39 protein-coding genes are annotated in these 40,855 nt (G+C 72.0%); 26 read left to right on the top strand and 13 right to left on the bottom strand.

Annotated features, from left to right (window positions below):
- On the top strand, window positions 1-319 hold a 319-nt coding region (locus KUM38_RS00200; protein ID WP_217127171.1), incomplete at its 5' end, for a GNAT family N-acetyltransferase.
- Here KUM38_RS00200 and KUM38_RS00195 read toward each other — a convergent pair.
- The 5 genes from KUM38_RS00195 to KUM38_RS00175 form a co-directional block, all read right to left on the bottom strand.
- Window positions 279-965: an ABC transporter gene (locus KUM38_RS00195; RefSeq protein WP_308408866.1), complete on the bottom strand. Its 687-nt coding sequence runs from the start codon at window positions 963-965 to the stop codon at window positions 279-281. The two genes, KUM38_RS00200 and KUM38_RS00195, sit on opposite strands and share 41 nt — an antisense overlap.
- Window positions 962-2,485 (bottom strand): ABC transporter permease, encoded by a 1,524-nt coding sequence (locus KUM38_RS00190; protein ID WP_217127170.1) that lies wholly within the window; start codon window positions 2,483-2,485, stop codon window positions 962-964. Before KUM38_RS00190 ends, KUM38_RS00195 begins: the two co-directional genes overlap by 4 nt.
- Complete coding sequence (locus KUM38_RS00185; protein ID WP_217127169.1) at window positions 2,482-3,351, bottom strand: ABC transporter ATP-binding protein; 870 nt, start codon at window positions 3,349-3,351, stop codon at window positions 2,482-2,484. The genes KUM38_RS00190 and KUM38_RS00185 overlap by 4 nt, the downstream gene beginning before the upstream one ends.
- Before the next feature lie 261 nt (window positions 3,352-3,612).
- Window positions 3,613-4,488 carry a zf-HC2 domain-containing protein gene (locus KUM38_RS00180; RefSeq protein WP_217127168.1) on the bottom strand — a complete coding sequence of 292 codons (876 nt, stop codon included), beginning with the start codon at window positions 4,486-4,488 and terminating at the stop codon, window positions 3,613-3,615.
- Window positions 4,485-5,027 carry an RNA polymerase sigma factor gene (locus tag KUM38_RS00175; protein ID WP_217127167.1) on the bottom strand — a complete coding sequence of 181 codons (543 nt, stop codon included), beginning with the start codon at window positions 5,025-5,027 and terminating at the stop codon, window positions 4,485-4,487. Before KUM38_RS00175 ends, KUM38_RS00180 begins: the two co-directional genes overlap by 4 nt.
- Before the next feature lie 110 nt (window positions 5,028-5,137).
- On the opposite strand from KUM38_RS00175, the gene KUM38_RS00170 reads away from it, so the two are divergent.
- From KUM38_RS00170 to pstB, 11 genes are all read left to right on the top strand, one after another.
- The gene (locus KUM38_RS00170) at window positions 5,138-5,563 is read left to right on the top strand and encodes a GntR family transcriptional regulator (protein ID WP_217127166.1); all 426 of its coding nucleotides are present in this window, start codon (window positions 5,138-5,140) and stop codon (window positions 5,561-5,563) included.
- Complete coding sequence (locus KUM38_RS00165; RefSeq protein ID WP_217127165.1) at window positions 5,560-6,453, top strand: ABC transporter ATP-binding protein; 894 nt, start codon at window positions 5,560-5,562, stop codon at window positions 6,451-6,453. The genes KUM38_RS00170 and KUM38_RS00165 overlap by 4 nt, the downstream gene beginning before the upstream one ends.
- Entirely contained in the window at window positions 6,450-7,451 is a 1,002-nt protein-coding gene (locus tag KUM38_RS00160) for an ABC transporter permease (protein WP_217127164.1), read from the top strand. The genes KUM38_RS00165 and KUM38_RS00160 overlap by 4 nt, the downstream gene beginning before the upstream one ends.
- Window positions 7,448-8,320, top strand: a complete 873-nt coding sequence (locus tag KUM38_RS00155; protein ID WP_217127163.1) for a hypothetical protein — start codon at window positions 7,448-7,450, stop codon at window positions 8,318-8,320. The genes KUM38_RS00160 and KUM38_RS00155 overlap by 4 nt, the downstream gene beginning before the upstream one ends.
- A 168-nt stretch (window positions 8,321-8,488) precedes the next feature.
- Window positions 8,489-10,858 (top strand): RNA degradosome polyphosphate kinase, encoded by a 2,370-nt coding sequence (locus tag KUM38_RS00150; protein WP_217127162.1) that lies wholly within the window; start codon window positions 8,489-8,491, stop codon window positions 10,856-10,858.
- Complete coding sequence (locus KUM38_RS00145; RefSeq protein WP_217127161.1) at window positions 10,839-12,080, top strand: CHAD domain-containing protein; 1,242 nt, start codon at window positions 10,839-10,841, stop codon at window positions 12,078-12,080. Before KUM38_RS00150 ends, KUM38_RS00145 begins: the two co-directional genes overlap by 20 nt.
- Before the next feature lie 11 nt (window positions 12,081-12,091).
- Window positions 12,092-12,532 carry an NUDIX hydrolase gene (locus KUM38_RS00140; protein ID WP_217127160.1) on the top strand — a complete coding sequence of 147 codons (441 nt, stop codon included), beginning with the start codon at window positions 12,092-12,094 and terminating at the stop codon, window positions 12,530-12,532.
- 236 nt (window positions 12,533-12,768) lie between these two features.
- Window positions 12,769-13,896, top strand: a complete 1,128-nt coding sequence (gene pstS / locus KUM38_RS00135) for a phosphate ABC transporter substrate-binding protein PstS (RefSeq protein WP_217127159.1) — start codon at window positions 12,769-12,771, stop codon at window positions 13,894-13,896.
- Between the two features lie 132 nt (window positions 13,897-14,028).
- Window positions 14,029-15,033, top strand: a complete 1,005-nt coding sequence (gene pstC, locus KUM38_RS00130) for a phosphate ABC transporter permease subunit PstC (RefSeq protein ID WP_217127158.1) — start codon at window positions 14,029-14,031, stop codon at window positions 15,031-15,033.
- Entirely contained in the window at window positions 15,030-16,091 is a 1,062-nt protein-coding gene (gene pstA, locus KUM38_RS00125; protein ID WP_217127157.1) for a phosphate ABC transporter permease PstA, read from the top strand. Before pstC ends, pstA begins: the two co-directional genes overlap by 4 nt.
- Window positions 16,092-16,124: 33 nt before the next feature.
- A complete protein-coding gene (pstB, locus tag KUM38_RS00120; RefSeq protein ID WP_030829515.1) occupies window positions 16,125-16,901 on the top strand; it encodes a phosphate ABC transporter ATP-binding protein PstB in 777 nt (258 codons plus the stop codon).
- Between the two features lie 260 nt (window positions 16,902-17,161).
- Here the strand turns inward: pstB and pitH are convergent, their stop codons facing one another.
- Window positions 17,162-18,160 (bottom strand): low-affinity phosphate transporter PitH, encoded by a 999-nt coding sequence (pitH, locus tag KUM38_RS00115; RefSeq protein WP_217127156.1) that lies wholly within the window; start codon window positions 18,158-18,160, stop codon window positions 17,162-17,164.
- Between the two features lie 7 nt (window positions 18,161-18,167).
- Window positions 18,168-18,788 carry a DUF47 domain-containing protein gene (locus KUM38_RS00110; RefSeq protein ID WP_142194520.1) on the bottom strand — a complete coding sequence of 207 codons (621 nt, stop codon included), beginning with the start codon at window positions 18,786-18,788 and terminating at the stop codon, window positions 18,168-18,170.
- Between the two features lie 239 nt (window positions 18,789-19,027).
- On the opposite strand from KUM38_RS00110, the gene KUM38_RS00105 reads away from it, so the two are divergent.
- Complete coding sequence (locus KUM38_RS00105) at window positions 19,028-19,387, top strand: metal-sensitive transcriptional regulator (RefSeq protein ID WP_217127155.1); 360 nt, start codon at window positions 19,028-19,030, stop codon at window positions 19,385-19,387.
- Between the two features lie 6 nt (window positions 19,388-19,393).
- Here KUM38_RS00105 and KUM38_RS00100 read toward each other — a convergent pair whose 3' ends face one another.
- The gene (locus KUM38_RS00100; protein WP_217127154.1) at window positions 19,394-19,579 is read right to left on the bottom strand and encodes a hypothetical protein; all 186 of its coding nucleotides are present in this window, start codon (window positions 19,577-19,579) and stop codon (window positions 19,394-19,396) included.
- Window positions 19,580-19,661: 82 nt separating this feature from the next.
- The gene (locus KUM38_RS00095) at window positions 19,662-20,498 is read right to left on the bottom strand and encodes a hypothetical protein (RefSeq protein ID WP_217127153.1); all 837 of its coding nucleotides are present in this window, start codon (window positions 20,496-20,498) and stop codon (window positions 19,662-19,664) included.
- Between the two features lie 62 nt (window positions 20,499-20,560).
- Here KUM38_RS00095 and KUM38_RS00090 point away from each other — a divergent pair, with 62 nt between their 5' ends.
- Window positions 20,561-20,722, top strand: a complete 162-nt coding sequence (locus KUM38_RS00090; protein ID WP_217127174.1) for a hypothetical protein — start codon at window positions 20,561-20,563, stop codon at window positions 20,720-20,722.
- Between the two features lie 55 nt (window positions 20,723-20,777).
- On the opposite strand, the gene KUM38_RS00085 is transcribed toward KUM38_RS00090, so the two are convergent.
- The 4 genes from KUM38_RS00085 to KUM38_RS00070 form a co-directional block, all read right to left on the bottom strand.
- Window positions 20,778-24,875: a hypothetical protein gene (locus KUM38_RS00085; RefSeq protein ID WP_217127152.1), complete on the bottom strand. Its 4,098-nt coding sequence runs from the start codon at window positions 24,873-24,875 to the stop codon at window positions 20,778-20,780.
- Between the two features lie 82 nt (window positions 24,876-24,957).
- Window positions 24,958-25,668 (bottom strand): phosphatase PAP2 family protein, encoded by a 711-nt coding sequence (locus tag KUM38_RS00080; RefSeq protein ID WP_217127151.1) that lies wholly within the window; start codon window positions 25,666-25,668, stop codon window positions 24,958-24,960.
- A 211-nt stretch (window positions 25,669-25,879) separates the two neighbouring features.
- The gene (locus KUM38_RS00075) at window positions 25,880-26,827 is read right to left on the bottom strand and encodes an NlpC/P60 family protein (RefSeq protein WP_254396461.1); all 948 of its coding nucleotides are present in this window, start codon (window positions 26,825-26,827) and stop codon (window positions 25,880-25,882) included.
- 540 nt (window positions 26,828-27,367) lie between these two features.
- Window positions 27,368-27,832 (bottom strand): ATP-binding protein, encoded by a 465-nt coding sequence (locus KUM38_RS00070; RefSeq protein ID WP_217127149.1) that lies wholly within the window; start codon window positions 27,830-27,832, stop codon window positions 27,368-27,370.
- A gap of 202 nt (window positions 27,833-28,034) precedes the next feature.
- On the opposite strand from KUM38_RS00070, the gene KUM38_RS00065 reads away from it, so the two are divergent.
- The 12 genes from KUM38_RS00065 to KUM38_RS00010 all read left to right on the top strand — a co-directional run bounded on the left by KUM38_RS00065 (window position 28,035) and on the right by KUM38_RS00010 (window position 40,761).
- A complete protein-coding gene (locus tag KUM38_RS00065; protein WP_308408865.1) occupies window positions 28,035-28,880 on the top strand; it encodes a helix-turn-helix transcriptional regulator in 846 nt (281 codons plus the stop codon).
- A gap of 11 nt (window positions 28,881-28,891) precedes the next feature.
- Window positions 28,892-29,245 carry a DUF397 domain-containing protein gene (locus KUM38_RS00060; protein WP_217127148.1) on the top strand — a complete coding sequence of 118 codons (354 nt, stop codon included), beginning with the start codon at window positions 28,892-28,894 and terminating at the stop codon, window positions 29,243-29,245.
- A 503-nt stretch (window positions 29,246-29,748) separates the two neighbouring features.
- Window positions 29,749-30,057 carry a hypothetical protein gene (locus KUM38_RS00055; protein ID WP_030829533.1) on the top strand — a complete coding sequence of 103 codons (309 nt, stop codon included), beginning with the start codon at window positions 29,749-29,751 and terminating at the stop codon, window positions 30,055-30,057.
- A gap of 202 nt (window positions 30,058-30,259) precedes the next feature.
- Window positions 30,260-31,066, top strand: a complete 807-nt coding sequence (locus tag KUM38_RS00050) for a hypothetical protein (RefSeq protein ID WP_217127147.1) — start codon at window positions 30,260-30,262, stop codon at window positions 31,064-31,066.
- Window positions 31,056-32,375, top strand: a complete 1,320-nt coding sequence (locus KUM38_RS00045; protein WP_217127146.1) for a hypothetical protein — start codon at window positions 31,056-31,058, stop codon at window positions 32,373-32,375. The genes KUM38_RS00050 and KUM38_RS00045 overlap by 11 nt, the downstream gene beginning before the upstream one ends.
- Complete coding sequence (locus KUM38_RS00040) at window positions 32,372-33,931, top strand: SCO6880 family protein (RefSeq protein WP_217127145.1); 1,560 nt, start codon at window positions 32,372-32,374, stop codon at window positions 33,929-33,931. Before KUM38_RS00045 ends, KUM38_RS00040 begins: the two co-directional genes overlap by 4 nt.
- 13 nt (window positions 33,932-33,944) lie before the next feature.
- Entirely contained in the window at window positions 33,945-35,354 is a 1,410-nt protein-coding gene (locus KUM38_RS00035) for an ATP-binding protein (RefSeq protein WP_217127144.1), read from the top strand.
- Window positions 35,355-35,366: 12 nt separating this feature from the next.
- A complete protein-coding gene (locus KUM38_RS00030) occupies window positions 35,367-36,908 on the top strand; it encodes a type IV secretory system conjugative DNA transfer family protein (protein WP_217127143.1) in 1,542 nt (513 codons plus the stop codon).
- Window positions 36,909-37,094: 186 nt separating this feature from the next.
- Window positions 37,095-38,015, top strand: a complete 921-nt coding sequence (locus tag KUM38_RS00025; RefSeq protein WP_217127142.1) for an ABC transporter ATP-binding protein — start codon at window positions 37,095-37,097, stop codon at window positions 38,013-38,015.
- A complete protein-coding gene (locus KUM38_RS00020; protein ID WP_217127141.1) occupies window positions 38,012-38,779 on the top strand; it encodes an ABC transporter permease in 768 nt (255 codons plus the stop codon). Before KUM38_RS00025 ends, KUM38_RS00020 begins: the two co-directional genes overlap by 4 nt.
- 45 nt (window positions 38,780-38,824) lie before the next feature.
- Window positions 38,825-40,093, top strand: coding sequence for a sensor histidine kinase (locus KUM38_RS00015; RefSeq protein WP_254396459.1), 1,269 nt, complete (start codon window positions 38,825-38,827; stop codon window positions 40,091-40,093).
- A complete protein-coding gene (locus KUM38_RS00010; RefSeq protein WP_217127139.1) occupies window positions 40,090-40,761 on the top strand; it encodes a response regulator transcription factor in 672 nt (223 codons plus the stop codon). Before KUM38_RS00015 ends, KUM38_RS00010 begins: the two co-directional genes overlap by 4 nt.
- The last annotated feature ends 94 nt before the right edge of the window (window positions 40,762-40,855 follow it).

Below are 40,855 nucleotides of genomic sequence, written 5' to 3'. Positions count from 1 at the left end.
CCGCAAGGCCGAGGCGTGGTTCGACCCCGAGGGGTTCTTCCTGGCGGAGAAGGAGGGCCGGCTCGTCGGCTTCCACTGGACGAAGGTGCACGCGGCGGAGCGCCTCGGCGAGGTGTACGTCCTCGGGGTGAGCCCCGACGCGCAGGGCGGCGGCCTCGGCAGGTCCCTCACCACGATCGGGCTGCGGCACCTGGCCGGCCGGGGCCTGCCGACCGCCATGCTCTACGTCGACGCCGACAACAAGGCGGCGGTGTCCGTCTACGAGCGGCTGGGTTTCGTCACGTACGAGACGGACCTGATGTACCGGACGGAGACCTGAGTCCGCGGAATCCGCGGAGGGTGAGGCGGCGCCTCGGTTCCGTCGCGCACGCCGCGCCCACCACCACCGCCGCGCACAGCAGGACCGCCCAGCGGTCGTGGGCCGCCGCCCACCTCACGTCGTCCGGGGTCGTGAACAGGGCCCAGCTCCCGGGGATCAGCAGCGGGCCCAGGACCGACCCGACGAGCAGGGACCCGGCGACCGCCTGGCCCGGCCGGGCGCCGTCGCCCCGGTGGACCGCGAGCGCCGCCCCGGTCAGGGCGAGGGCGAGGACCGTCGCCGCCTCGAGGGTGATCCCGGCGGCCGGGGGGCGGACGGGCCCGGGCACCAGGAGCAGCGCGGCGGTCCACCACACGGCGGCGACCGGGACCACGAGGAGGACGCGCAGTCCGTGGCGGACGGCCCGCCGGGTGGGGACGGCGGCCGTGGTGTGCCGGGCCGGGTCGTCCAGCACGAAGGCCGCTCCCAGCGCGAAGGCCACGGCGGACGCCCGCAGGGCGTTCAGCGCGAGCCGGGCGTCCGCATCGTCGCCCGTCAGCCTCGGCGCGGCGGCGAGCAGCAGGCTCAGGGTGCCGGCCGCTGTGATCGCCCTCCAGGGCATGGTCCGTACGGTCGGCCGCAGCAGCGTCGCGGCGGCGGTCCTCACAGGCACTCCTCCTTCGCCTCCGGCTCGTCCAGGCCCAGCAGTCGCGCGGCCCGGTCCGTCGTCACCTTCGGGGCCGTCAGCTCGGCCCAGTGCGCCTTCACCTTCGCGGCGGTCTCCTCCTTGGGGCGTTGCAGCAGCTCGCGCACCACCTCCGTCTGCGCGGCGGTCATGTACAGCGGGTTCGTCCGCGAGAGGACGATCGCCGAGCCGGCGTCGCTGTCGTCCAGGCGGACCCGCCGCAGGTCCGACATGGGGTCGGGCCGGTCGGCGAGCGCCAGCCACATCACGGTGACCATCCGGCCGTCGCACATCTCACCCGTCTTCGCCTCGGTGCCCGTGACCAGCACACCGGCCACGGCGGCGGCGAACTCCGGGATCCGGTTGCCGCCCCAGGCGGTGCCGACGGTGATCTCACCGGGGTGGGTGGCCGGGTCGATCGCCGCGTCGCCGTCCAGGCCGTAGCGCGCCTCGACCCGCTGCCGTACGACGAGCGGCCGGTCCTGCGCGGTGCCGCCCGCGAGGGAGCGCACGCCGGTGAGGACCTGGTCCCAGTCGTCGGTGCGCGCTCCCCACTCCGGGAAGGCGCAGTACGTCGCGCCGTCCCGTTCGGCGCACCGCTGCTCCTTCTCCGGGGTGACGGAGAACCGCGTACGCGCCTCGGCGATCTCCGGCGACAGGCCCTGGGACTGGGCCACCGCGCCCACCAGGGTCAGCGCCACCGCCCCGGCGACGCCCACCCGGACGGTCCACAGCCGGGCGCCCCCGGAGACCAGCACCGCGAGCAGGGCCGCGCTCAGCGCGAGGCCCGTGAGGTACAGGGCGTGCCAGGCGGCGGGGCGGCCCAGCAGCTCGGACGGCAACGTGGTGGAGGTGTTCTCGCCGACCGTCGGCGCCAGCCACCGCGCCCACCCCTCGTTGCCGGGGCCGGTGGTCAGCAGGAAGGAGAACAGGAGGAAGACGATCAGCAGCGGGGCCGTGAAGGAGGAGGCCAGCAGCCGGGCCAGCAGCACCCCGAACGCTCCGAGCAGCAGCACGGACAGCGGTCCGGCCAGCAGTTCACCCGGCGAACCGTGCCCGACGGCGCCCGGCTTGAGCGCCTCCCAGGTGAACTGGCCGGCCACGCACACCCCGGTGAGCAGCGCGACGGCCGCGACGGACAGCAGATGGGCGACCGTACGGCGCCACGGCGGGACCACCAGCACGGCGAGGTGCCGGTCGGTGTCGTGCCGCCGGGAACGCAGCACGGCCTGGTTGGCGCAGAGCAGCACCGCGAGGCCGACGAGCAGGGGCGCGTTCTGGGTGGCGCGGTCGGCGTCCTGCAGCGCGGGGAAGCCGTCCCAGGAGGTGCGCGTGCGCCACACCGTCCAGCCGATGTAGACCGCGAAGGCGATGAGGACCGGCGCCCGCAGCAGGAGCCGGCGGGTCTCGAAGCGGGCCAGGGCGAACACGGCCGCCCAGGACGCGCGGGGACCGGACGCCGTGACCGTGGCGGCCGGGGCCCCGGTGGTGAGCGTGGTCATGCGGCCACCTCCGTGTCCGTCGTGTCCGTGCCGTCGAGGGTGAGCAGGTAGCCGTCCTCCAGGGTGGGTTCGAGGAGCTCCGCGCCGGCGGGCGGGTCGCCCACGTTGCGGAAGGTGCCGAGTCCGGTGCGCCAGCCGGCCTTCGCGCCGGGGTCGCGTTCGGTGCTGCTCCACACCCGGCCGGCGGCCCGCGCGGTCAGCTCGGCGGGGGTGCCGTCGAAGCGGACGGTGCCGCCGGCCAGCACGACGACCCGGTGGCAGAGCATCGCCACGTCCTCGGTCTGGTGCGTGGACAGCAGCACCGTGCGGCCCTCGCCGGCCCGCGCGATCAGCTCCCGGAACCGCATGCGCTGTTCGGGGTCGAGTCCGACGGTGGGCTCGTCGAGGACGAGGAACGCGGGGTCGCCGACGAGCGCCGCCGCCAGCGCCACCCGCTGCCGCATGCCGCCGGACAGGTTGCGGATCCGCCGGCCGCGCACGTCGCCGAGACCGGCCTCGTCGAGCACTCTGCGCACCTCGCGGTGGCGGGCGGAGCGGTCGGTGAGCTCCTTGAGGATCGCCACGTAGTCGACGAACTCGAAGGCCGTGAAGTCGGGGTGGAAGCCGGGCGTCTGCGGCAGGTAGCCGAGGTGGCGCCGGACCTCCTGGCGACCGCGCGAGGTGCCCGGGTCGTGGCCGAGCACCGTGAAGGCGCCCCGGTCGGCCGGTACGGCGGTGGCGAGCACCCGCAGCAGCGTGGTCTTGCCCGCGCCGTTGGGCCCGAGCAGCCCGGTGACGCCGGCGGACAGCCGCAGCGACACGTCGTCGAGGGCGCGGGTGCCGCCGTAGCGGAGGCTCAGCCCGGAGGCGGAGACGGTGGGGGTCATACGGAACTCCCGTACAGGTGGAGGCAGGTGGACGGAGTCGAAGGCGGCCGGACCGCGATTCCCCGGGGTGAGGAGCGGCCGGGGCCCGGCCGGCAAGGGGCCGGGGCGGCCGGGCCGGGCTCCCTGGCGAGAAGCCGGGGTGGCCGGGCCGGGCTCCCCCTTCCGGCGAGATGCCGGGGCGGTCAGGCCGAGTCTCCCGGCGGAGAGGGGGCCGGGGCGGTCGGGCCGGGCTCCCTCTTCCGGCAGGAAGCCGGGCGGCCGTCAGGCCGCATGCCGGCTGTTGAGGTCGAAGCGGTCCCGGAGCAGGACGAGCAGTCCGGCGGCGAGTACGGCGACCGCCGCCGACACGCCCTGCCCGGCCGCGGTGAACGGGGCGAGCGGGCCGTCCCCGCCGACCCGGACGACGTCCGCCGCGAGCAGCAGCGCGACCCAGCCGCCGCCGACGAGGGACGGGGCGAGCACCGGGCCGAGCCGGGCGGTCAGCGCGAGTCCGGTCGCGGTGAGCGCGAGGGCGGGCAGCAGCCAGGCCAGGGCGCGCAGTCCGTACCCGGGCAGGGCGAGGGTGGCCAGCCCGTTGAGGCCGAGCCCGGCGCCGAGCACCGCCACCGTGCGGATCATCAGCAGCCGGAATCCGTGCATCGGGGCGACGACCGCCATCTCGTACGTCGGGTCCAGCGCGGGACCGTACGACAGGGCGACCCCGGCCAGCGGCAGCAGCGGGGCGAGGGCGAGGAAGAGGGTCGGTGAGCCGGTGGTGCCGTGACCGGCGGTGACGGCCACGGTGAGCAGGAGGACGGCGGCGACCGCGCCCAGCCAGGAGCGGCGCAGCGCCGGGGTGGCGGCGAGCAGCCGTGCGGTGTGGTCGGCGATGCCGAGCCGCAGCAGCAGCGCCTCCAGGAATCCCGGCCGGGGCGCGTCCAGTTCGGCGTCGAGCCGTTCCCATCCGGCGTCGAGGGCCGCGGGGTCGCTCACGCCGGCGAGGACGGCCCGGCAGGGCGCGCAGGCGGTGAGGTGGGTGTCGGCCGACCACAGCAGGGGCGCCGGGAGCTCGCCCCGCGCGTAGGCGCGCAGGTCCGTTTCGGGCACGTGCCAGCCGTTGCCGCCCCCGGACGTACCGCCCGTCGTTTCGTACGTCATGCCAGCGCCTCCCGGAGTTGCCTGCGGGCCCGCATCGCCCGTGTCTTGACCGTGCCCGGCGGGATGCCGAGCAGGACGGCGGCCTCACGGGTGGTCAGCCCGTCGACGACCGTGGCCTGGAGCACCGCGCGCAGTTCCGGCGACAGCCGGACGAGCGCGCCGGCGAGGTCCCCGTGCTCCACCCCCGCGAGCACGCGGTCCTCCGCCGACGCCTCGTCCCGGTGCCGCAGCCGCGCCAGCGCCTGCCGCAGCCGGCCGCGCGCCCCGGCGCCGCGCAGGGCGTCGACCAGCCGACGGGAGGCGATCCGCCACAGCCAGCCGGCCACGTCCCCGTCCTCCCGGTAGCGCGCGCTCCCCCGCCACACCGCCAGGAACGTCTCCTGTACGACGTCGTCGACGATCCCCGCGTCGGCGCACCGGCCGCACATCCGGGCGGTCAGCCACGGCGCGTACCGCCGGTACAGCTCCTCGAAGGCGCGCCGGTCCCCGTCCGCCGCGACGGCGCGCAGCAGCTCCCCGTCGCTTCTCGTTTCGCTCACGTCCCCTCATCGCACGGGCCCGGCCGATCGGTTCACGGGATCGCGATTGACTTTCCCACCCCCCTTGCACCACCCTTTCACTACTCAATTAGTGAAAGGGTGGTTGTCGAGTGGTCGACTACCGGATCGACCGGCACAGCGGCGTGGCCACCTACGTCCAGATCGTGCAGCAGACCAAACAGGCCCTGCGCCTGGGCCTGCTGGAGCCCGGCGACAAGCTGCCCACCGCCCGCGAGGTCGTCGAGGCCACCGCCGTGAACCCCAACACCGTGCTGAAGGCCTACCGCGAGCTGGAACGCGAGGGCCTGGTGGAGGCCCGGCGCGGCCTCGGCACCTTCGTACGGCGCTCCCTGGGCGCCGCCCCCGCCGACTCCCCGCTGCGCGCGGAGCTGGAGGACTGGGCGGCGCGGGCCCGTGAGGCCGGCCTGGAGCGGGAGGACGTGGCCGCGCTCTTCACCGCCGTGCTCGAAACCCACTACCCGGCGCGCACGCCGGGCCCCGCACATCCGAAGAACCCTCAGGGAGACCCGTCATGACCGTCCCGGCCATCGAGGCAGGCGCGCTCGGCAAGCGCTTCGGGCGGCGCGCCGCCTGGGCGCTGCGCGACTGTTCCTTCCGGTTGCCCGCCGGCCGCGTCTGCGCCGTCGTCGGCCCCAACGGCGCGGGCAAGTCCACGCTGCTCGCGATCACCGCCGGGCTGCTCACCCCCACCGACGGCACGATCACCGTCCTCGGCACGGACCCGGCGTCGGCCCGCCCCCGGGTGGGCTTCGTCGACCAGGACAAGCCGCTGTACCCGCAGCTCACCGTCGCCGAGACGCTGCGCATGGGCGCCGATCTGAACCCCGGCCGCTGGGACGCGGACACCGCGCGGCGGATCGTGGCCGGCGGGGACCTGGACCCGCGGGGGCGGATCCGCTCCCTCTCCGGCGGCCAGCGCACCCGCGTGGCCCTCGCCCTCGCCCTGGCCAAGCGGCCGGAACTGCTGCTCCTGGACGAGCCGATGGCCGACCTGGACCCGCTGGCCCGGCACGAGCTGATGGGCGTGCTGATGGGGCAGGCCGCCGCGCACGGCACGACGATCGTGATGTCCTCGCACGTCGTCGCCGAGCTGGAGGACTCCTGCGACCACCTGCTGCTGATCGGCGGCGGCCGGGTCCGCCTGGCCGGCGAGATCGACGACCTGCTGGCCGCCCACACCCGCGTCTCCGCCCCGGCGACGACGGACCTGGCCCCGCACGACCTCGTGGAGTCCCGCACCACCGGCCGCCAGCTCAGCGCGCTGATCCGCCCGGCCGGCCCGCTGCCCGGCGACTGGCGCGCCGCCGCGCCGTCCCTGGAGGAACTCGTCCTGTCCTACCTGCGCAACCCCGAGGCCCCCGGCCCGGCCCCCGCCGCGCCCGAGACCACGGAGGCCGCCGCGTGACCGCCGCCCTGACCGCCCCGGCGGCCACCGACCGCCCCGCCCCCGCGCCCCGCCAGCTGCGCTGGCTGTACCGGCTGCACCGCCCGGCCCTCCTCACCGGTACGGCGATCGTGCTGCTGATCGGCGCGGGACTGCTGTGGCTCGGCGGTCCGCTCACCGACGCCTCGGCGGCGGCCTGGAAGCAGTACGACGCCTGCGGCTTCACCCCGAGCTGCAGCTACGACCAGAGCTCGATCCTGCTCTACAAGGACGTCTACACCTACACGACGGTCGCCGTCCTCGTCGTGCCGTTCCTGGTCGCCGCCTGGGCCGGCGGCTCGCTGACCGGCCGCGAGCTGGAGTCCGGCACGATCCGCCTCGCCTGGACCCAGGGCGTCTCCCCGGCCCGCTGGCTGGCCTCCCGGCTCGCCTTCCCGGCCGTGCTGACCGCCGCCGCGACCGGTCTGCTGGTCTGGCTGCACCGCCTGGCCTGGACGGCGGCCGAGGGCCGCGTCGACACCGCCAAGCCCTGGCACGACTCCCCCACCTTCAACGCCAACGGCACCGTCCCGGTCGCCCTCGCGCTGGCCGGACTGGCCATCGGTGTCCTCGCGGGACTGCTGCTGCGCCGTTCCATGACCGCCCTCGCCACGGCCGCCGCCGCGCTCGGGGCCCTGTGGACGGCCGTCCACACCGCCCTGCCGCACCTGTGGCCCCCGGTCACCGAGGTCAGCAGCCTGCGCGACGGCCCGACAGGAGTGGGCATCGCCGTCGACGAAGGCATCCTGACCGCCGACGGCGACCGGCTGGCCGCTCCCTGCCACAGCGGCACGATGGACGGCTGCCGCTCGACCCTGGCCGACCTGGACGCCGTCGGCTTCTACCGCGACCTCCACCCCGTCGGCCACTACTGGCCGCTCCAGCTGGTCGCCTCCGGCCTCCTGCTCCTCGTCGCCGCCCTGGCGACGCTCGCCGCGTTCCGGCTGCTGCGCCGGCGCACCGGGAGGGCCGCCGGATGAACGGTACGACCACGGCGGCCCGGGCCCGGCCGGCCCGGACGGTGCTGCGGGTGCACCGCACCGCGCTGATCGTCTGGGGCGCCTTCGTCGCGGGCCTGATCGGCTGGCTGGTGTGGCTGAACGAGGTCACCGTGGACTCCGTGCGCGCGGCGGAGGCCGAGTGCTCGCGCGGCCCGTGGACCTGCGTGGACCTCATCGAGGGCCTGAGCTACAGCGAACCGACCGGCTACATCGGCTTCCTCACCTGCTACGGCTTCCTCGCCGTCGCCGCGTTCACCGGCGGCTCGCTGATCGGCCGCGAGCTGGAGTCCGGCACCGCCAGACTGGCCTGGACGCAGGGGATCACCCCCACCCGCTGGCTGACCGCCAAGCTCGCCGTGCCGGCCCTCGCGCTCGTCGTCGGCGGCACCGTCCTGGTCCTGGCGTTCCGCTGGGGCTGGGCGGCCAACCGGGACCTCATGGGCGACCACTGGGCCTTCGCCGACGTGTTCGTGGCACGCGGCCCGGCGACCGTGGCGTACGCGCTGTGCGCCCTGGCCGTCGGCACGCTCACCGCGCTGCTGCTGCCCCGCGCGCTGCCCGCGCTCGCCGTGTCGGCCGCCGCGATGTGGCTGCTCAACCTGGTCCTGGAGCGCTGCCGCGCGTCCCTGTGGCCGGCCGTCACCCGGACCTCGCCGAAGCGGTTCGAGCTGCCGGACGGCGTCTGGCAGCAGGGAGCGGGCCGCACCGGCACCGGCGGCCACTACGCCACGTACCACCCGGCCTCCCACTTCTGGCCGCTGCACCTGGTGGAGACCGGCATCGTGCTGGCCGTCGCGGTCCTCGCCACGGCCGCCGCCTTCGCGGTGCTGCGCCGCCGCACGACCTGACGCACGCGCCCGTACGTCCCCTCCGGCCGGGGACACGCCCCTTCCGGCCGGGGAGGGGCGTACGGCTCCCCACGCCGGGGCCCGGCCACCCCTGCGGGCCGCCGCCCGATATCCGGGACGTCATGTCTCCGTAACCATCGATTCAGACAGGCTTGCGACGCTCGGCCAATGAATCCCGCCGTGCCAGAGCCTTCACCGCCCCGAAGGGTGAACGGGGGGAACGGGGACGCCCCAGGGCCACCACCGCTCCCACCCGCGCTCTCCGACGCGCCCGTGACGCCGGCGGCGCGGAACAATGGGGCCATGAGCCAGCCCAACACCCAGGCACAGGTACAGCACCCGCAGCCCTCCGTGGGCTCCATCGCCGCCCACCGCCCGCACACCGTGGCCGGAGTGGTCTCCGACCTGGAACCCGACATCGACGCGGACCTCGACGGCTACGAGGAGTCGCAGCCCGACGGTGCCGCCCCGCTGCCGCAGGGCCGCTTCCTCGACCGGGAACGCAGCTGGCTCGCGTTCAACGAACGCGTCCTCGAACTCGCCGAGGACCCCGCCACCCCGCTGCTGGAGCGCGCCAACTTCCTCGCGATCTTCGCCAGCAACCTGGACGAGTTCTTCATGGTCCGCGTGGCCGGACTGAAGCGCCGCATCGCCACCGGCGTCGCCACCCGCTCCGCCTCCGGCCTCCAGCCGCGCGAGGTGCTGGAGATGATCTGGGCCCGCTCCCGCGAGCTGATGGCCCGGCACGCCGCCTGCTACCACGAGGACGTCGCCCCCGCGCTCGCGGAGGAGGGCATCCACCTGGTCCGCTGGAACGAGCTGACGGAGAAGGAGCAGGCCCGCCTGTTCACCCTCTTCCGGCACCAGATCTTCCCGGTCCTCACCCCCCTCGCGGTCGACCCGGCGCACCCCTTCCCGTACATATCCGGCCTGTCGCTGAACCTGGCCGTGGTCGTACGCAACCCGGTCACCGGTCACCGGCACTTCGCCCGCGTGAAGGTGCCGCCGCTGCTGTCCCGCTTCCTGGAGAGCTCCCCCGGCCGCTACGTCCCCATCGAGGACGTCATCGCCGCGCACCTGGAGGAGCTGTTCCCGGGCATGGAGGTGCTGCAGCACCACGCCTTCCGGCTCACCCGCAACGAGGACCTCGAGGTCGAGGAGGACGACGCGGAGAACCTGCTCCAGGCACTGGAGAAGGAACTCATGCGGCGCCGCTTCGGGCCGCCGGTGCGCCTGGAGGTCGAGGAGTCCATCGACCGCGAGGTGCTGGACCTGCTGGTGCGCGAGCTGAAGGTCGGCGAGGCCGAGGTGTACCCGCTGCCGGGCCCGCTCGACCTCACCGGTCTGTTCCGCATCCACGGCCTGGACCGGCCCGAGCTGAAGTACCCGAAGTTCATCGCCGGCACGAACCGGGACCTGGCGGAGGTCGAGTCGGCCTCGCAGCCCGACGTCTTCGCCGCCCTGCGCAGCCGGGACGTGCTGCTGCACCACCCGTACGACTCGTTCTCCACGTCGGTGCAGGCGTTCCTGCAGCAGGCCGCCGAGGACCCCGACGTGCTGGCCATCAAGCAGACCCTGTACCGCACGTCGGGCGACTCCCCCATCGTCGACGCGCTCATCGACGCCGCCGAGGCCGGCAAGCAGGTGCTGGTCCTGGTCGAGATCAAGGCGCGCTTCGACGAGCACGCGAACATCAAGTGGGCGCGCAAGCTGGAGGAGGCCGGCTGCCACGTCGTGTACGGCCTGGTCGGTCTGAAGACCCACTGCAAGCTGTCCCTGGTGGTCCGTCAGGAGGGCGAGACGCTCCGGCGGTACAGCCACGTCGGCACCGGCAACTACCACCCGAAGACGGCCCGCCTCTACGAGGACCTCGGGCTGCTCACCGCCGACCCGCAGGTCGGCGCGGACCTGTCCGACCTGTTCAACCGGCTCTCCGGCTACTCCCGCCGCGAGACCTACCGGCGGCTGCTCGTCGCCCCCAAGTCCCTGCGGGACGGCCTGATCTCCCGCATCGACAAGGAGGCCCAGCACCACCGCGCCGGGCGGCCCGCCTACGTCCGCATCAAGGTCAACTCGATGGTCGACGAGGCCGTCATCGACGCCTGCTACCGGGCGTCGCAGGCGGGCGTGCCGGTCGACATCTGGGTCCGCGGCATCTGCGCGATCCGGCCGGGTGTGGCGGGCCTGTCGGAGAACGTGCGGGTACGGTCCGTCCTCGGCCGCTTCCTCGAACACTCCCGCGTGTTCGCCTTCGGCAACGGCGGCGAGCCCGAAGTGTGGTTCGGCAGCGCGGACATGATGCACCGCAATCTCGACCGCCGTATAGAGGCGCTGGTACGGGTCACCGACCCGGCCCACCGGGCGGCCCTGAACCGACTGCTGGAGACCGGCATGTCGGACACCACCGCGTCCTGGCACCTCGCCGCGGACGGCGAGTGGACCCGGCACGCGACGGACGCGGACGGCCAGCCCTTGCGCAACGTCCAGGAGATGCTCATAGACGCCCGGAGGCGCCGGCGTGGCACAGCGACACCTTGACCCGACGGCCGGTCCGGTACCGGCGGACGCCCTGGCCGGTTATCTGCGGGACCAGGCGACCGAGTTCCTCCGCGCGCTGCGCCTCCACCGGGAGACCGGTGCGGGCGCGGCCGCGTCGGACGGTTCCGTCGAAGCGGCCCGCGCGCTGCGCCGCGCGGCCCGCCGCATCAGTGCCAGCCTGCACACCTTCCAGCCGGTGCTGGACCCCGACTGGTCGGAGGCGATGCGCCCCGAACTGGCCTGGGTCTCCGGCACCCTGGCCCTGGAACACGCCTGCACGTCCCGCCTGGACCAGCTCCTCCTCGCCCTCCACCGGTTGTCGGGGGCACCGCCCCTCCCGGCCCGGGGAACGGCCACGCCCCGCACGCGGGCCCTGGCCGGGATGACACTCGGCACGCCCGGCACCACCGCGTCCGCCACGGCCACCGCAGCCGCCCACGGCGAGAAAGCCCTCCAGGGGCCACCCGTACCCGACCACGAAACCCGCACGGGTGGTGCGAGTGGGAACGGCTTTCCGGCCGAAGGCGCGGCCGAGGCCGAACACCCCACACGCCTCCGCCGCACCATCACCGCCACCGCCGACCGCAAGGCCGCCACGCCGGACCGGGGGAACCTGACCGTCGGCGCCGCCAAGGCCGGTGCGCTGCTGGACCGGCAGCTGACGCTGGCCCGGACCCGGGCGCACTCCACCGCGCTCCAGGCGCTCGGCTCCTCCCGGTTCCACGCGGTCGCCGACAAGGTGGCCGTGCTCGCCAGCGAGGTGCCGCTGTCCCCGGCGGCGGCCGGCGCCGATCTGCGCCCGCTCGCCGACGCCGCGCGCGAGCGGCTCGCCGACGCCGTCGCCGCGCTGCCCCTGCTCACCGCGGGCAGCCCGTACAACGCCGAGGCCCTGATCCACGGCCTCTCCCCGGATCCCGCCCCGCACCCGCAGGACGCCCCCTGGCACCAGGTCCGGCTCCTCCTGCGCCTGCACCGCTACGCCCTCGAGGTCCTCCACGCCGGCCCGGACCCGGGCCTCCTCGCCGCCGGCGAGGCACTGGACCGGCACCGCGACGCCTCCGAGGCGGCGGCCGCCGCCGCGCAGGCGGCCCGCACCCCGCGGATCGCCCCGGCCACGGCGTACGCGCTGGGCGTGCTCCACGCCGACCAGCGGCATGAGGTGGAGGCGGCGCGGTACGCGTTCCAGCGGTCCTGGCAGAAGGTAACCATCGGCACGTTATAGGGAGGCGCACGGTGAGCACCCCGGGTTCCGCGATCCACCGCACCCTCACCGTCCAGGCCGCCGGCTGCGTCCTGTGGCGCCGCTCCCCCGTGACCGGCGACCTCGAGCTCTGTCTCGTCCACCGGCCGAAGTACGACGACTGGTCCTGGCCCAAGGGCAAGCTCAAGCGTGGTGAGGACCCGCTGGCCGGCGCCCTGCGCGAGGTCGCCGAGGAGACGGGCCACACGGCCGCCCCGGCCGCCGAGCTCCCCAGCGCGCACTACCTGGCGAACGGCCGCCCCAAGCGGGTCCGCTACTGGGCGGCCGAAGCCGTCTCCGGCGCGTTCACCCCGGGCGACGAGGTCGACCGCGTCCTCTGGCTCCCCCCGGAGGCCGCCCGCGCCCGCCTCACCGAGCCCCGGGACGCCGACCTGGTGGACGCCCTCCTCGCCACCCTCCGTCCGGCACGGTGAGTGTCCTGTTCCCGCCCGGTATCCCCCCGTGTCCTCGACGTAAGCGTTCCGTGACCTCACCGCACCGTCCCCAGGGGTTCACCGTGCGTTCATTTACGCCAATCGGCTCCTTCACCTGTTCTGCCTAATTTCGGCCTTACGCGATGCGGATCGCCCGAAGAGATGGATGGGTGACCGTGTCACCCACACTTCGCACGCCGCCGAATTCAGGACGGCGGCCACTGGAAGGAACTCAAGTGAAGCTTCAGCGCAAGAACCGGCGGGCCCTCGCTCTCGGTGCTCTCGCCGTCTCCGGCGCCCTGGCCCTCACGGCGTGCGGCTCCGACGACACCGGCGACAGCAACGGTGGCGGCGCCTCCGCCACCGCGCAGGCCGGCAACATCGACTGCGGTGACGCCAAGGGCCAGCTGCAGGCCTCCGGCTCTTCCGCCCAGAAGAACGCGATCGACGCCTGGGTCAAGCAGTACGCGGCGGCGTGCAAGGGCGTGCAGGTCAACTACAACCCGACCGGTTCGGGCGCGGGCGTCACCGCGTTCCTCCAGGGCCAGACCGCGTTCGCCGGTTCGGACTCCGCGCTGGAGGCCGAGGAGATCGAGCAGTCCAAGAAGATCTGCTCCGGCGGCCAGGCCATCGACCTGCCCATGGTCGGCGGCCCGATCGCCGTCGGCTACAACGTCACGGGCGTCGACAACCTCGTCCTGGACGCGTCGACCCTCGCCAAGATCTTCGACAGCAAGATCACCAACTGGAACGACGAGGCGATCGCGAAGCTCAACCCCGACGCCAAGCTTCCCGACCTGAAGATCCAGGCCTTCCACCGCTCGGACGAGTCCGGCACCACGGACAACTTCACCACCTACCTCCAGGCCGCCGCGCCCGACGACTGGAAGTACGAGCCGAGCAAGTCCTGGGAGGCCAAGGGCGGCCAGTCCGCGCAGGGCTCCTCCGGTGTCGCCCAGCAGGTCAAGCAGACCCCCGGCGCGATCTCCTACATGGAGCTGTCCTACGCCAAGGACGGCATGAGCACGGTCTCCATCAAGACCGAGGCCGCCGAGCCGGTCCAGGCCACCATCGAGAACGCCACCGCCGCCATCGGCGCCGCCAAGGTCGTCGGCACCGGCAAGGACCTCGCCCTGGAGCTGGACTACACCCCGTCCGCCGCCGGCGCCTACCCGATCGTCCTGGTGACGTACGAGATCGCCTGCGACAAGGGCAACAAGGCGGACACCCTGCCCGCCACCAAGTCCTTCCTGAACTACATGGCTTCCGAGGACGGCCAGGGCCTGCTGGCCGACGCGGGCTACGCCCCGATGCCCGAGGAGATCATCACCAAGGTCCGCGAGACCGTCAACGGCCTCAGCTGACCCGAGAGTGCGGCCCATTCCCGGTCCGGGGATGGGCCGCACCGTCCGGTGCACCGCCAACAGGAGCCCCCGGCCGTCGGGAGGCTCCGACCGAGCCGCTCGTCCCGGCGGCTCCGCAGACCGGAGAACCCGATGGACATCACCACACAGAAACCAGCCGCTCCCCCCGCACCCGGACCGGCCGCGCCGCAGGACAAGCGTGCCGCGCGCGGCGCCACCCGCCCCGGTGACCGGATCTTCCTCGGTCTCTCCCGCGGGTCCGGCATCTTCGTCCTGGTCCTCATGGCCGCCATCGCGGCCTTCCTGACGTACCGCGCGTCCATAGCCATCAGCAAGGACGAGGCGAACTTCTTCACCACCTTCGAGTGGAACCCCACCGCCGTCCCGTCGGAGTTCGGCATCGCGGTCCTGGCCTTCGGCACCGTCGTGTCGTCGGTCATCGCCATGATCATCGCGGTTCCGATCTCGGTGGGCATCGCCCTGTTCATCACGCACTACGCGCCCCCCCGGCTCGGTGGCGCCATCGCGTACGTGATCGACCTGCTCGCCGCCGTCCCCTCCATCGTCTACGGCCTGTGGGGCGCCCTCGTCCTGGTGCCGCACCTGAACGGCCTCTACGGCTGGCTCGACGACTACCTCGGCTGGACCGGCGTCTTCGAGTGGAGCGACGGCGCGCCGCGCTCGCTGTTCACCGTCGGCATCCTGCTCGCCCTGATGATCCTCCCGATCATCACCAACGTCAGCCGCGAGGTCTTCCGCCAGGTCCCGCGGATGCACGAGGAGGCGGCCCTGGCCCTCGGCGCCACGCGCTGGGAGGTCATCCGCATGTCGGTGCTGCCCTTCGGCCGCTCCGGCGTCATCTCCGCCTCGATGCTGGGCCTCGGCCGTGCGCTCGGCGAGACGATGGCCGTGGCGATGGTGCTCTCCCCGTCGTTCGACATCAACCTCAGCCTGCTCGACACGGGCGGCGGCACGTTCGCGCAGAACATCGCGAGCAAGTTCAACGAGGCCACCGTGATGGGGCAGGACGCGCTGATCGCCTCCGGCATGGTGCTCTTCGTCATCACCCTGCTGGTCAACGGCGCGGCCCGCCTGATCATCGCCCGCCGCAAGGAGTACTCGGGGGCCAACGCATGAGCAACGCAACCCTTTCCCCCCGGCGCAGCTCCCTGCGCGGCGCGACCCTGCCCAAGTGGTTCGCCTGGGCGGTCGCCGCGGGCTCCGTCGCCCTCGGTCTCGGCATCAGCGCCGCGGCCGGCCTGAACAGCAGCATCCAGTGGGCGCTGATCGCCGCCCTTCTGTTCGTCCTCGGCTCCTACGGCATCTCGGCGAAGGTCGAGGGCAGCCGCCAGGCCAAGGACCGCACCGCGACGAGCCTGGTCTGGGTGGCCTTCCTCCTGGCCGTCATCCCGCTGGCCTCCATGATCTGGGAAACGGCCGACCGCGGCATCAAGGTCCTCGACGGCTACTTCCTGACCCACTCGATGGGCGTGGTCGCCGACGCCGAGCCCGGCGGTGGTATCTACCACGCCATGCTCGGCACCCTGGAGCAGGTCGGCCTCGCCACCCTGATCTCGGTTCCGGTCGGTGTGCTCACCGCGATCTACCTGGTCGAGTACGGTCGCGGCAAGCTCTCCAAGGCCGTCACCTTCTTCGTCGACGTCATGACGGGCATCCCGTCGATCGTCGCCGGTCTGTTCATCCTGAGCCTCTGGGTCCTGATCCTGGAGATGGGCCCGTCCGGCTTCGCCGGCTCGATGGCTCTGTCGATCCTGATGATCCCGGTGGTGGTCCGCTCCACCGAGGAGATGCTCAAGCTCGTCCCGAACGAGCTGCGCGAGGCGTCCCTGGCGCTCGGCGTGCCGAAGTGGCGCACCATCCTGAAGGTGGTCCTGCCGACGTCGATCGGCGGCATCGTCACGGGTGTGATGCTCGCGATCGCCCGTATCACCGGCGAGACCGCCCCCGTGCTGCTGCTGGTGTGGGGCACGGACTTCATCAACGCCAACCCGTTCCAGGACCCGCAGGAATCGCTGCCGATGTACATCTATCTGCAGTACGCCAACAGCGGCGGTTCCGGCCCGGCGTACGACCGTGCCTGGGCGGCGGCCCTGACGCTCATCGCGTTCATCATGATCCTCAACCTCGTGGCCCGCGGCATCGCCCGCTGGAAGGCCCCGAAGACCGGTCGCTAAGGCCCCCCGGACCCGAAAGAAGAAGTGATACCCATGGCCAAGCGCATCGACGTCAGCGGCCTCAACGCCTACTACGGCTCCTTCCTGGCCATCGAGGACATCTCGATGACCGTCGAACCCCGTTCGGTGACGGCCTTCATCGGCCCCTCCGGCTGCGGCAAGTCCACCTTCCTGCGCACCCTCAACCGCATGCACGAGGTGACGCCCGGCGGCCGGGTCGACGGCAAGGTCATGCTCGACGACGAGAACCTGTACGGCGCCGGCATCGACCCGGTGGCCGTGCGGCGTGAGGTCGGCATGGTCTTCCAGCGCCCGAACCCGTTCCCCACGATGTCGGTGTACGACAACGTGGCGGCGGGCCTGCGCCTGAACGGCAAGTACAAGAAGTCCCAGCTGGACGACATCGTCGAGAAGTCCCTCAAGGGCGCCAACCTCTGGAACGAGGTCAAGGACCGCCTGAACAAGCCGGGCTCGGGCCTCTCCGGCGGCCAGCAGCAGCGCCTGTGCATCGCCCGCGCCATCGCGGTCGAGCCGAACGTCCTGCTGATGGACGAGCCCTGCTCCGCCCTGGACCCGATCTCCACCCTTGCCATCGAGGACCTGATCGGCGAGCTGAAGGAGCGCTTCACGATCGTCATCGTGACGCACAACATGCAGCAGGCGGCGCGCGTCTCGGACCGTACGGCCTTCTTCAACCTGGCGGCCGTCGGCCAGCCCGGCAAGCTGATCGAGATCGACGACACGGAGCGCATCTTCTCCAACCCGTCGGTCCAGGCCACGGAGGACTACATCTCCGGCCGCTTCGGCTAGGCCGTCGAACTCCTCGCGGTGCTGCATGGCGGTGCCACCGCGAGGCACAAAGGGCCCGCCCCTGGCTCCCGGGGGCGGGCCCTTCCGTTTTACTCACGTCACCGCAGGCACGACTGCCGCGTCACCGCAGGCAATCGTGCCGCTGGGGCGATGGGGGTCCCCCGCTCGAGCGAAGCCGAGAGTGGGGGAGGGTGGGCGCGGCGGCACCCCGCGAACGCCGGGCTGCGCAACGACCCCCCGCCCAGCACCCACACCGCGAGCTACAAGAACGCCAGGTGCACCAGCCCGAACGACAACGCAGCCACCACAGCCGCCGCCGGCATGGTGATGAACCACCCGAGAACGATGTTCTTGGCCACCCCCCACCGCACGGCGTTGACCCGCTTCGTCGCCCCCACACCCATGATCGCCGAAGTGATCACATGCGTCGTGGAGATGGGCGCGTGGAACAGGAACGCGGACCCGAACATGATCGACGCACCCGTCGTCTCCGCGGCGAACCCCTGCGGCGGATCCAACTCGATGATCTTCCGCCCCAGCGTCCGCATGATCCGCCACCCACCGGCGTACGTCCCCGCGGACAGCATCACCGCACAGGCGATCTTCACCCACACCGGAATCGGATCGCCGTAATCCTCGACATCCGCGATGACCAGTGCCATCACCACGATGCCCATCGTCTTCTGCGCGTCCTGCAGACCGTGTCCCAGCGCCATGCCCGCCGCGGAAACGGTCTGCGCGATCCGGAACCCCCGCTTGGTCTTGTGCGGATTGGCCCGCCGGAAGATCCAGAGGATCACGGTCATCACCAGGTAACCGGCGAGCAGACCGACGACCGGAGACACGAACATCGGAATGACGATCTTGTCGACCACCCCGTGCCAGTACACCGTCGTCCCCCCGGCCAGCGCCGCCCCCACCATGCCCCCGAACAGCGCGTGGGACGACGACGACGGCAGCCCGAAGTACCAGGTGATCAGGTTCCAGACGATCGCCCCGACCAGCGCGGCGAAGAGGATCCCCATCCCCTTGGACCCCTCGGGTGTCTGGATCACACCCTCGCTGACGGTCTTGGCGACCCCGGAGCCCATGAACGCACCGGCGAGGTTCATCACGGCCGCCATCGCCAGCGCCGCCCGGGGCGTCAGCGCCCGCGTCGACACGGACGTGGCGATCGCGTTCGCCGAGTCGTGGAAGCCGTTGGTGTAGGTGAAGAAGAGCGCGACCCCGATGGTCACGACCAGAGCGAAGGTGTCCATGAAGGGCTCAGGACTCCTTGACGGCGATGGTCTCCACCGTGTTCGCCACGTGCTCGAAGGCGTCGGCCGCCTCCTCCAGTACGTCCACGATCTGCTTGAGCTTCAGCACCTCGATCGCGTCGTACTTGCCGTTGAAGAGGTGGGCCAGCAGCTTGCGGTGGATCTGGTCGGCCTGGTTCTCCAGCCGGTTGACCTCGATCCAGTACTCGGTGAGGTTCTCCATGGTGCGCAGGTGCGGCATGGCCTCCGCGGTCAGCTCCGCGGCCCGCGCCAGGACCTCGATCTGCTGCTCGACGCCCTTGGGCAGTTCCTCGATGTTGTAGAGGACGACCAGGTCGACGGCCTCCTCCATGAAGTCCATGATGTCGTCGAGGGACGACGCGAGGGAGTAGATGTCCTCGCGGTCGAACGGCGTGATGAACGAGGAGTTCAACTGGTGGAAGATCGCATGCGTGGCGTCGTCACCTGCGTGTTCCGCGGCCCGCATACGCTCTGCGATCTCGGCCCGGGCGGAGGGGTCCGCCCCGAGCAGTTCCATCAGGAGTTTCGAGCCCGTGACGATGTTGTCCGCGGACGCGGCGAACATGTCGTAGAAGCTCGTCTCCCTGGGGGTCAGACGAAAGCGCACGTGGGGTCCTCGGTGAGCATCGGTTTCGGTCAGGCTGATGCTAGGCGCATCATCCGGCCGCGACTAACGGGCCGCCCACCAGTGTCGCCCATCAGGCAGATCGACGAGCACGGGGGCAGTCCGAGGTCCGTTTCCGGCCGCAGCGCATGTCATCGGCCAAGATGCCTATACCCAGCAAAGTTCGCTACCATATACCCGCCAGGGGTATATGTCGCCCGTCAGTGCACCAGGAGGACGCGATGACGACCACCGAGACCGGCGCGAACGCGCTCTCCTCCCCGGACGTGACGGACATCGTGACCGATCACGACCGCGGCATCCACGGCTACCACGACCAGAAGCAGGAGCACCTCAAGCGCCTGCGCCGCATCGAGGGCCAGATCCGCGGCCTGCAGCGCATGGTCGACGAGGACGTGTACTGCATCGACATACTCACCCAGGTGTCCGCCTCCACCAAGGCACTGCAGTCGTTCGCGCTGCAACTGCTGGAGGAGCACCTGCGCCACTGCGTCGCGGACGCGGCCGTCAAGGGCGGCGACGAGATCGACGCGAAGGTCAAGGAGGCGACGCAGGCCATCGCCCGCATGCTCCGGACCTGACCGGTCTCAGTGCCCGGCGGACTCGACCCGCGCCTCGGCCACCCTCAGTACCTCGTCGATGCTCTCCAGGCTGAGCCGCTCCTCGGCGTTGGAGGCGGCGATGATCAGCTCCCCGCAGAGTTCGATCTCGGCGAGCGCCACGTGGTCCTGAACCGGAACCGTTCCACCGCCGAGCGGTGCCACGCGCCTCACCTCGTCTCTGTCGTCACCGACTTCCTAGAGTAGGGAGCGCCCTACGCACCGCGCATGGCACGGAAGGGCTAGTTCAGGCCGGTCACTCCCGGCTTCCCTCCTCGGCGATCCGGCCCGCGTAGATGTCCTCGCCCTCGGGAAGCCGTACGTCGGCCGGCACCCCGAAGTCGTACAGCAGCGTGGTCGAGGCGACCGCGACGGGTCTGTCCTGCCGGCCGTTGACGAAGCTGAACCGGTGCCGGAGCTTGCGGATCCGTCCCTCGTCGTCGAGGTAGGCGTCGAACGGCACCCGTGCGGTGGCGAACCCTTTCGCCGCCGCGCCCAGCGCCTCCCGGTTCGCGTCCGAGGCGTCCCGTGAGGCCTGCCGCAGGTCAGCGGTCCCCCGGTAGTGGCGCACTTTCGTCCCGGCGACCTCGGTCCGCCCCACGAACGTCGCCGACCGTGTCCCGCGCAGCACCTCGGCGGCGGCGAACGGATCGGTGGCCCCGCCGGTGACGAGGTTCCCGTCGGACAGCGTCCCGGTGTCCACCCGCACCCACTTGTCGGCGGGCACCCCGGCCCCCCGGTTCTTCATGAACAGCGCCCCGGGTGCGAGCAGCTCGGTGATGGGCCGCCGCACGGTGCCTCCCGCCGGGTCCTGCGGCAGCAGGACCTTCAGCCGCCCGAGCCGCTTCCGGTAGTCGTACACGCCCTCGCCCCGGATGGTGACCCGGGTCCCGCCGGTCGCCATCTCCAGGGAGGTACGCGCCTGGGAACTCCCGGCGTCCACCAGTGCGTCGGCGGCCTGTCGCAACACCCGCACCGGATCCCCGGCGGGAGCCCCTCGGGTCACGGCGTCGCTTCTCGCGCAGCCCACGGCCCCGAGCCCCAGACAGCACACCACCCCGAATCCAGCCACCACGCCGCGCATCCGAGCCATGCCCGGTTAACGACCGGTAAGGGGCCCCGTCACGCCGACGAGCGGGCGCTACCGTGGTCGACGTGCCGCACCAGGACGACGAACCGACCCCCGCCCACCACATCACGACCACCACCGAACAGGGCCCTTTCTGCATGGCCCGCTGCACCTGCGGCTGGCGCGGCCCGGCCAGAAGAGCCAGGAGCCAGGCCAGAAAAGACGCCCAGAACCACACCCCCGAGTGACCCACGCCCCGTCGCCGTACCGGCGTCCGCGCGTGGGCCGCCCCCGGAGGTGACGTCAGCCCCGGCCCTTGGCCCGCGGGCGTGCCGTGCCCTCCTTCCAGGCCCGGGCGAACCGCTCGTGCGCGGGCGGCGGAAGGACCTCCGGCTCGGCCCGGACGGGGCGGGGGGCCTTCGCCGCGGTGAGTTCCCCGCGGACGGCACGGTGGTGGTCCGGGGTCCAGCCGTTCCAGCGTCGTACCGTGCGGTCGGACGGGCGGTCCAGGGCGTGCAGCTGGAGGTGGAGGGCCGCCGCGTCCCGGCCGACGCCGAGGGCCGCCGCCACCTCGTCCACCAGCTCCGGGACGCTGAAGAGGGGATTGGCCTCGTACTGACCCGGCGGGACCGGGGTGGCGAGGGACCGGTCCGCCAAGGCGCGCAGGGCGGTGCGCAGTTCGGTGGGGGCGCCGACGAGCTGATCGATCAGCGCACGTGCGCCCTCGGCGGCCGGGTCGCCGACCGGCCGCTCGGCGAGCGCCCAGGTGACGGCGGTGACGGCGGCCTCGGTCCCGGCGTCGTCGAGCGGTTCCTCCGGGCGGCCGGTGAGCAGGGCGGTGATCCAGGTCGCCGGCAGCCCGTGGTCCTTGGCCAGCGCGGCGGCATGGCTGCCGTCGTCGGTGTACGGGGTGACGGCGAGCAGTTCGGACCAGGTGGTGGCCATCCGGTCCGCGGCGGCGGTCATGCCGCCGGGGGCCCACAGCTCGGCGGGGTCCGCGGGGACGGCGGCGGAGAGCACGGCCAGCCGGCCGGTGAAGCCGAGCTCCCACGCCAGGTCGACGTACACGCGTGCGGTGGCCCAGTCCGCCCTGTACGGCTTCGCGCGGCACACCTTGAGGTCCGCGGCGTGGTCGTCGCAGCCCGCGAAACCGTCGAGGACCAGCGCGGCGACCGCCCGCGGCACACCCGTGCGCCAGCGGAACAGGTCCACCGCCCCGTCGGGCACCGGGAGCGGGCCGTGCTCGCCGAGCAGGGTCAGCAGGCGGGGCAGCCGGACGGTGTCGTCGCCGCTGACGGTGTGCTCCCGGCAGTCCTCCGCGCCGGCGGGCGCGGGGTCGGCGGCGCGCTGGAGGAACGAGGCGAGGTGACCGGGTCCCTGATGGGAGGCCACGGTGGTCCCGGCCGCGCGGAGTTCGGCGATCCGCTCCTGGGGTGCGCGGCCGGTGCGCCAGCGGCTGCCCGCTTCCGCGAAGGGCTGGCGGGACCAGACCTCGAGCAGCGCGGTGAACATCTTCCGCCGGTCGTCCGGGGTGCCCGCGACGACGGCCCGCCAGGCCACGGCGTCGATGCCGCCGACGAGCCCGGTCCAGTCGGGCGGCGGCGCGGGCAGGGCGAGGATCCGCGCCTCGTCGTCGATCTCGCCGCGCAGATGACGGCCGTCGGCGGCGACGGAGGTGAGCAGGGCGGGCCGGGGCTGCAACTGCTTCCGGTAGAGCGCGTTCCGGGCCACCAGCCCTTGCAGCACCGGGACGACCAGGGTGTCGGGCACCGGGTCGGGCAGTTCGACCACCGCTCCGGAGCGCATCACGGCCACCCGGTGCGACAGCTCCCGCCGGCGGCGCAGCACCTCGGCGGCGAGCCGTACGGCACGGGCCACCCCCTGCCGGATCCCCGGCTCGGTCACGCCGGGCAGCTCCGCGTCGCCCCCGGACGACAGCAGCGCGCGGGCGGCCGTGTCGGTGACGGCGCGCAGCGCACGCGACGAGGCCTCGTCGCGCGGGGTGAGGAAGTGCCAGAAGGCGGGCGGCGGCACGGGGCCCGCCTGGTCGCCGAGGGTGGCGCGGACCGGCGTGCGGTCGCGGCTTCCGGCGAAGCCCCGGACCTGCCAGAGCAGGGAGTTGTCCTCGGCGGAGTGGCAGCGGACGGTGGTGCCGCCGGTGACGACGGTGTCCTCCCCGCCGGCCGGCAGGGCGAGGATGCCCCACGGGCGGCGGCCCCAGGTGCGGGTGCGGTAGGACGCGGTGCGCCCGTCGATGGACTCCAGCACGAACTCGCGTGGCGAGTAACCGGAGTAGGCGGTGTGGAGGACCCGGCAGCCGGTGAGCCGGCCGTCCTGGCCGAGCGGTGACGGTGGGGCGCCGGGCGGCAGTTCGGCGAGGATGCGGTGGTCGGGGAAGGGCTGCGTGCCGTCCGGGAACCCGTCCGGACATGCCTCCGGGGAGTGGAAGGCGGGCAGGGTACGGTCGCCGGTGGGTTCGCCGGTGACCGGGTCCAGGCGTGCCCATCCGCCGCGGCGCTCGCTGAACACCTCCGCGCTCCAGAAGTCGCGGCCGTCGTACATCTGGTAGTCCCGGTGGCCGACACCGACCTGTTCGCCGGGACGCAGGACGCGCTCCCCGTCGAAGCGGCCGCCGCCGTCCGGTGTCCGGAACTGGTAGCCGAGGCCCCGCTGGATGTTGCCGCCGTAGGGCCGCAGCCCGTAGAAGTGCTCCGGCCGGAACGTGTCGGCGGGGCTGCCGGACCAGTACGCCCCGCCCCCGTTGTCGTCCGTCCCCTCCCAGGCGACGAGGAACTGGCCGCCCACCCAGTGCACGGAGTGCGGTCCGGCGCCGTCCGGCAGGCGCAGGGTGTACTCGCCGACCCGACCCGCGTGGTCGACGGCGACCGCGCGGGTGTCGCCGTACACGGTGAGCACCGGCCAGGTGCAGGTGACGTACACCTCCTCGTCCGGCCGGAATCCGGTGAGGGCCTGCTCCAGCGCGGGCCAGCCCAGCTCCTCGGGCAGGCCGGCGCGCAGGGCGCGGGCCAGCGGGCCGGTGAGGTCCAGCGCGTCGAGCGCCTCCTCGATGCCGTCCAGGGCGAGGACGGTGGGCCGGTCGAGGAGGTCGCGCAGTTCGTCGACGGCCTCGTCGGCGGCGGCGAGCCCGCCGCCCCGCAGCGCGTCCAGCAGCTTCTCGATCCTGGCGCGCACCTCGGCGGCGATCTCCGGAGTGTGCGGGAGCCCGCTGATGGCGCTGCCGCCACCGGGCCGCCCGTCGTGGACGGCGCCTTCCAGCCGTGCCCCGAACACGGGGTCCGCGGCGAGCGCCCTGAGGTCACGCCGTGAGTGCTCGCCCCAGACCTCCAGCCGGACCAGTGGTCCGGGGTCGTGGACGGGTATGCCCTCGGCGAGGCAGACGTCGAGCAGGTCCGCGTCGAGGTGCGGCCAGCGGTAACGGTCCTCGTGCAGCCGGACCGGGGTGCCGTCCGCCTTCAGCAGCGGCGCGAACCTGGTGACCAGGTCGAGGAGTTCGGCGGGCACCGCCTGCCGTGTCACCCCGCCACCGGCGACGGTGCGGTGCGCGTACCGGGACGCGTAGCGGCGCAGCCACTCGCCGAGTCCGCCCTCCGGGGTGATCCGGCCGGCCGCGGCGGCGTCGGCGGCGCCGCAGGCGAGGAGCAGCCGCAGCCAGGCGGCCGCGTCGTTCTTCGACTCGGGGAACAGGTCGAGGAGGGCGGTGGCCCGGTCGTCGGACGGCGGATGGGCGGAGAGCGGTCCGCGCGCGGCCTCGAACAGCCGGTCCGGGACGGCCTTCCCGTGCGCCGCCGCCAGCACCTCGCCCAGCACCCTCGCCTCCTCGTCGGCGCCGAGCCCCGCGGCCCGCGCGGAGTCCCGGATCCGGCGGGCCAGATCGGCCGGGAGCTCACCGGGCGACGCCGCCCAGACAGTCAGCAGCGCCACGAACTCGTGGTGCGCGTCGACCGGTTCGAGTACCTCGGCCAGCCAGGCCGGGGCGCCGCTGAGTTCGGTGGCGGGGAGTGCCCCGAACCGGGCGAACAGCGCCAGGTTCGCCCGCCGCCAGTCGGGGTCGACGGGCAGGTCGTGGGTGCGCTCGGCGGTGCGGGCCTTCGCGTAGGCGCGGGCGGCGGAGCGGCGGTGCAGCCCCAGCAGCCAGTGGCCGACGGTGTCCCAGAACCACGGCAGATGGGCGCCGGGCAGGTCCCGGGCCGTGCGCTCCGCCTCGTCCACGAACCGTCCGGGCTTGCCCCAGGCCGTCACCTTCTTCCGTCCGACCCGTTCGAGCAGAGTGCGCGCGTCTGCCTCGGCACCCGGGCCCTGCGTACGCGCCCAGTCGGCGTACGTCTCGGAGACACGGTGATCGGCCGGAACCGGAACGGAGGTTCCCGTGCTGCTGGTCATGCGGACGAGTCTGGCAGGAGGAACCGACACCGGGTCCCGAGTCCGCACCCGTCATCGTCTCCCGGCAGCGGCCGAGGCGGGCTCAGGCCGCCAGATCCCGCTCCTCGGGGCCGCCCGACGCCCCGTTCCTGGCCCCCGGAGCGACCCGCCCCGCCTCGACGTGATGCCGCCCGCGCGCCGTGATCAGCCACCCCGCCCGCGGCGACCGCTCGATCGCCCGCATCAGCGGCGTCAGCAGCGCCATGGCGAGCGGCGAGAGCAGCAGTGCGACGGCCGTACCGAGCGCGAGCCCGCCCACGACGTCCGTCGGGTAGTGCACACCCATGTAGACCCGGATGAACCCGCCCAGCAGCCCCAGCACCAGGCCGATGATCCCGAGCCGCCGGTTGACCAGGAACAACCCCACCGCCAGCGCCATGCAGAGCGTCGCGTGGTCGCTGACGAACGAGTAGTCGTTCTTGCCGTCGACCAGGACCTCGAGCCCCTCATGGTCGAGGAAGGGCCGGCGCCGCTCCACGAACCCACGTATCGGCACGTTCACCAGGACCGCGACGCCCGCCGCGAGCGGGGCCCACACCAGGGCCGCCACGGCCGGGGCCGTGTCCTCGCCGCCCCGTCGCCTGACGCCCCACCAGCACCACACCAGCAGCCCCAGCAAGGCGAACAGCAGGCCGAACTCACCCACGAACTCCATGAGGTGATCGAGCCACGGCGGCGCGGCCTTCGCCAGGCCATTGATGTCATAGAGCAGGTCGACGTCGGGGTTCGACCCGGAATCGGCGAATCCAGCCATGGTGCTGCGGCCCCTTCGTCATATCTCCCGGCGCACCGTTCGCACGCCGTTCCCGCCACCCCCGTGGTTTGTAGATCCGCTCGTTCGCTCGGCTACGACAACAGGAACGCACGGTCCCCGTTGATACGTTCCACACTCCACCGAATGATCACGCAGACGTTATCGAAGAGAGATGCATCCCCGCAGCTCAGGGGGAGGGTTGACGCTCCGCTCACACCGTGGTGGGGAGTGCTTTCGCGCCATCTTCGGTGACCCGGGTGGCACCAAAATAGTCAGGCGTGTCGATCGGGTCGAATCGGATCACGGCCCCGGTCCGGGGCGCGTCGATCATGTACCCACCGCCGACATAAATACCCACATGCCGGATGGCCCGGGAATTGGTGAGGTCGTCCGAGAAGAACACCAGATCGCCCGGCAGCAGTTCGTCCCGCTTCGGATGCGGCCCCGCGTTGTACTGGTCGTTGGCCACCCGCGGCAGCGTGATCCCCACGCTCTCGTACGCCGCCTTGGTCAGCCCCGAGCAGTCGAACCGTCCTCCGTGCTCAGGCGTACCGTTACCGCCCCACAGGTACAGCGTCCCGAGCTTCTCCTGCGCGTACGCGATGGCCCCGGCCGCCTGCTTCGACGGATCGACCCGCCCCACCGGCGCGGCGAAGCTCTCCTCCAGCGCCAGGATCCGCTTGACGTAGTTCTGCGTCTCCTTGTACGGCGGAACACCCCCGTACTTGATCACCGCGTACGCCCCGGCGTTGTACGAGGCGAGCATGTTTTCGGTCAGATTCCCGCCGACGTCCTTCACATAGGACGCGAGCGCGCAGTCGTACGCCGCCGCCGACGGAATCGCATCCTTCGGGTCCCACACGTCACGGTCCCCGTCCCCGTCCCCGTCGATCCCGTGCGTGGCCCACGTACCGGGGATGAACTGGGCGATGCCCTGCGCCGCCGCATGGCTCTGCGCCTTCGGGTTGAATCCGCTCTCCTGGTAGAGCTGGGCGGCGAGCAGGGCCGGGTTGATGGCGGGGCAGTGGTTGCCCCACTTCTGCACGAGCGCCTGATACGCGGCCGGCACGCTTCCCTTGGCGAGGGCCTTGGCCGCCCCGCCACCCACCCCGTTGGCGAGGTTCCCGGCGACGACGTAGACCCCGACGACGAGCAGCATCACAAAGGCGAGCGCGGAACTGACGGCGATCCCCGCCGCGACCCATGTCTTACGCACCGCCAACCGCCCCTCGCCGTCCGGCAGTCCACCGCCGCACGTCAGTGTAGAGGCGGTGCCCGCCCTTCGGAATGATCACGAGGTACTTCGGCGTGGTTGCTACGGCTGTGGCGAAGTGCCGTATTCCGGAAGCCCGCCCCTGGCCACGTCGAAGAGGACACCTCGTACGCGTCCAGCCCTTCGGACAGAGCGGCTTCGGGCTGCCGCCGTGCCCGCTTCACCACACCCGCGTGCCCGCCGCGCGGAGTCGGGGACATCACCGGCTTTCCTCCCGCGATCCGCACCACGGACCCGTTGCGCCCTCACTCCTCCCGGCAACGTCGCGCAGGCACCCCGGCCGCGGACGGACCCGGTCCTTCGGTGGCACGGGCGGGCCCGGTGGGAAGTCCGGCGGGAGGTCCGGCGACCCACTCGGTGACGCGTCCCCCGTACCGGGCCGGTTCCGTCACCGCGCCTGCTCCGCGCTCACGCACCCGGCTCCCCTCACGATCTGCCCTCGGACGGCTGCATCGGGCCACCCCGGCCGCACTCCGCCCACAGCACCTTTCCGCCCGACGCGCCCTCCGGTCCCCCCAGCAGCGAGGCGCCCCAGGCGTCGGCGTACGCCCGTACGAGGGCCAGGCCCCGCCCGCCCTCCGAGGCTCCGTGCGGCATGGCACCGTACGCGAAACCGGCGCTCAGCCCGGAGGGGATGGTCGAGCCCTTGTCCCACACCCCCACCCGGAGCTGACCGGACCCGGTCGGGCGGATGTGGAGGGCGTACGGGCCGCCGGTGTGCAGATGGGCGTTGGTCAGCAGCTCCGAGGCGAGCAGCTCGGCCGTGGGGGCGAGTTCGCCGAGCTCGTAGGCGGTCAGGACGGACCGCAGGGTGGAGCGGGCGATCCCCGATGAGCGTGGATCGCGTGAGAGGTGCAGGGTGTAGGACCAGGGCGGGGATACGGTGGACATGGAAGTCTCCGATCGGTGAGGTCAGTTGGGTGAATGCGAACAGTTGCCCAGTGGCAGTGCCGAACCGTCGATCGGTGCGCTTCCGGGCGGGGCGCCTGCAACCAAGCTAGCCGGAACCGTAAAAGCCTTTATACGGTTCCAGTGAAATCCCACATACTGCACTCATGTGAGTGACATGCACGGCAAGGAGGCGGACCAGCCCGTGAGAAGCAATCCGACGGGTCGCCAGCTCCGCTTGGGCGTTGAACTGCGCAAACTCCGGGAGCGTGCGGGCCTGACGGCCGTCGAGGCCGGTCAACTCCTCGGCGTCAAGCCGAACCAGATCAGCAACATAGAGGCGGGACGGGCGGGCGTGAGTCCCGAGCGCGTCCGTGCCATGGCCTGCCACTACGACTGTGCCGACAAGGCCCTCGTCGAAGCCGTCGCCGGAATGACGGGCGAGCGCAGGCACGGCTGGTGGGAGGAGTACCGCGACCTCCTGTCGCCCGCGCTACTCGATCTGGCCGAGCTTGAACACCACGCCGTCCACCTGCGCGGCTCCGTGACCGTCCACATCCCCGGGCTACTGCAGACCACCGACCACGCCCGCTCACTGTTCCGCCAGGTCGTGCCCGAACTCGCGCCGCCCGACATCGAGCACCGCGTCTCGTTCCGCATCAAACGCCAGACCGTGATCTACCGGGACAACCCGACGCCGTACCTGGCGCTCATTCACGAAGCCGCGTTGCGCATGCAGTTCGGGGGCGCCTCCATCGCCAGGGCACAACTGCGGCACCTGCTGGACATGAGCGAGCGGGAACACATCACCATCAAGGTGATCCCCTTCGCTGCCGGAGGCTTCCCGGGGTCGGGACAGTCGGTCTTCTACTCGTGCGGGCCCGTCCCCCAGCTCGACACCGTCCACCTCGACCAGTCACACGGCCCCACCTTCCTCGATGCCGAGGCCCAGCTCGACAAGTACCGCGCCGTCCTGGAGCGGGTGGAGACCCGAGCCCTCGCCCCCGAGAAATCACGGGACCTCATCCACACCATCGCCCAAGGCCTCTGAAGGAACCCGAGATGCCCCAGCTCACCTGGCAGAAGTCGTCGTACTGCGGCGAGGGCGACTCCTGCGTGCACATCGCCGCGACCCCCACCGGGATCCACATAACCGAATCCGCCGACCCCGGCGGAGCGATCCTCACCACCACCCCCGACGCCTTCCGCACCCTTCTCCGCTCCCTCAAGGAAGAACCGCACCGGGACCCCCAGGGCCCCGGCCTCGAAGTGACTGCCGTCGGCGACGACGACCGCACCGTCCGCCTCCACGCTCCCGGCGCCCCCGGAGTCCCCGCCGTCACCACCGACCGCCGTCGCTGGGAGACCTTCGTGCGCGGCGTCCGGGCCGGCGAGTTCGACCACTTCGTGGCGTAGCGTCACGCCCCCGTGCAACGCGGGGCGGGAGAAGACCCATCCTGCTGAAAAGCGTGAACAGTAGGCAGAGCAACGCCCATCAGGCACTCAAATGAGCAGCCCAAGGACAACGAGAGCCGAGATGCTCACGTATTTCAGGTGAGCTGGCCAGTCCGTGCCCTCCCGCCCACCGGCCGACAGAGGAACACCAGGCCGCCAACCGGCCCCGGCTGGGCACAGGCGCCGATCCGCCTCCTGCCGCACGGGGCTCAAGCCGCGCTGAGCACACACCTCGTTGCCCGGCATTACCCAGCGTGATACACAGAGTGACGATACGACTTCTCACCCAGCGGAGCGCGCCCCTACCGGAGTACGGCGCGCGCCGGTGGCAAGCTATTCGTACGAAACCCGCCAACAGATGACGCCAAGTCGACATGCGACAGCGCCATCGTCGGCGACAATGAGGGCTGACCTCTGCACAACCGCAGGGGTGCGGAACTACCCATACAGGGGCGGTGACTTACATGTTCTTCGCGGCCGACGAGGGAGACATCAACACCATTATCGGCGGGATCGCTCCGGATTGGGGCCCCTTCGGCAGCCTGGGCAACGAGGCCAAAATCATGATCGAAGTGGTCATGGCGGTCGCCATCCTCATCTGCCTGGGCATCGCCATCTGGGGGGCGGCCAAACAGCGCATCGGCGCCACGGCGTTGAGGGACACGTTCAGTGCCGAACAGGGCAAGGGCCTCATCATCGCGGGGCTCACGGGCGTCTTCATCATCGGTTCGCTCGGCACGCTGTTCACCATCGTGTACGGAATGGCCGTGTAGTCCCGCCCCCAATCGCTCCCGACCGGGCACGCCCGGCACCCCCTCCACCCCACCCGCCCGTCGTGCCCACCGGCTGAGGTTGCGTTTCCCTGATGTCCAGTCACCACACCGCGCCCGCGCGGGGACCAGCACGGCTACCGTCGTACATGGAGTACGCGGAGTACGAGGCGTTTCCGCACGACACTGAGGGGGCGTACGCGGTATGAGTCTCGGAGACGACACGGGCCAGACCCGCACCCGCCTGCCGGAAAGGGGCGGCGATCCGTACGGCGGCGCGCGCAGAGGCGGCCGTTCGTCGTCGCGCAGCCTGGTGACGGTGGTCGGCGTGGTGGTCCTCCTGATCGCGGCGATCGCCTTCGCGAACCGTGGAGGCGACGATTCCGCCGCAGAGGAGGGCGGCTCCGGCGACTCCCCCAAGTCGGCGGCGACAGCCCCGTCGGGGAAGAAGCCGGTCAGCTCGAAGGCGTCCGGCATCCCCTCGGGCTTCGCCCACGACCAGCAGGGCGCGGAGAGCGCGGCGGCGAACTACTCGGTGGTGCTGGGCTCCGCCGAGATGTTCGACAAGGACCGGCGAGACGTCATCCTTCAGTCGATCATCGTTCCCGACCGCGTCGCGGACTTCGAGGCGACGCTGGACAAGGCGTACACACCGGAGTTCAACAAGAACGTGGGCCTCAACGACGACGGCACCACGCCGAAGGGCCACACGTTCGTCTCGCGTACCAGCCCGATCGGCACCAAGGTCACCGCGTCGTCTGCCGACGCGGCAACGGTGGAGGTCTGGTGCAGCGGACTTCTGGGGCTGGCAGGCGAGAGCTCCACCAACCCGGTCACCAACAGTTGGTTCACCATCACCATGCAACTTGAGTGGACCAACGACGACTGGAAGATCGTGACCCACTCTCAGAAGGACGGCCCTACCCCGGTTCCCGGTGACAAGCGGGCCTCCAGCGCCGACGAGATGGCGAAGGCCGTCGAGGAGTACGGAGGGTTCACGTATGCCCGCTAACCACCGCCTGCTCAAACTGACCGGTGCCGTCGCGGCCGTACAGGCGGCTGCCGTCGTCTTCGCCACGCGGGCCCTCGCTGCACCCACACCGACGCCCACGCCCACGGACAGCGACAACCCCTGCGACCTCATCCCCGGCCGCGCCAAGGACTACTGCGAGCGAGGCAGAGAGGGCGAAGGGTCCGGCAGTTCCTCCACCCTCAACGAACCCACCACCACCCTCGACCCCCTCGCCTCCCTCGCCCAGGGCTGCGCCGACGCCGCCTCCTGGACCGTCGACAAGCTCAGCGACGCCGTACAGGAGACCGCGAACGTCGACTTCACGAACGACACGTTCCTCCAGCAGTACGCCGTCGTCTTCGCCGCGTCGACGATCCTCACCCTCATCCTCTGGCTGCTCGCGGTCGCCAAGCGCGCGGTGCGCGGCGTCCCCCTCACCACCGCCCTGTCCGAGGCGATCGGCTTCCTCTGGCTCACCGTCCTCGCCTCCGCCTTCACCCCGCTGATCCTCTACACGATCGTGTCGGCGACCGACGGCGTCACCGAGGTCCTCGCGAAGGCGACCGGCGACCAGACGGACACGTTCTTCGGCACGTTCTCCGGCGCGCTCGAAAAGGGCGACGACATCGGCGGCGGCCCGATCATGCTGATCGTCGTCTCCCTCGTCTCCATCCTCGCCGCCGGCGTCCTCTGGCTGGAGCTCGTCATCCGCGCCGCCCTGCTCTACGTCGGCGCCCTCCTCGGCACCGTCGTCTACGCGGGCCTCGTGGACAAGAACCTGTGGGGCCACGTCCGCCGCTGGGCGGGGATCATGATCGCCGTGATCCTCGTGAAGCCGGTGATCGTGATCGTGCTCGGCCTCGCCGGGGCGCTGTCCGCCGAGGAGGGGCCCGACGCCTTCTCCGCCGTGGTCTCCGGGCTGGCGATCATCCTGCTCGCCATCTTCGCCTCCGCGATGATCTACCGCTTCGTCCCCGGCTTCGGCGACGAACTCGCCAGTTCCCGCAACAACCGCCTCATGCAGGGCGCCGAGGGCAAGGCCGCCGCCGTCATGAGCTCCCCGGCGACCCTGGTCGCGCAGGGCATCAAGACCCACAGCACCCGCGCCGACAACAACCGCGGCGGCCAGTCCACCGGCCCCCGCCCCTCCAACCCCGCCTCCGGCGGAGTCGCCGCGCACAGCTCGCGCACGTCGAACGGCGGCGGAGCCACCGCCCCCGCGCCCCGCTCGAGCAGCCCGGTGAACACCCCCCACGCCAGCAACACCCGCAACAGCAGTAACAACAGCACGGGAGGTGAAGGGCGTTGACGACCGAGTCCCATTTGTCCCATCCGGTCACGCCCCGCCGTACGTATCTGATCGGCCGCGCCCGGCCGAACGCGATCGTCGGCCGTAATCGCGAGACCGGTGAGATCGCGCTGATCGTCGTGGGCGCGTTCCTCGGCATGATGTGCGGGCTCCTCGTCCCCGTCCTGTCCGTGCGGATCGTCCTCCTCGTCGGTTTCCCGATGCTGGCACTGGCCGCCGTGTACGTGCCGTACAAGCACCGCACCTTCTACAAATGGTTCGAGATCAACCGCAGCTACAAGCGCACCGTGCGCCGCGGCACCACCTACCGCTCCGGCGCCGTCGAGGCAGGCACCCGCCTTGACGGGCGTGAGGTGGAGATCGGGCCGCCGCCCGGGATCGGGCGGATCACCTGGCTCGCCGCCCCCTTCGGACCGGACGAGATCGCCGTACTGCTGCACGCGGACCGCAAGACCGTCACCGCCGCCATCGAGATCGAGGGGCCGGGCGTCGGCCTGCGCGACTCCGAGGACCAGGAAGCCCTCGTCGACCGCTTCGGCACGCTGCTGAAGCACGTGGCCAACGGCGACGGCTTCGTGACCCGCATCCAGATGCTCGCCCGCACCCTGCCCGCCGACCCCGACGCGCACGCCAAGGACGTCGCCGTGCGCGGGGACGCCACGTCGCCGCCGTGGCTGCAGCAGTCGTACGACCAGCTCCAGTCGATGGTGTCGACCAGCAGCGAGCAGCACCGCGCCTACCTCGTCGCCTGCATGCACTACACGCGCGAGCTGGCCGCCGAGGCCAACGCCATGGCCCGCGCGATGCGCAGCCAGGGCGGCGGCAAGGTGGACCGGGACGCGGGGCTCGCCGTCGTCATGGCCCGTGAGCTGACCGACATCTGCTCCCGGCTCCAGGAGGCCGACATCCGCGTACGGCAGCCGCTCGGCCAGAGCAGACTGTCCTCGCTGATCCACTCCATGTACGACCCGGACCACCCGATCGACCACATCCAGGCGATGACGCAGCGCAACGCCTGGCCGGCCGAGCTGGACGCCATGGAGCCCACCTACCTCCAGGCCAAGACCCGCGAGTCCGTCACCCGCGCCCCCTGGTGCCACGCCACGGCCTGGGTGAAGGAGTGGCCGATGACCCCGGTGGGCGTCAACTTCCTGGCCCCCCTCCTCGTCCACACCCCGGACGTGATCCGCACGGTCGCCGTCACCATGGACCTCGAACCCACCGAGGTCGCCATCGAGCGGATGCTGACCGAGAAGACCAACGACGAGGCGGAGGCGTCCCGCGCCGCCAAGATGAACCGCACCGTCGACCCGCGCGACCTCGCCGCCCACAGCCGCCTGGACCAGCGCGGCGAGGACCTCGCCAGCGGCGCGGCCGGCGTCAACCTGGTCGGCTACATCACCGTCTCCTCCCGCAATCCCGAGGCCCTGGCCCGCGACAAGCGGACCATACGGGCGTCGGCCGGAAAGTCGTACCTGAAGCTGGAGTGGTGCGACCGCGAGCACCACCGCGCGTTCGTGAACACACTCCCGTTCGCCACCGGCATTCGAAGGTAGGGGCTGAGCCGATATGCGGGATCCGCTGTCCGTCGTCACCGACGCCTTCACGTCCTTCCTGTTCGGGAAGGTCGAGACGACACGGCTGCCGGTGCGCACGTCCACGGGCCAGGCACAGGCGGTCTACCTCCCGACCGCCGCCCCCGGCCTCGGCGACTCCGGCGTCATCATCGGCCGCGAGGTCTACTCCGGCAAGGGCTACATCTACGACCCCTTCCAGCTCTACGGCCAGCAGCTCCCCGCCCCGCACTGGCTGGTCCTCGGCGAGTCGGGAAACGGCAAGTCGGCCCTGGAGAAGACGTACGTCCTGCGCCAGCTGCGCTTCCGCGACCGCCAGGTCGTCGTCCTGGACGCCCAGGGCGAGGACGGCGCCGGTGAATGGAACCTCATCGCGCAGGAGCTGGGGATAACGCCGATCCGCCTGGACCCGATGGCCGCACTCGACCAGGGCATCCGGCTCAACCCCCTGGACCCGGCGATCACGACCACCGGGCAGCTCGCCCTGCTCCGGACCATCATCGAGGTCGCGATGGGCCACGGCCTGGACGAGCGTTCCGGCTTCGCCCTCAAGGTCGCGCACGCCTACGTCAACGAGACGATCGTCGAACGCCAGCCGGTCCTCTCCGACATCGTGGAGCGGCTGCGCCACCCCGAACCGGAGTCGGCGGAGGCGATGAACGTCGCCATAGACGACGTACGGGCGTGGGGCCTGGACGTCGCGCTGGTCCTGGACCGCCTGGTCGACGGTGACCTGCGCGGCATGTTCGACGGCCCGACGACCGTCGGCATCGACCTCGACGCACCGCTCATCGTCTTCGACCTGTCCCACATCGACCGCAACTCCATCGCCATGCCGATCCTGATGGCGATCGTCGGCGTGTGGCTGGAGCACACCTGGATCCGCCCCGACCGGAAGAAACGCATCTTCCTGGTCGAGGAGGCCTGGCACATCATCAACAGCCCGTTCGTCGCCCAGCTGTTCCAGCGGCTGCTGAAGTTCGGGCGGCGGCTCGGTCTGTCGTTCGTCGCGGTCGTCCACCACCTGTCCGACGTGGTGGACGGGGCGGCGGCGAAGGAGGCGGCGGCCATCCTGAAGATGGCGTCGACCCGGACCATCTACGCCCAGAAGGCGGACGAGGCGCGGGCGACCGGCCGGGTCCTCGGCCTGCCCCGGTGGGCCGTGGAGATCATCCCGACCCTCACCCCCGGCATCGCGGTCTGGGACGTCAACGGCAACGTCCAGGTGGTCAAACACCTGGTCACGGAGACCGAACGCCCGCTGGTCTTCACCGACCGCGCGATGACCGAGTCCTCCGCCGACCTCACCGACGACGCCCTGCGCGCCGCCGAACGGGAGGCGGAGGAACGGGCGGCGGCCTTCGTGGAACAGCACGTCGGCGACTCCGAATCGACGGTGGCGTAAAGGGGGGCACGCGTGAGACCGGACGATCACCGTGAGCACGGCCGGGCCGGCGGCCAGGGCGGCGGCATCCCCGACGGGCTGCTGATCGGCATCCTCGCGTTCCTCATCGGCGTCACCACGATGGTGTGGACGGCCACCGGCCTCGCGGGCCTCTTCGCCCACGGCCACTGGCCGTCCGGCGTCACCTTCGCCCGCACCCCGGTGGCCATGCGCCACCTCGTCGCCGACCCGCAGAACCTCCCCGGCGCCTGGCCGGACACCCCGGAGGCCGCCCTCTCGGGGTACGGCCTCTTCTGGGGCCTGTTCATCGGCCAGCTGATGATCCTGACCGTCCTGACGGTGTTCGTGCTGGGCACGGTGGCCCGCTGGAGAGCGGTACGGGCACGACGCCGGGCGGAGCGGGCGACGGGGGTCATGCCGACGCAACGGCCCGAGCGGCAGCCGCAGCCGACACCGCAGCCGGTGCACGAGGTGCCGACGCCAAGAGGGCCCGAGCAGGAGACGCCGGCACCGCAGCCGGTGCAGCCACCGGCACCCCGGCAGTCACCCTCACCCGCGCCGCAGGAAACGGCGCTCACCTCCCTGTCCGAGAGCGAACGGACGGGCGGGTGGGAAACACCCCGCTCCGGAGGCGCGGGGGTCCACTACGGCCCCCCGGCCACCCGCCACACCACCGCGGCCCAGGCCGTGCGCGACGCGGAGGGCCCCGCCCTCGTCCTCACCTCCAACCCCACCCTCTGGCACGACACCAAGGACGCCCGCGCCAAACTCGGCCCCACCCACCTCTACGACCCCACCCACCTCTGCGACACGCCCGCCCGCCTCCACTGGTCCCCCACAGCCGGCTGCGAGGACAAGGACACGGCCAAAGCCAGGGCGGCCGCACTCCTCGCCCCCGTCCGCCCCACCTCCCGCCTCGACCAGGCGGTCAGCGACACCGCGGAGACCCTGCTCCGCAGCTACGTCCACGCCGCCGCCGTCGACGGCCGTACGATCCGCCACGTCCACCGCTGGTCCCAGGGCCTCCAGGTCCACGACGCCGTACGCATCCTCCGCACCAACCCCAAGGCCGCCCCCGGCGCCGCCGGCGAACTCGAGGCGGCCCTCACCGCGCACCCCGAACGCCGGGACATGGCCCAGCAGCTGACCACCCGCGCCCTGGCCGCGCTCTCCACGGTCAACGTCCGCGAGGCCTGCACTCCCAACCGAAATGATGCCCTCGCCTTGGATTCCTTCGTCCATGAAGGGGGAACGCTTTACGTCGTGGGTGAATCCATCGAGGACCCCCGCACCAGCCCGGGCGCGATGCCCCTGCTGACGGCCCTCGCCTCACACGTGGTCGAGCACGGCCGGCGCATGGCCGAACGGTCATCCTCCGGTCGGCTCGACCCACCACTCACCCTCGTCCTGGACGACGTGGCGGCCGTGGCCCCGCTCCCCCAGCTCCCGGAACTGCTCGCCACCGGCGCCGATCACGGCATGCCCACCCTGGCGCTGCTCCGCTCCCGCGAACAGGGCAGAACCCGCTGGCCCCACGACGAACTACCGGTGTGAACGCGTCCGCGCTCGAGGACCACCCCCCGCTCCCCCGGCCTGTCCGCCAACGGCACGGTCACCCCGCTCTCCACGAAGGGCGCGGCACCCATGGCCGCCGCCGTAGTACCGGGGTACCACCGTCCTCACCCGGAATACGGCCCGCGGTCCGACGCCCGCCGCCCCCGCACGGCCGAGCATCGAAGCATGATTACGGCACAGGACCTCACCAAACGCTACGGCGACCGGACCGTCGTCACCGGCCTGTCCTTCACCGTCCGCCCCGGCACCGTCACCGGCTTCCTCGGCCCGAACGGCGCCGGCAAGTCCACCACCATGCGGATGATCCTCGGCCTGGACGCCCCCACCCGCGGCCACGCCACCGTCGGCGGCCGCTCCTACGCCGCCCACCCCGCACCCCTCACCGAGGTCGGCGCCCTGCTGGAGGCCCGCTCCGTCCACCCCGGCCGCACCGCCCACCACCACCTGCGCGCCCTCGCCCTCACCCACGGCATCCCGAAGAGCCGCGTCGAGCACGTCCTGGGCCTCACCGGCCTGACCGACGTGGCCCACCGCCGGGTCAAGGGCTTCTCCCTCGGCATGGGCCAGCGCCTCGGCATCGCCGCCGCCCTGCTCGGCGACCCGGCCACGGTCATCCTCGACGAGCCGGTCAACGGCCTCGACCCCGAGGGCGTCCTGTGGATCCGCACCCTCCTCAAGTCCCTGGCCACCGAGGGCCGTACCGTCCTGGTCTCCTCCCACCTGATGAGCGAGATGGCCCTCACCGCCGACCACCTGGTCATCATCGGCCGCGGTCGGCTCCTCGCCGACACCACCGTCACCGACTTCGTACGCCACTCCGGCGCGGGCTCGGTCAAGGTCGTCACCCCGGACGCCGCCGACCTCGTACGCCACCTCACCGCCCCCGGTGTCACGGTCACCACCGACGCCCCCGGCACCCTCACCGTGCACGGCACCGACGCCGAGCACATCGGCCGCACGGCCGCCGCCCACGGCATCCCCCTCTTCGAACTCACCCCGAACACGGCCTCCCTGGAGGAGGCGTTCATGAACCTCACCCACGACGCGGTCGAGTACCCCGCCACCCTGGAAGGAGCAGCCGCATGACCACCGCCGTCCAGCCCTACCGGACCACCCCGGCCCGCGTCCTGCACTCCGAATGGCACAAGCTGTGGACGCTCCGCTCCACCTGGGTCAACCTCGTCGCCACCAGCGCCCTCACCCTCGCCATGGGCACCGGCATCAGCGCCGCCTACGACGGCACCGGCGAAGGCGGCCTCGACACGGTCGTCTTCGTCCTCCTCGGCACCCAGTTCGCCACCGTCAACCTGGCCGTCCTGGGCATCCTCGCCACCGCCGGCGAGTACTCCACCGGCCAGATCCGGGCCACGATGACCGCCGTACCGCGCCGCCTGCCCGTCCTGTGGTCCAAGGCCGCCGTCCTGGCCGCGGTCGCCCTCCCCCTGTGCCTGCTGACCAACCTGCTCACCTTCCCCCTGGCCCAGGCCTTCCTCACCGACACCGACCAGTCCGCCGCCCTCGGCGACCCCGGCGTCCTGCGCGGCCTCGTCGGCAACGCGGCGGGCCTCACCCTCCTCGCCGTGACGGCCCTCGGCTTCGGTGCCGTGACCCGTTCGATCCCCCTGGCCATCGGCGCGTACATCGGCCTCGTCATGATCGTGCCGGAGGTCCTGGCGATGCTCCCGTACGCCGTCGTCGACGACGTCGTCGACCACTTCCCCGCCCAGGCCCTGCAGTCCCTCACCGCCGCCGGCACCACCTCCCCGGGCACGGCCCTGCTCACCCTCGCCCTGTGGGCGGCGGCGTCCCTGGCCGCGGCCGCGACGACCCTGCGCCGCCGGGACGTCTGACCCATGCCACCCACCGTGTTCCCCCCGGCGGACGCACCCACGACCATGGACCTCGTGACGGACGACCAGGAGGCTCCGACGACGGGGGTACGGACGACGGAGCCCCTCACCCAGTACCTGCAACGCGCCAACCAGCGGGCACACGCCTTCGACCGGCGCCACCCGCTGCTGTGGGACCTGCACTTCACCGGCTTCTGGGTGACGGCCGCCCTCATCGACTACACCGGCGGCGGCTGGCGCACCATCACCCACAGCCCGGACGCCCCCGGCCCGCTGCTCCTCGCCCTGAGCCTCGGCCTGTCCGTCCCCCTCCTGTGGCGCCGCACCCACCCCGCGGCGGTCCTGCTCGCCATGGCCCCGTTCGCCCTGGCCAACGCCTGGACCGGCACCGCACTCCAGGCGGCACTGCTCCAGCTCGTCGTCGTCTACCACATCGCCCTGCGCCTCCCCCTGCGCAATCTGTGGTGGGCCACGGCCCTGATGCTCACACCCGTGGTGATCTCCACGGCCCGCTACGGAGAGGGCGAGTGGAGCCAGCAGATCGGCTCCCAACTGACGTCCGTCCTCGTGGCCGTCCTCATCGGCATCACGGTCCGCACCCGGCAGAACTACACCGAGGCCCTGGAGGACCGCGCCCGCCGCCTGGAGATCGAACGCGACCAGCAGGCCCGGCTCGCCGCCGCCGCCGAGCGCGCCCGCATCGCCCGCGAGATGCACGACATCATCGGCCACAACCTCTCCGTCATCACGGGCCTCGCCGACGGCGGCAGGTACGCGGCCGGCAAGTCCCCGGAACGCGCCGCCCAGGCCCTGGACGCCATCGCCACCACCAGCCGCCAGGCCCTCGGCGAACTGCGCCGCCTCCTGGACGTCCTGAGGGACGAGGGGACAGCGGCCCACCCCGCGGAACTGGCCCCCCAGCCGGCCCTCACCGACCTGGACCAGCTCATCGACGGCGTCCGCAACGCGGGCCTGCCCGTCCACACCACCGTCGAGGGCCGGACCACCCTCCCCCCGGGCCGTCAGCTCACCGTCTACCGCGTCATCCAGGAAGCCCTCACCAACACCCTCAAACACGCCGGCCCCGACGCCACCTCGGAGATCTCCATCGCCTACGGCGACAAGGGCGCCGTCACGGTCACCGTCACCGACACGGGAACCCCGACGACGACCGCCCCCTCCGACGGCCGCGGACTCCCCGGCATGCGTGAACGAACCGCCCTGTACGGCGGCACACTTGAGGCCGGCCCCCGACCGCGGCCCGAGCAGGGCTGGCGCGTCCGTCTGCACCTTCCGGAGGAATCCCCGCAGTGACCACCGTCCTCATCGCCGACGACCAGCCCCTCCAGCGCTTCGGCTTCCGCATGCTCCTGGAGAGCCAGGACGACCTCACCGTCCTGGGCGAGGCGGCGAACGGCACCGAAGCGATCCGCATGACGGCGGAGCTGCACCCCGACGTGGTCCTGATGGACATCCGCATGCCCGGCCTGGACGGCATCGAGGCGACCCGCCGCATCGTCGCCACCGGCGACCGCACCCGTGTCCTCATCCTGACGACGTTCGACCTGGACGAGTACGCCTACGCCGGCCTCCGCGCGGGCGCCTCCGGCTTCCTCGTCAAGGACGCCCAGCCGGAGGAGCTCCTCTCCGGCATCCGCTCCGTGGCGACCGGGGACGCGGTCGTCGCCCCCAGCCTGACCCGCCGCCTCCTCGACGCCTACGCCCAGCATCTGCCCACCGGCGACGGCACCGTGGCCGTCCCCCCGAACGACGCGCGTCTGTCCGCCCTCACGGAGCGGGAACGCGAAATCCTCACGGTCATCGGAAAGGGCTGGACGAACACCGAGATCGCCGCCCGCCTCCACCTGGCCGAGTCCACGGTGAAAACCCACGTGGGCCGGATCCTCGCGAAGACCGGCTCACGGGACCGCATCCAGGCCGTGATCCTGGCGTACGACACGAAACTGGTGGAGCCGTCCTGAAACGCAGAAAACCCCGCACCATACGGTGCGGGGTTTTCCCGAAGAATTGTTCGGCGGCGTCCTACTCTCCCACAGGGTCCCCCCTGCAGTACCA

Source organism: Streptomyces sp. AC558_RSS880, assembly GCF_019049255.1.
Taxonomy (GTDB): Bacteria; Actinomycetota; Actinomycetes; order Streptomycetales; family Streptomycetaceae; genus Streptomyces.
Note: the sequence above shows the minus strand (reverse complement) of the source record. Positions and strands in the feature narration are given on the sequence as shown.

Bases quoted from the DNA above. Each gene is read 5' to 3' on its own strand.
- KUM38_RS00050 (WP_217127147.1), top strand. From the start codon at position 30,260: ATGAGTCTCGGAGACGACACGGGCCAGACCCGCACCCGCCTGCCGGAA.
- pstB (WP_030829515.1), top strand. From the start codon at position 16,125: ATGGCCAAGCGCATCGACGTCAGCGGCCTCAACGCCTACTACGGCTCC.
- KUM38_RS00190 (WP_217127170.1), bottom strand. From the start codon at position 2,485: ATGACCACGCTCACCACCGGGGCCCCGGCCGCCACGGTCACGGCGTCC.
- KUM38_RS00045 (WP_217127146.1), top strand. From the start codon at position 31,056: ATGCCCGCTAACCACCGCCTGCTCAAACTGACCGGTGCCGTCGCGGCC.
- KUM38_RS00165 (WP_217127165.1), top strand. From the start codon at position 5,560: ATGACCGTCCCGGCCATCGAGGCAGGCGCGCTCGGCAAGCGCTTCGGG.
- KUM38_RS00055 (WP_030829533.1), top strand. From the start codon at position 29,749: ATGTTCTTCGCGGCCGACGAGGGAGACATCAACACCATTATCGGCGGG.
- KUM38_RS00025 (WP_217127142.1), top strand. From the start codon at position 37,095: ATGATTACGGCACAGGACCTCACCAAACGCTACGGCGACCGGACCGTC.
- KUM38_RS00015 (WP_254396459.1), top strand. From the start codon at position 38,825: ATGGACCTCGTGACGGACGACCAGGAGGCTCCGACGACGGGGGTACGG.
- KUM38_RS00185 (WP_217127169.1), bottom strand. From the start codon at position 3,351: ATGACCCCCACCGTCTCCGCCTCCGGGCTGAGCCTCCGCTACGGCGGC.
- KUM38_RS00085 (WP_217127152.1), bottom strand. From the start codon at position 24,875: ATGACCAGCAGCACGGGAACCTCCGTTCCGGTTCCGGCCGATCACCGT.
- KUM38_RS00020 (WP_217127141.1), top strand. From the start codon at position 38,012: ATGACCACCGCCGTCCAGCCCTACCGGACCACCCCGGCCCGCGTCCTG.
- KUM38_RS00070 (WP_217127149.1), bottom strand. From the start codon at position 27,832: ATGTCCACCGTATCCCCGCCCTGGTCCTACACCCTGCACCTCTCACGC.
- KUM38_RS00075 (WP_254396461.1), bottom strand. From the start codon at position 26,827: ATGCTGCTCGTCGTCGGGGTCTACGTCGTCGCCGGGAACCTCGCCAAC.
- pstC (WP_217127158.1), top strand. From the start codon at position 14,029: ATGGACATCACCACACAGAAACCAGCCGCTCCCCCCGCACCCGGACCG.
- KUM38_RS00180 (WP_217127168.1), bottom strand. From the start codon at position 4,488: ATGACGTACGAAACGACGGGCGGTACGTCCGGGGGCGGCAACGGCTGG.
- KUM38_RS00155 (WP_217127163.1), top strand. From the start codon at position 7,448: ATGAACGGTACGACCACGGCGGCCCGGGCCCGGCCGGCCCGGACGGTG.
- pitH (WP_217127156.1), bottom strand. From the start codon at position 18,160: ATGGACACCTTCGCTCTGGTCGTGACCATCGGGGTCGCGCTCTTCTTC.
- KUM38_RS00105 (WP_217127155.1), top strand. From the start codon at position 19,028: ATGACGACCACCGAGACCGGCGCGAACGCGCTCTCCTCCCCGGACGTG.
- KUM38_RS00095 (WP_217127153.1), bottom strand. From the start codon at position 20,498: ATGGCTCGGATGCGCGGCGTGGTGGCTGGATTCGGGGTGGTGTGCTGT.
- KUM38_RS00150 (WP_217127162.1), top strand. From the start codon at position 8,489: ATGAATCCCGCCGTGCCAGAGCCTTCACCGCCCCGAAGGGTGAACGGG.
- pstA (WP_217127157.1), top strand. From the start codon at position 15,030: ATGAGCAACGCAACCCTTTCCCCCCGGCGCAGCTCCCTGCGCGGCGCG.
- KUM38_RS00035 (WP_217127144.1), top strand. From the start codon at position 33,945: ATGCGGGATCCGCTGTCCGTCGTCACCGACGCCTTCACGTCCTTCCTG.
- KUM38_RS00060 (WP_217127148.1), top strand. From the start codon at position 28,892: ATGCCCCAGCTCACCTGGCAGAAGTCGTCGTACTGCGGCGAGGGCGAC.
- KUM38_RS00080 (WP_217127151.1), bottom strand. From the start codon at position 25,668: ATGGCTGGATTCGCCGATTCCGGGTCGAACCCCGACGTCGACCTGCTC.